The organism is Methylocystis sp. H62 (assembly GCF_015709515.1).
Lineage (GTDB): Bacteria > Pseudomonadota > Alphaproteobacteria > Rhizobiales > Beijerinckiaceae > Methylocystis.
In genome coordinates, this window is sequence record NZ_JADNQZ010000049.1 from 1 (window position 1) to 57,671 (window position 57,671).

Sequence of the window (57,671 nt, forward strand, 5' to 3'; positions counted from 1 at the left end):
GGCTCTGACTCACATTTGATGAAGTTTGGGCGCCGGCTTGTGTTGGTTCATTGAAGGAATCAACGACATGCCCCGCAGCCTTCGCCTCTCGACTTTTGTGCCACCCGGTTTCCACGTTGAGAATGCTGTCCAGGATGGCGGGGTCGCCATCATCACTGTTCGCCCCACAAGCAAAAAAAGCGGATGCCCGAGCTGCGCGGTGATCGCAGAGCGAGTCCACAGCCACTATCTCCGGCGCCTGGCCGATCTGCCGCTGGTGGGGCGACAGGTTCGGCTCGTCGTCATCGCGCGGCGGTTCCGATGCGATGTTGCTTCCTGTCGTCGCGCGATTTTCACGGAGCGCTTCAGCGCCGATGTCCTTGCGCCGTGGGCTCGCCGCACGGCGCGGCTGGATTGCCTCGTTCATCATCTCGGTCTCGAGCTCGGCGGCCGTCCCGCCGCGAGCTTTGCTCGCCGATTGATGCTGCCGGTGAGCAACGACACATTATTGAGAGCCGTTCGCCGGCGAGGTTGTCCGCCATTCCCCACCCCTACTGTGATCGGGATCGACGACTGGGCATGGAAACGCAATCAGCGTTACGGCACGATCATTTGCGACCTAGAACGACGACGGCCCATCCGTCTTCTGCCCGACAGGGAGCCCGCGACCGCGCAGGCTTGGCTGGCCGCTCAGCCGCAGATCGCCATTGTCGCGCGTGACCGCGGCGGCGCATATTCGCTGGCCGCCACCAAGGCGTTACCACAGGCGATACAGGTCGCCGATCGCTGGCATCTGATGGAGAACGCCAGCCACGCCTTCCTCGACGCCGTGCGCAAATCCATGCGTCAAATCCGCTCCGCAATCGGCGCGGCGACCGTCGATCCCGCCCTACTCACCGCCGCCGAGCACATTCAATACGAGGGATATCTGCGTCGGGAGGATGCGAACGCCGCGATCCTTGAGCGCGCCATGAATGGAGCCCCGATCAAACAGATCGTTCGCGAGACCGGGCATAGCCGGGGACTCGTGCGCAGGATTCTGCGCGGCCAGCGTTCAGACGTATTCCGAACGCGCGAAAGTTCATTGGAGCCGCATCTTCCTTGGCTCGACGCGCAATGGGCCGCTGGCCTTCAAAATGGCTCCGAGCTTTGGCGGCGTCTGAAAAGACAGGGCTTTCGGGGTTGTTTGCGGGTCGTCTCTGAATGGGCTGGGCGTCGGCGCCGCGCCGAGAAAGCTGACGCTGGAAGCTTGCGCCGCGTCCCTTCGGCTAGAACCATCGCGCGGCTGATGACGACTGGTCGCGACGCGCTTTCCAAGTCAGAGGCTGTAACGATCGCAGCGGTAGAAGACGGCGTCCCGCTGCTCGTCGACGCGCGAAGCATCATCGCTGCTTTCCATGCGATGATACGGAAGAAGGATGAGGGAGAACTCGACGCCTGGATTGAACGAGCGAAAGCAAGTCTCGTCGCGTCCTTAGCTAACGGGATCATGAGAGACAGGGCTGCCGTGCGAGCCGCAATCATCGCCGCTTGGTCCAACGGACAGACCGAAGGACAGATCACAAAGCTGAAACTCGTTAAGCGACAAATGTATGGGCGCGCAAAACTCGATCTACTCGAAGCGCGCCTCATCGGCGCAACCTAATCAGCGCTGCACCAATTGTGCGTCAGAGCCAAATTTGCACGCCGATAAGGGGTCAAACTCCAGCGCCGATTGACAGCTTGGCGATGGTCATCTGATATTTGATGGAGCGCGCCTGCTTTTCGGCGACCTCGGCGTTGAGAAGATCGCCGACGATCTGCGGCGGCTCATGCTGTCGCTTGATGCCGGTCGTCATCACTTCATCGTAGGCGTTCCTCATGCCGTAGAGTTTGAGTTCGCCCATCAGATCGAAGATTTGCGTGCGTTCCATCATCAGCCTGAACTCCTCAGTTGATCGTATCTTGCGCAATCGGCCAGCGGGACATGCCTCAGCTTCAGGGCGTCCGGCGTGAGGATCGTCAGCGGCGGGTCGGGATCGCGGCGCCGTGCGAGGATGTTGAGAATGACGTCGGCGGAATGCACGCCCTGATCCATTGCCTCGGCGCAGGCGGCTTCGACCGCCGGCAAGCCGTCATCCAGAACCGCCGCGAGGATTTTCACTATTTGCCGGTCGCCGTCGGCAGAGCCCGCGAGCTTGCGCCGGATTTTCCCCATGGCCGACGGCAGCACCCAGTCCTTAAACGAAGGCGCGTGCGAGCGCGGCATCTACGACAATATGAAGACGGCGGTGGAGACGATTTTTGTCGGCAAGGAGCGACAATATAATCGGCGCTCCTTCAGATGTGCGGGCATTATCTTGTCGAACCCGTCGCCTGCACGCCGGCGTCTGGCTGGAAGAAAGGCCAGGTCGAAAATCAGGTCGGACTGGTGCGCGAGCGCTTCTTCACGCCGCGTCTGCGGTTCAAGAGCTATGACGAGTTGAACGCTTGGTTGCTCGACAAATGCGTCGCCTACGCCAAAGCGCATCGCCATCCCGAGATTGTCGACAAGACAATCTTCGAGGCGTTTGAGGAAGAGCGGCCAAAGCTCATTCCATTACGCGGTTGCTTCGACGGCTTCCACGCGGTGAGCGTAGAAGACCTGCCTGGTTCGCTTCGACAACAATAAGTACTCGGTCAAGGCGAGCGCTGTCGGGCGCCCCGTCGAACTCCACTGAATTTCCTCGCACAGGCGCCACTCCGACCGTATGCCCACGCAATGCCCGACGATCAACATACGGATCATTGGCTCCGGATCAGCCGAATTTTTTCAACGGTGTCCCCGCCATAAACGGACATAGGCTCCCAATCTCTTCCGATGACGAGAATTTCGGGCGAACTCGACTTCTCCGAGAAGCGCGCTCTTGAGGGAGACGCAGGGGGCTCGTCGCAGAAATTTGACTACTCGCGCCGTGAGGAGGCTCATCAATACCGAACCGGAGTTGCCGGCGAGCGACGTGCAGTCACTTCGCCGCGGCAACTGCCGCGCCAGGCCTCGTCACGCCGGTTGGTGCCGGCAACCGCGACCACTTCCTCGTAGCGCGCCGGCCACACCACGAACTTTACGCAGTTGCCTGGTCAGGGGGCACTCTCAGGGTCGATCCTTGCGCTGACATTCTCGAACAAAGCCGCGGAAGAGATGCGGGAGCGACTATCGGACTCGCATCAGGATGCGGCGATCGAGATGTGGGTCGGAATCTTTCATGCTTTTGGGGCTGGAGATGGTCACGAAGTGGCCGGGGCGATTAGGGCGAACGCCGGATCTCAAAATCACTCGATCAGACTGATCAGCTTGCACTTTTGGAAGCCAACCTCGCGCGCCTACCGCTGCGCCACTACCGGAACCTGTTCGAACCCGCTTACGAGTTGGTCTACGTCCTGCAGGCGATCTCTCGCTGCAAAGATGAGCTGATCACACCGAGGAATATCTCGCCGAAGCAACCGCTACGCTTGCTCAGGCGCGGCCTGATGAGGTCGACTCTGCCGAGAAGGCGGTCGAAGTCGGAGAATTCTACAAAGTCTACCAAAACGCGTTGCTTGAGGAGAACACCGACGATTTTGGCGATCTCGTCATGCTGCCGGCACAGTTGATAGCGGAGCACGAGGACATTCGCACGGAGTACCAGCAGCGGTTCCAACACATCCTGGTGGACGAATCAGGACGTGAACTTCGCGAGCGCCCGACTTCGAAGAAGCTTGGTGCAGAATAAAGAACAAAATCAGCCTGAACGGTTGATCGGATCAATTCGCCGTGAGTGCGTGGACGATCTCATTGTTTGGAATGAGGCGCATCTGCGCGGGATTCTGCGATACTACAATGAGATCAGAACCCATCTGTCGATAAGCAAAGATGCGCCGATCTCGCGCGCCGTTCAGCAGATTGGAATCGTCAAGTCACGGGCCGTTCTCAGCAGACTTCATCACCACTACGTCCGGATCTAGTTTTCGATACACACAGCCTGAGATCTGCGAGATGGAGGCGACCTCGTCGATGCGCATGAAGACACAGCGCTCGCTTGCGCTCGAGACAAAGTCCGGGCGGCTCAGGAGTCACACTGTGTACGCTATTGCGTTGACAATTGACCACGACGCTCATTCAGTGCACTAGTTTGAGATCAATCAATGCTTCGATTGAACCCGAGGAGCCGTCGTCCGTCATGCGTTGGGTCGTGACGTTGGCGCGGCTCGTCAAACGCGCCAGCTCGGAGGCGACGGCCTTTGCGGCGGACTCATCCTCTGGTCTAAAGAAGCGGACCTCAACTTTGTTTCGTGCAGAGACCAACTGTTGCGGCGATTGAACGACATAGCCATCTGCGATCAGCGCGTCGCGGAGGCGACCGAGCCGATCAAGATCATCGCCCGCGTATTGGATAGAAATCCGCGTGCAGAATGGCCGCGCAGTCTCCACTTCCGCCCAATATTGCGTCAGCCCGCTCGGACGTTGATAACTTACCGGCGCGCTACGGATCACGACCTCGCTGTTCACGGCGACAAGGCCTATCGCCTCGGCCATCGAATAATCGTCCTGCGGTTTACTGGCGCGCAGCCTCATGTCATTGTTGGCGATGACGCTGACGCGATCCCCTGGCTTTAGCTCCGCAATCGAACCATCTCCGGTGACCTTGCGGTTTTCATCGCTGCCGAGCCAGAGCCATCCATCGCAGGAAAGCGTATCGCGAGTGGTGGGAGCGTTAATGGCCGGGGGGCGTACCTTGCTGGCGCCCAGCGTCGCTTGCGTTGGCTCTCTAGCCGCCATCTCAATCTGCGCACGTTTCTGGTTATTGGAGGGACGCGCAATTTCGCGTGAGAGAGCGATCACCGGTTTGGCGTCGCCCGCTTTCAGTGCGTCAACGGCGGTCTGAAGCTGCTTGACCACCTCGGTCGCGGCGGGCGCGTCGTTTGTCCGAGCGACAATGCTCGCCTGTTCGCTGGCGCCAGCATCGCCATAGTCCTTTACGAATTTCCTCAACGGACCCGGGTCGCCCTTTTCGATCTTGTCGAGCGCATAGCGGAGCTTTAAAAACACTTCCGCCTGTTCTGCTCGGCGCGCGGTCGAAGCAACCTCCATCTTTTCTTGCTCGTTTTTTGCTTCTCTAAATTGTTCCCTGACCCTCCAGGCAACCAAGCCTGCTCCCACGATGGTCAAAGATGCCACCATGATGGCGCCTCGCCGAAACAACTTCTCGCGTCCAGCTTTTTTGTCGCTATCCTCAACGAGCATTCCGATGTCGGGGTCGCGGTCCATGACCGCGCGCGCTTCTTCAAGTGCGGAGCCGGACAGGAGATAGCCTTTTCGCAGCGGACCGGGATTCGCCTTATATTGCCGGGCCAGCGCGGCGATGCGCAAAGTCATACGCGTCTTGAAGAGTTTTGCCAGTTCGTCTTCGCTCAGCTCGCGATCGACGAGCGCAGATGGCCGCACCGGTCGATCGGATGTCAGCTCGATCGTCGGCGTGTCGCCTTTAAGGGGCTTGAGTTCAGGAAGCGCGCAGCGGGGCTTCGCCCTATCGATTGCTTCCCGTGATCGATCCGCCGAGGGCGCGTCGTCGCGCGCTTCACGGCTCGATCGTTCGGCGGACCAAAAAAATAGCATGTTGCGCAATCGGTCCCGGTCACGCCCTGCAGGCACACTTTCGCCGGCATCGATCACGTCTGTCGTAAACGATTCAATCTCTTCGAGAGAGACGCGACTTTCCAGATTCCGAATCATCAGCGCCTGATGCCGACGGCGCAATTCACGGGCCAGGTTTATCGCAGCATTGGAGCTCGCATCTGCAGACATACGCATCTCCGGGGCTACGGGTTAGTTAGAAAGACGCTACAAGTTTCGCGCACGCGTTGTTCGAGAAGTTCGTCAAGGCCCACCTGCAATGCGCCAATCAGCGCCAATTCCTCTTTCAACGCCTTGTCGACCGCGAGAAATCGCTCGCGCGGCGTCGTCTTGAATGCGCTGAAGGTCTTGACAATCTCCTCGAACGCCTCGTCTCGGGACATCTCGACTGACTGGGCATTCTTTGTTTTGAGTGCGCGGTCATATGCGTCGAGCGCCATGCCAACTAGCGCTTCAGCCGAATTGCCGACACTGGGCGCATCGGAGAGATAACGAACGAGGCGGCGAATATCCTGCCAACGCTGGACGAAGGGCTTGAGAAAACTGGGATCGCGGTCGCCCAGTATATTTTCGAGCGCGTGTAAGCTCACATCGGTGGCCTGCCACATTGCGTGTTCGAGCACGCGCCCGCGCAGCGCCTCGCCAAGCTGCGCCATCGCGACCTGAACGAGATCGAATCCAGCGTAGTCGGACTGGGATAAATCGTTGATCGTACCGAAAGCGCGGCTAATCTGGCGGATGGGCAAATCACGCGAGAGGCCAAACATCGCGCCGTCGATTTCTTTGGGCAGACTCAGCAATGTTTGCCGCAATTTTTCGAGACCGGCCGCCTGCGCATCCCGGCTCGCAGAGTTCAGATCATCGCTAATCGCAGACAAGCTTTGAGCAGTCTGTTGTCCCAGCATCAGATGATCATGTCGCAAGCCGGGTATTTTCTCGGTGACGATCAGTTCGGCGTCGCTCGCCTGTTTCGCCAGCGCGGCAAGGGGCAGAACGATCGTCTCCGGATCATCGTCATCGTCGGGGTCGGGGTCGAGCCAGTCGGCGCTGCCGACCTGAAGGATATGCAGGGCGTCGTGCAGCCCTTTCAGCGCCTGCAAATGCGCGAGCGCGTCGCGCAGCTGGACGAAAGCGTCGCGATGGCGACACACCATGTCGAAGGCTTTCTCATCGCCCTGCTTCGCGCCGACCGCGCCGAAGCTTGGATTTTTGGCGATGAGATTGAGTAGGCGTGCAACGCCGGTCGACACAATCTGCAACGCGCTCTGAAGTCCGATCGGCGCCAACACGAGGTCCGGCATCTTGCGCAATAACGCTTCCTTGAGCGCGTCATTGCGCCACTGATCCTCGATCACGCGGGACAGGAACGGGCGCAACATAACTTCGTTATTCACGCCGCGCAGGCAGTTCCGCATATTCTGCGCCGGCGTTAGATTCGGGGACATTGTATCTTCTGGATCGGAAGGACCGGGATAGCGCGCGAAGGCGACGCGCATCAATTCGTCTCCACTAAACGGCTTTATTGCGTCGGCGATCGATTCGACGAACGCGGCGTCCTGCTTTTGCGCGAGCGAGAGATCGTAGCGCGGCATCGCTTCACGGTCCTAAAAGAGAGCCCTCATGGGCGTCAACAATGCTTTTGCGAATCAGCCCCGTCGGGACACCCTGATTATATGTCGGCGGTTTGCGTTTGGGGTCGCCCAGATGGTGTAGCGCCACGAGATCCCACTCAGCCGTGAAACAGGGCGACCCAGACGAGCCGGGATCGGTATTGGTGTTATATCGCAGTCGCAAACCGTCATGCAGCAGACCGATGACCGCTTCGGTGTCCTGCGCGATCATCGATGGCTTACCTTCAGGATGCTGCACGATGTAGAGTGGCGAGCCCTTGATCAGGGGCGGCCCTGCAACGAGCCGCACATAGCCGCGTTCCGGCAAAGGCCGCTTGAGTTTCAACAAGGCGTAGTCGAGTTCGTCCGGCTTTGGCGCCGGATTATCGGGATCAGCGGTGAGTTCCGCTGGGCTACAGGGGCGCTCGACCAGGATCGCCTCAACGTCGATCGTTTGCGACGGAGCAAGGCTCCCGTCAGCCTTACGTATGTAGTCAAAAGCGCAAGCCATGGCGTTTCCCCCGCCGAGTTTGCGCGCCTGCTCGGCGACATGCCAATTGGTCAAAACTGCCTGTTCGCCGACAAGGAAGCCGGTGCCAATCGGCGCGCCATTCGCGGTGACGGCGCAGACCTGGCGCAAGATCGCGCCGAGCTTTGCGTACCATGTGCCCGCGTCGACCGCGACAAGACTGGGCTTTACGACCTTTTGCAGGCCTGGGCCTTCATTGACGCCGAGGTCCTCGCCGCCTTTTTGCAGGGCGTACAGCGGCCGAATTTGCGTTGATCCGTCGATGCCTGGCAGCACGGCGCGAATTGTGTTCCGTAGTTCCTCGTTGAATACAGATTCCCTGTAGACGGCTTTGAGCAGCTGATCCGTGACGCGATCCTGGTTCAGCTGGTTGAGCACCGTATATACCGCCTGCTTCAATCCAACCGCCGGCCCGACATAATCTCCCAGGCTGTCGCCGGTCGACAGGCGTAGAAGCCGGTCGAGCTTGGGGTAATCGAATGCGGATTTGATCGTCTTCGCCAGAGAATCGATTTCCTGGGGCGTAAGCTCGCGCATAATCTCAGCGCCTCTTGCGCTTGACACCCGCGCGGCGAGCTACTTCCACACCGCGGTCATCGAATTGATCGGCAGCGAATACCTCGGGCGCAAACGCAATGCCGGCCATCTCGGCGATCGCCGATAAGGGGCGCATGCTCGGAAGGAAATTTTCTGGCACAGCAAATTCGCTCGTGTCGACATCTGAGAGGTCCTGCTCCAGGACGAAGCCGTAGGCGCCGATTCCCTCTTCCGTGCGGGCGATGATGACTTTCCAGAATTTGACGGGAATTTGCACGACCGCCCGAGTCTTGCCGCCAAAGCGGCCGAGGAAGCGCGGATCGTCATGCGCCAGCACGGGACCGGCTAAGATAGTGAGCCGCTCGCTTGCCGCCTGTGAAAAGACCGAGTTCTCGAGGTCGCCCCAATTGTCTTTGCCATTGGCCGAGCGGTTGAACCCAGCGACCTGAGGCGAGCAGTTCGTGACATGATAGGTATCGCCATTGGCGCGCACGACGTCTTCGTAAGTCTGCCCCCATGTGACGTCCTCGCGGCGCACGATATGGCCCTTGTCGAAGCTGCCGTCGTCATTCGTATAGAAGATGTCGGGCAGCTGCAGTTGAGCGCCGATGCGGTTGTCGGCGAACCAGCGCTCCTGATCGTTGGGGCCGAGACCGGTGAGCGCTTTGCGCGAGTAGTTCTTCGCCGGATCAGGTTTCTTGAGCTTGGACTCGGTGGTCAAGTTGGACGCCGCGACGATGGCAAGGTGACGGGCGGCGTGCAGTTTGATCGAGAAATTCTGATAATCGAGGCTGTCGCCGCTTGGCGTCTTCACGAGGACGCTTTTATCGGCCGGCTCCGGCATTGGCACGTTTACGCCGAGGAAGTGGGGATCGTAGCCCTTTCGAGACCCGTAGTTCACGTCATGCTGCGGCTCGACCATTTTTTCTACAAGATCTTCGCCTGCGGCTTGGGCGGCTTCATGCATAGTCGCCGCGAGGTGAGTCGTGTCCCCGAGTCTGATCGTAATGTGTAGCGGCACAGTTAGGTGAACGGCGCCGTCGATGACGCGTGGCTGCGCCGCTTGCGGCTGAGCCGCCGCTGTCTGAACGGCGGGCTTTGGCGCAGAAGTCGCTGGCATCGCGTCTCGCTTCTCGTTGGTCGGATTGGCGCGCTCTTCGGCGTCGGATCCCGTCCACCAACTCTGCCAGGGCGTTTGGCTCATGGCTGGGCCCGCGCCATCGAACAGCACGCCCGCGTCGCGCACGCGTCCGTCTTTCGCCAGTTCGCACATTGGCGCCGCATAATTGCCGATGAGATAGCGGCCCGCGAAATGCAGCCCGACTATGGCCCCATCCTTAACGTCGATAACCGCCGAACCCGAATTGCCGCCAAGAGTCGAGCAATCATGTCCGACGGAGCTGACGATCTTCTTGAAGCTCGAGACGTCCTCGCGACCGCCAAGTCGGCCGGGCTGCAATTGCTTGACGTAGAAAACACCCTTGAAAACGAGCTGCTGGTCGCCGGCGTCATTGCGCCGGTCGCTCGCGGGATAGCCGATCGCGACAACCTCGCGGTCCAGATAATCCGCCGCGTCTTTCGGCGAAAGAAGAAGAGGCGCCGCATCGGCGGGGAGCCCTTCAACTTCAAGCACCGCCATATCCCAATAGGGATGAATGAGCTTGACGGACGCGACGCGCAGCATGACGCCTTGGCCGCGATCCGGTGAAAAGGCAAGATTGAAGCCCGGCGTGACGCCATCGATGAAACTGACGCGTTTATCGCCGAGCCCGCTGGCGAAAAGTTCGGCGACGTGCCGGTTTGTCATGAGACGATTTTGTCCCACGACGAAGCCGGTGCCGCCATATGGGGCGTCGATCCCTTTCACCTCAATCCGACCGATGGATTTTTGCCAGCTCCAAATCCGGCTTCGCGTTTCCGGCGTCGCGAGATGCGCCCAGACTGGATGGCTAATGGTGAAATCAGCGCTTTCGAGCGGAATCGCCGGGCGCTCCTTGGCGTTAATGATAGCCTCCAAGCCGGCGATCTCCGCCGCCGTCAACGTCTTGCCGCTCGCGACGCTTTCCAGCCCGGTATTCGCGGCGTTCATCAGCTTCTCCGGCGCGCCTCCGGGGAGTTCAAGGCCGGCTGAAGCGGGCATGCCTTCGGTGATGGGTTCGGAGAGTTTGAGCTCCTCGATCGATCGCTTGCCGATGACCCGTTTGACGTACTGGGCGACGCGTTCCTCTCTTGTCATGGCAATCCTCCGCTTTCGTGACGGCAATAGACGGATCTGACGCAAGCGCCGAGGCTTTTAAATTGGCCTAGGTTCCGTGCCTCCTTGCGACAGGATGCAAACAGCACTTCAATAGTTGACGCAGGGCGTTCGAAGCCGGTCCGGTCGGTCGGACGTGAGTCCGTCTGAATGAGTCGCGGTGAAGGCCCTGTAAAAAGGGTTGACCCGCGTCCTGAACTGCTCTCGGAGCCTGCGCGCAGCTGGCGATCAATCGAAAAACATATCCGAAAGTAGTGACCTCAAACACTCAACAACTCTCGGCTTTTCATTTTGTTAGTTTGCCACAATTTTTCCGTGCCGCAAGAAATTCCATATGGGCTTCGGACTCATAACCAGCAGCTGACGGAGGCGGCAAGGCATACGGCGGCGAGGAAGTTCGCGGCGAGCCGATCGTATCTTGTTGCGATTCGACGAAAGTTCAGTCGGCCGAACAGGCTCTCAATGGCGTTGCGATTGCGGTAGAGAAACGGCGAGAAGCAAATTTTCCAACGCCGGTTCGCCTTTGGCGGAATGTTCGGCATTGCGCCTGTTTCCTTGACCTGGCGGCGGATCGCTCGCTGTTTTAACCCTTGTCGGTGTGCAGGATCGATGACGGCGGCAGTTGCTCCAGCGAGACGCGCCAGCCGTGCAGTCGGCGACGTGTCCGCCGGTCAGTAAGAATGCGATCGGACGGCAAGGGCGTCGGTCAGCGCATGGATTTTTGTGGTGCGTCCGCCACATGATCAACCGATCGCCTGATGGCGCTCCCCCTTTACCGCCAGACGCGCAGCGATGTGCCTTCACGGCGGAACTATCGATCAGAACCTGCGCGGGCGGGTCGCCCGTCCACGCGAGGGCATGAAAGATTTCGACCCAGACGCCTTTCGCCGACCCGCGGACGAAACGATTGTAGAGCGTCTTGCGTGGGGCATGACGTCCGGCGCAACGGCCTCCAATGGAAGGACGCGCCGAAAGGCGACGGGCCGCACAAGACGCTTTACAAAGCGGGCAGACCTGCAAACAGTCTTCAGGGGGGGGGATCAAGACGGCGGTGGAGACGATCTTCGTCGGAAAGGACCGGCAATATAATCGCTGCTTCCAGTTGTTCCTGGAGCGAGAACTGAATGTCGACGACAATGCAGTTGTGTACTGGGATCACGGGCAGTGGAGAGGCCGCTGACTTTATTGTTCTAAAGCCTGCCGCTGATGACGGCGTGAACGTCACTTTATACCATTGCAAGGCCGCTGGCGGCGCGCAGCCCGGCAACCGTGTCGACCACGTCTATGAAGTCTGCGCACAAGCCATAAAGTCAATTATTTGGTGTGATCTTCCGCGGCTTGTTGATCGTTTAATAGACCGTATGCAGCGCAGGAAAGGTGTCGGCAAGCTGGTGCGCGGCGACGTAGCCGCCATTCGTGCATTAGCATCGCGCAGGCCTGTTAGGTTTGGAGTGATCGTGGTTCAGCCCGGTGTGACCAAAAGTGGTTTGGGGCCGCGGCTGGCGGAAGTTTTGGTGGCGGCGAACTCTCACTTAGTCCGTGCCGGACACGACGAGCTTGAAGTTTCGGGGAGTATCTGATCAACCGCCGTTTATATGGCGCGCGTCAGGCCGTAGTTATGGAAGCATACATCATTGCTCACAATTATGTGCGCAATAACCAGGCGATTGCAATAGATCTGGCCGCAGAATGCTCGTTAGCGCGCGGGGAGCAGGATGAAGAATATCATTGTCTGTTGTGACGGCACGGGAAACGAAATCAGCGAGAACATTTCGAATGTGCTGAAGCTCTATCGCGTCGTCCGCAAGACGGGCAAAACCGATCCGCAGCAAAGGGTTTTTTACGATCCCGGTGTCGGCACGCTCGCGCGCCCAAATCCCTGGACAAAGCTCAAGCAGGATACGGTCACCTTACTAGGTCTCGCGACCGGTTATGGTCTGGATGACAACGTCCTCAAGGCTTACACCTTCCTGATCAATCACTACGAAGAAGGCGACGACATCTTCCTGTTCGGGTTTAGTCGCGGTGCCTATACGGTGCGCGTCCTGGCAGGGCTTATCCACAAGGTCGGCTTGCTCGCGCCGGAACAATGTAATCTCGCCGATGCCGCGCTCACTGCCTACAAGCAGACAAGTTCAACGCAAAAAAAACCAGACGACAAACCTGCGGACGCGGAAAACGAGCGGCAAGCGCCACCATCGACGCGAGATGATCCGGCCTCACAATTCGCGCGCATCGTTTCGACGCGCTGGCCTACAATCAAATTTCTCGGCGTTTGGGACACCGTCGCTAGTGTCATCGTGCCACGTCCTGACCGTTTCTACGCTTTCAGTCTCCAAAAACTGGAGTTCACGCAGGTCAATCCGAGTGTGAAGGTGTTTCGCCATGCCATCGCCATTGACGAGCAGCGCAGGATGTTCCGCCTTGCGCCGTGGCAGGAGTTCCAGACATTCATGCACAATCGCTTCAGCGCAACGAATAATGCCGAGCCGCAGGACGCGCTTCAAGTTTGGTTCGCGGGCGTACATGCCGATATCGGCGGAGGTTACGCTGAAAAAGAAAGCGGTCTTTCGAAGTTTCCGTTACTTTGGATGATCGAGGAGGCGGTCAAATATGGCCTTTCGGTTAGCCGGCAGACCGTCAATCAGTTGGCCTGGGGTATTCAACGCAAAGGAAGTCCGTTCATCTATGTGGCACCCGACATCATGCGTGATCCACATCAATCGATGACGACGGCTTGGCGCAGTCTGGAATGGATACCGAAAGCAGACAAATACAAGGAATGGAAGGATCGCCGGTCGTGGCTTCGCCACTACATTCCGAAAGCGGAGCCGCGTCTAATCCCTCATAACGCCTACATTCACGAGTCCGTCCTCAACCGGATGAAGGCGGTGTCAGGCTATCAACCGATCAACCTTCCATCGAGCTATCAGGTGATCCCGCTGCTTTCCGGTCCAGATGCACCGCGTTGAGTCTCTGACGATCGAGCAATGCCATCACGAAGAAATGTCAGTCGGCCGGCATAGTTCTTTGGCCATTTCGGGAAGCTCCTCGATCGTCTTATGACGTTCGTTCTAACCAATCGTCTTGTGAAGTTTCTAACATCCGAGCGCCAGAAGTTAATCACGTCGAACTAAGTATCTGAGGTCGATCCAAGTAATTCTGGATTTCGAGATCGCGTCGACGCACACAGGCGCCTGTGAGCGCATCTGTTCTCGGTCGCTTGATCCTGTGACGTCATAACCCACGATTCCCGCGCAACCTTCCCAAACGATTTTAGCCCGGCCGTAGAGCATTTTGTTTGTAAGCGGCACGAGGACTGGTCCCGCGGCCGGTCGGCCCCCATCGGGTGATCCAGCAGCGGAACAGTCCTGCCGAGCGTTACCGCGTCTCGGCCGAAAACGAGGGATATTTGTCCTTGCGACGGATAGGAGCGCGAGCGAAGATCGCGAATGGATACGCAGTTAGAGACCGGCTTGCGCAAGTCCTCAAATTAGTGAAACAAGCCGAAGAGTTCCCTTGAGCCGCTTCGATTGCGAATTCGTCCGACCGATGTCGAACACTGGGAGACAGGCCGATGACGAACTACTCAGACTTATTAACGCAGCTGCAGTCGCTGATTGGCGATGATGCGAACGACAATAACTTATATCGACAAGCATCGAACGCCATTGAATGCCTCTTGGCGCAACAGGAAGGGCTTCAAATTGAATTGCCGCTGCCTGAAGAGCCGACAGATCATGAGGCGGAGGGCGCAATGCTCTATGTGATGTCGCGAGGCAAATGACCTAACCAAAGCCTTTTGCAAATGTCGGCAGTGCGGGCTGCAGCGCTCCGCGTAAAGCTTGAGGGCGGATGATTTAGGATCCACAGCGCGCGAGCGCTTGCCAAGCCCCTTTATCGCATGGGGGAAAAATGAGAATTTTGACTGATTGCTCGTTTCTTTCCAAGAACCAGATAGAGAAAATTGAAGAGAAATACTGCGCGAGATATGTCTTCGAAACGCAACTCAAGCTAAGGAGTGATGAGTGGAGTGATTTCTCATCAGCTGTATTTTTGGCATCGTCACATTGGCGGCTTGCCAGCTTTGACCTCTGCCTCTTATCCTGAACGATGACTGAAATCAGCTACAGCGGCTATCGCTTTCCACCCGTAATCATTCAACAGGCCATCTGGCTGTATGTCCGCTTCGCGTTGAGCTTTCGCGACGTCGAAGATCTCTTGGCTGAGCGCGGGATCACCGTATCCTATGAAACTGTGAGACGATGGGTCAATCATTTTGGACCCAGGATCGCGGCTGCGCTGCGCAAGCGCCGGCCGAAACGCACATGACATGGCATCTCGATGAAGTCTATCTCAAGATCGATGGACGTCTGGTCTATCTATGGCGGGCCGTCGATGGCGAGGGCGAGGTTCTGGACGTCCTGGTCCAGACCAAGCGGAATAAGGCCGCAGCGCTGAAATTGATGCGCAAGCTCTTGAAGAAATATGGCTTTCTGCCAGAGAACTTGATCACGGACGATCTGCGATCCTACCAAGCAGCGGCGCGTGATCTTGGGATCGCGCATAAGCATCGCACTGGCCGATGGCGAAACAACAGGGCGGAGAATTCGCATCAACCGACCCGACGACGAGAACGCAAGATGCAAGGTTTCAGGAGCGTTGGATCAGCGCAAAGATTTCTCTCCTTTCATGCAGCGGCCCACAACACTTTCAACGTTCAACGTCATCTCGTTTCAGCAAAAACGCACCGAGCTTTTCGAACCTCGGCCATGTACACATGGCGTTCGGTCACTGCTGCAGCATGAGCGCCATTGTCACCACGATCATTCGCGTCGATCGTTCGACAACGTGACAAAGCCTACGGAATATATGACCCGATATATGCCCGACGGGCGCATCGCCTTGACCGATTCCGCTCAAGGCGTACCCTGACCAATAGTTCCCCATGACCCCGAGAGCTGATCCGCGCGGGCGGGCGGCGAGGCCGTGCGTCCCTCGCCGCCTGCCCACGCAGGACATCGCCACCGCTCGAAGGAGTTTCCATGGCGGAGAAAGAGCAACCCAAGCAGCCGACGCATCGCGCCTATTCGGTCATCCGTCGCGAGGGCCAGGACGACTTTTGGCGGAACGTCGGACTCGTGTTCCCGCACAAGGACGGCGGCGGCTTCAACATCATGCTGCAAGCCTTCCCGCTCGACGGCAAGAGCGTTTGCCGGGAGATCGCCGACGACGAGCGCGACGAAGCGCCGGCCCAACAGCGGCAACGCTCGATGAACGGATGCGCGCAAGGATCGCATCGCCGTTGAACATGGCGACCCATCAAACTCAAAGAGCCGCTTCCGGGCGGCTCTTCTGTTTCGCGGCTTCGATTTTGCTGCCTATTTGCTACCTAGAAAGAAAATCGTCGGCGTCGGACTTTTCATAAACTTTTGATTTAATTGGTGAGCGCACAAGGGCTCGAACCTTGGACCCGCTTATGAGTCAGGGGTTCCTGGGCCTCCGGCCCACCCACGACAAAGTCCGAAAGGACTGGACTTCGTGGGGTAACAGAGCATTGCTGTGTGTCACGGCGCCTCCGGATCCTCGCAATCTCGCCGAGGCCACTCCTCCACCCCGCTGGCTGTACGCCGACTGCGGGGTTTGGTCAGTGGCAGCGCAAGCTGTCGTGACCAAAGGAGGACGAAGTGCATAAATTGACCGACGGCCAACGCGTCGTGCTTTCGCGCGCCGCTCAGCGCGATGACGGCACCGCGAATCCTGCTGAAATTTTGAAAAGCGCCGCGGCGACCAAGGTCGTCAAATCGCTGATCGCGCGCAAGCTGATGCGCGAGGTAAGGGCGAAGGCTGACATGCCGGTGTGGCGCCGCGATGCGCAAGGGCGACCGTTCAGTCTGGTGATTTTGAGCGCCGGACGCAAAGCCATCGGCGTTGTTGACCAGGTCGTCGAGAGCGCGACTCGAGAACATGTCAGAGCATCTTCGAACGCAGGTTCCCCCAGTCGTCGGAGCGAAAGGAACGGCCGAAAAGGGCTTCCGACTCCTCCAGATTTCGAACAACCTCATGCTCCGGTCGTTTCAGCGGCTCACCGCGTGCGCGCGGGCACGAAGAAGGCTCTCTTGATCGAGCAGCTGAGCGGATCGGCGGGGGCTTCGATCGATGCGCTGATGGGGGCGACCGGATGGCTCCCGCATACGACCCGCGCGGCGCTCAGCGGATTGCGCCACGCGGGCTTTTCTATCGAGCGGTTCAGAAGAGACGATGGCGTCTCAGCCTATCGCTTGCATGGCGGTCCAGTGTCACTGAAAAGCGTCAATCCAATATCAGATCGGCATAATGTCGCGACTGCTCGGGCATGATGGCCATGTCCGTAAACTCCACTGTTCGGGTCGAGGAGGCCGGGCACAAGCCGGCCCAGATCGCGTCCGAGGCCGAACGTCTGCGACATGAGATCGCGCATTTGCGCGATCTCGATATCGACAGTCTCCGATTGCAGTGGCGTAACCTGTTCGGCCGTACGGCTCCGAACCATCTGCCGAAGTTCTTGCTGCTGCGAATGATCGCCTATCGGATGCAGGCGAATGCCTATGGAGATCTCGGCAAGAACGCTTGCCGGACGCTCGATCGTCTGACGCGCAAGAGGGCAGGGGAGGGCGGCGCTGAATCGGCCACGCAACCATGTCGAGCCGAGCCTCGGAGCCTCCGCGCAGGAGCGCTGCTGAGGCGAGAGTGGGCGGGCGTCACGCATCACGTCACCGTCGTTGACGAGGGTTTCGTCTGGAATGGCGCGACATATCCGAGCTTGTCGAAAGTCGCTTGCGTGATTACTGGGACCCGCTGGAACGGCCCGCGCTTTTTTGGCATGCGCGCCAAACGAGCCGAGTCGCGCTCAGCGCCGGGCGCTTGTGATCGCGTCGAGGTGGAGAGTGGGCCATGAAACGCGCGCGGCCGGAGCGGAGCCCGACGCAGGCTGACAAAATCCGCCGCTGCGCGATCTACACGCGCGTGTCGACCGATCATGGGCTGGAACAAGACTTCAACTCGCTCGACGCTCAACGGGAGGCCTGTGAAGCTTATATCAAGAGCCAGGCGAGCGAGGGCTGGACGCTGGTTCGGGCGCATTATGACGATGGCGGCTTCTCCGGCGGCAGTATTGACCGTCCGGCCCTGCAGCGGCTTCTCGACGCCGTCCGGCTGAATAGGTTCGACATCATTGTCGTCTATAAGGTGGATCGCCTAACCCGATCGCTCGCCGACTTCGCCAAACTGGTCGAACTGTTCGACGCCCAGGGCGTCTCGTTCGTTTCGGTGACGCAGTCCTTCAATACGACGACCAGCATGGGGCGACTAACCCTGAACGTGCTGCTCTCCTTCGCCCAATTCGAGCGTGAGGTCACCGGCGAGCGCATCCGCGACAAGATCGCCGCCTCGAAGAAGAAGGGGATCTGGATGGGCGGCGTGGCGCCGCTTGGCTATCGGGTCGAAGATCGCAAACTCGTCGTCGACGAGGCCGAAGCCGCGACCGTGCGCTCCATTTTTGAACGTTATTTGGCGCTCAGCTCGATACTGGCGCTGCTCGCCGAGCTGCGCGAGCGTGGCGTGCGGACAAGACGCAGAACGCTGTCGAGTGGACGCGAGATTGGCGGCGTCTTCTTCACCAAGGGGCCGCTGGCCCATTTGCTGAAGAACCGCATGTATCTCGGCGAGCTCAACCATCACGGACAGAGTTATCCCGCTGACCACGCGCCGATCATCGATCGGAAGACGTTTGAAGCGGTTCAAGCGCGGCTTGCGCAGAACCTCGTTGCGCATCGCCGGATCCGCACGCCATCTCACGCTCTGTTGATCGGCAAGATTTTCGACGACCGCGGCAATCTGATGACGCCGAGTGACGCCGTGAAGTCGGGCGTCCGTTATCGTTATTACGTCTCGCGGGCGATTACCGAGGGGCGCAAGAACGAGGCCGGCTCGATCGCGCGGGTCGCCGCCGTCGAAATCGACCGCGTAGTGTGCGACGCGCTGGAGACGGCGATTAAATCGGAGTCGGCGACCGTCTCCAAAGGCTTTGGCCAGATCGGCGTGGCGATCCCGTCAAGCGCTGGTGAACTCAACGATGAAGATTCTCGGATGCAGATCGCGTCTCACGTTACGCGCCTCACTATCCGCAATGATGCGGTCGAAATTGAGCTGACCGAAGCGGGCGAGAGAGCGATTGGAAGAGGATCGATCGTGGTTCCTTGGCGGCGGCGTGCGAGCCGACCCCGCCGCGAGATCATTGTTCCGCCGGATTCGGAAAATGGCGACCGACGACCGATCCGATCCGAGACCAGGGCGACTTTGCTTCAGGCCATCACGAACGGCCGCGCTTGGCTTGATGACATCGTCACGGGCCGCGCCGCCGGCATCGAAACGATCGCTGTGCGTGAGGGTCGCAGCAAGCGCTCGATCGCAATGATAATCTCGCTGGCCTTTATCGCTCCCGACATCGTCGAGGCGGCTCTCAGCGGTCGCCTGCCACGCGGCGTCGGCGTCAGACGCTTGGTCGACCTGCCGCCGGATTGGAGCATGCAGCGACGGGTGCTGGGGCTATCGGGGCCTCGGTAACGGCGTCCGGTTTCTTTGCCATTGGCGGACGGCGTAACCGTAGCCGTCTCGCTCTTCTTTGAAGCGGCGCATGCCCTGCCGCTATGCGCTTTCCTCTATTCGACCGTCGAGGAATTTCGGCTTCAGAGCGCCTATCGCACTCGCGCATTTTTCACCTCAACGACGGACTTGCGAACCAGTCTCCGCTAAACAGCGAACCGGTCTCTGGCAGTCGGCGCGCCGAGCGCCAGGAAACGAAATCCCTCAGACAGAGACAAAGAGCCGTCTGACGCCGTATCGGGCTCGATTCGGGTCTCCAACTTGCCGGAGACACGCCGCTCGCGGCGCAAGGCCTTTGATTTTGCGGAACGTTTTTCAAATGACGAAATGACTGTAAAAACAAGTAAGTGCGTGGTGGGCCGGGCAGGACTCGAACCTGCAACCAGACCGTTATGAGCGGCCGGCTCTAACCATTGAGCTACCGGCCCCGAGACGGGGAGGCCCGTCCTATACCGCAAGCCGGGCGCACGCAATATCGCGGGCTTGCATCACTCGCTCTCACCCTGCGCTCGTGTTCGCCTGGCGCGGGGGCCATGTGCATGCGCCAGCTTGTCTTGCCACGGCCCGCGCCGCGCCTGTAAGGCTTCTTGTATGGACGAACATGACGCGCGCACGGCGATCGTTGACGCCGCGCGGGAGATGGAGCGGCTGGGCCTCAACCACGGCTCTGCGGGCAATCTGTCCCTGCGCGTCGGCGACGCCGCGCTCGTCACGCCAAGCGGCGTTCCCAGCCGCGAACTATCGCCCGAAGCGATCGCGCGCATGCCGCTTGCGAGCGATGGCGCTTTCGACGGTCCGTTGCCGCCGTCGAGCGAATGGCGTTTCCATCTCGACATCTACCGCGCCCGACCCGACGTGAACGCCATCGCGCATATGCATTCGCCCTATGCGACGACGATCGCGACCTTGCGGCGCGATATTCCGGCCGTGCATTACATGATCGCGGCCTTCGGCGGCCCGACCGTGCGCTGCGTCGATTACGCGCCCTACGGCACGGCTGAACTGTCGCGTCTCGTCGTGGCGGGGCTCAAAGATCGCGACGGCGTGCTCCTCGCCAATCATGGCGCCATCGTCACCGGCGCGACGATGCGCAGAGCATTGTGGCGCGCCGTCGAACTCGAAGCGCTCGCGCAAGTCTTCTACCTCGGCGCGCTCGCCGGCGAACCCGTCGTGCTTTCAGATGATGAGATCATGCGCACGGTGGAGCGCTTCAAAACTTACGGAACGCGCGAGAGTTCGCGAGAATGACACTCAACCAGCGAGGTCCGAGAACAATCCCCTCAGCCCTTGTTCCGTTGCGGCGCAGACGCCGCGCTCGGTGATCAGCCCCGTGACGAAGCGCGACGGCGTGACATCGAAGCTGAAGTTGCGCGCCGCCGATCCATCCGGCGTGAGCTGAACCTCGAACGTCGCGCCATCGGCGCCTCGGCCGCTGATATGGGTGACTTCGCGCGCGCTGCGCTCTTCGATCGGAATGTCGCGGACGCCGTCGGCGATGCGCCAATCGACGGTCGAAGACGGCAGGGCGACATAGAACGGCACGCCATTGTCATGCGCCGCGAGCGCCTTGAGATAGGTGCCGATTTTGTTGCATACGTCGCCGGCGCGCGTCGTACGGTCGCTGCCGACGATGACGAGATCGACAAGACCATGCTGCATCAGATGGCCGCCGGCGTTATCGGCGACGACGGTGTGCGGGATAGCTTCGCCCAGCAGTTCGAAGGCCGTGAGGCTCGCCCCCTGGTTGCGCGGACGCGTCTCGTCGACCCACACATGAATCGGCGCGTCTTGCCGCGCCGCAGTGTAGATCGGCGCCAAAGCGGTGCCCCAATCGACGGTGGCAAGCCAGCCGGCGTTGCAATGGGTGAGGATGTTGACAGGACCGTCGCCGCGGCGCGCTTTATGAATGAGTTCGGCGCCGGCAAGGCCGATGGCTTGGCAGGCCGCGACATCTTCTTCCGCGATCTTGGCGGCTTCCGCATAGGCAAGGTCCGCGCGGACCGAGACCGGCGCCGCGAAGAGCAGCGCGCGCAGCCGATCGAGCGCCCAGCGCAGATTGACGGCCGTCGGCCGCGTAGCAAGCAGCAGAGCGTGGGCGCTTTCGATCGCGGCGTCGCTTGGATCGCGCCAGGCGGCGAGCGCCAAGCCGTAGGCGCCGGTCACGCCGATCAGCGGCGCGCCGCGCACCGTCATCGCGCTGATCGCCGCAGCGGCGTCTTCGCAGCTGGCGAGCGTTTTCGTCTCGAAGCGATGCGGGAGCACGGTTTGATCGATGACATGCACGCGGCGCCCATCCGAATCGAGCCAGATCGTTCTGTAGTCACGGCCGTTGATTCTCATGTTGTTCGTTCTTGCCTGCTCAAAAGTCGCGCTTGGATGATGTCGCCATTCGCGCCATGTTAGAGCGCGCGGCGGCGCTGTGCTAGAAAGCTTTCAAACGCGGCTGCTCCACTGGACACATGGCGCAAGAATTATCGGCGCAAGAATCGGCGCAAGAATTTTCGGTTCGATACGCCGAATCGCTCGACTCCGTCGGGGCTGAGGCTTGGGACGCCTGCGCCAATCCGCCCGGCCTGCCGGACGCGGTCGGCGAGCGATATAATCCTTTTGTCTCGCACGCATTCCTGCGCGCGCTCGAATCGTCGAAGTCGGTCGGCGCGCGCGCCGGCTGGGCGCCGGCGCATGCGCTCGTCGAGGATTCGCGGGGGCGTCTTGTCGCCTGCGCGCCGGCCTATATAAAGACGCATAGCCTCGGCGAATATGTGTTCGATCAAAGCTGGGCGCAGGCCTATGAGCTTGCCGGCGGACGCTACTATCCGAAGATTCAGGTGGCTGCCCCTTTCACGCCTGTGACCGGGCGCCGGATGCTGATCGCGCGTGATGCGCCGCAAGGCGCGCGCGAGGCGCTGATCGCCGCCCTGCAGGGATTGCGCAAAGCGAGCGGCGCGTCCTCCATTCACGTCACGTTCTGCACGGAGGAGGAATGCGTCGCGCTGAGCGGCGCCGGATTCATTTACCGCGCCGGAGAGCAGTTCCATTTCGTCAATGAAGGCTACGCCGACTTCGAGGATTTTCTGGCGCGGCTCACGGCGCGCAAGCGCAAGGCGATCAAGCGCGAGCGACGCGAAGCGCTCGGCGACGGCATCACAATCGATCTGCTCACGGGAAGCGACATTCGTCCGGCGCATTGGGATTCGTTCTTCGAGTTCTACCTGGACACAGGCGCGCGCAAATGGGGCCGGCCCTATCTGACTCGCGCCTTCTTCGACGAGATCGGCGCGCGCATGGCGGATCGCATCCTGCTGGTCATGGCGCGACGTGGCGGAACGCATATCGCCGGAGCGATCAATTTTCTGGGCGACGACGCCATCTACGGGCGCAATTGGGGGGCGCTGGAAGCGCTGCCGTTTCTCCACTTCGAGGTCTGCTACTATCAGGCGATCGAATTTGCGATCCGCCGCGGTTATAAGCGCGTCGAGGCCGGCGCGCAGGGCGAGCATAAAATCTCCCGCGGCTATGGGCCCGTGATCACCCATTCGGCCCATTACCTGGCCGACCCACGCCTCGCCGAGGCGGTTTCGGACTATTTGACGCGCGAGCGCGCAGCGGTGGCGGAATGGGCCGCCGAGCATGCGGCCGAGCTTCCTTACAAGAGCGAAAACGGCGACTGATTTTCCTTCGCTGTGTCCCTGCAGCACTTGCCTCATGGCCCGAAACTTGTAAGTCCTGAAGCCGTTTGGCGCGAACCGCTGCGGAATCACATGACATATTGTTGCGGCATACTGGTGCGCGATGGACTGGTGATGATCGCCGATACGCGCACCAACGCCGGGCTCGACAACATCTCGACGTTCCGCAAGCTGTATCTGTTCGAGCGGCCCGGCGAGCGGGTGCTGATGCTTGCCGCCTCGGGCAGTCTCTCGGTGACGCAGGGCGTCGTGAACCTGATCGGCGACGGGATCGAGCATCCAGAGAGCGGCGTGGTGGAAAGCGTCATGAATACGCCCAACATGCTGCATGCCGCGCAGCTTGTCGGGCGCGCGGTGCGCCTTTCGCGCGCCCAGATGGGCAACGCCGAGGGAGAGCCCGCGGCGCAGGGCGTCAGCTTCGACGTTTCCTTGCTGCTCGGCGGTCAGATCGCCGGGGGGCCGCTCCGGCTTTTCATGATCTATACCGCCGGCAACAGCATCGAATGCACGCCCGACACCAATTATCTGCAGATCGGCGAGCACAAATATGGAAAGCCGATTCTCGACCGCGCCGTCACCTATGACACCGACATTTATGATGCGCTGAAGATCGGGTTAATCTCGATGGATTCGACCATGCGCTCGAATATTTCGGTCGGGATGCCAATCGATATCGCGCTGCTGCGTCGCGACGCGCTGCAGACGGAGGTCGCGACCAGGATCGGTGCGAACGATCCGTATTTTCGGGATTTGCGCGTGAGCTGGTCGAAAGCGCTGCGCGAGGCGCATATGGCGATCCCCAAGCCGCCCTACAGCGGCCACGACGCGTGACGATTGTCGTGCCGGCGGACGCTGCAGCGATCGCCCGCGCCGCAGCGATCCTGCGCGAGGGCGGCCTGGTCGCCTTCCCGACCGAAACCGTCTACGGCCTTGGCGCTGACGCCACTCAGGCATGGGCGGTCGCCCGGATCTACGACGCCAAAGACCGACCCTCCTTCAATCCGCTGATCGCGCATGTCGCCGATCTCGAGGCCGCGCGTCGCGAGGCGGCGCTGCCTGAGCCGGCGCTGCGTCTCGCCGCGGCCTTCTGGCCGGGGCCGCTGACGATCGTCGCGCCGCTCGCGCCGGGCGGCTTCGTCTGCGATCTCGCCCGCGCCGGGCTGCCGAGCGTCGCGGTTCGGGTTCCCGCGCATCCCGTCGCGCAAGCGCTGATCGCGGCGCTCGGACGGCCGATCGCGGCGCCTTCGGCCAACCGGTCGGGGCATGTGAGCCCGGTGACGGCCGCGCATGTCGCGGAAGATCTTTCGGGCAAGGTCGACATGATCCTCGACGGCGGTCGCACCGCCGCCGGGCTGGAATCGACGATCGTGTCCTTCTGTGAGGAGTCTCCCGTCTTGCTGCGGCCCGGCGCGATCGCGCGGGAGGCGATCGAGAAAATCCTGGGTGAGAAGCTTTCGGCGCCAGAGCGGGCTGAGATCCTCGCGCCGGGCATGACGCCGTCCCATTACGCGCCTGCCGCCCGGCTGCGGCTCGAGGCGCATGAGCTCAACGAAGGCGAAGCGGCGCTCGATTTTGGCGGCCGGCTCGCCGCGCGCGCCGAACCCGGGACCGTGGTGCTCGATCTTTCGCCATCAGGCGATCTCTTCGAGGCGGCGGCCAATCTTTTCGCCCATTTGCGGGAGTTCGACTCGCGCCAAATCGCCGACGTCGCCGTGGCGCATGTGCCGGAGAGAGGACTGGGCGAGGCGATCAACGACCGGCTGCGACGCGCCAGCACGCCGAAGCTGGATTAGGCCGCGAGCGCCGTCGGCGTGGCCGCGTTCAGAACGAAGTCCTGCGTCACCGGGGCCGGCTGGCCTTTCATATAGGGGCACTCGTAGCCGCGCGCGGCGAAGTCGCCGATGCCGACGGCGCACATTTCCACCGCGAGTCGCGTCAGGCGGTTGAGCACCGGCTCACGCACCCAGGAAAAGCGCGGGGCGTCGGGCGCGACGGCGCGCATCGCCGCCTTGCGGCTCACATTGTTCTCATAGCTCATACGCGCCTGCCAGCCGGCCTGCGGCTCCTGCCAATCGTTGACGACGATGACCGGTCCGCGCAGCACGCGCGCCTCGTGTTCGGTGCGTTCGATCAGGGCCATCTCGCCGCGCCTCACCCCCGCCAGGGTGAAGAGAGTTGGACGCGCGATCGGCGCGCCGGCGATAAACTCGACGGCCGCCTCGAAATTTGCGCAATGTTCGAAAGCATAGCGCAGCACATGGTCCGGCGGCCAACCGCCTTCGCTTGCCAAGGCGTCGCGCAGATTGAGGACGGCGTCATAGGCGAAGCCGAGGGAGCCCTGGGTGCGCCGCTTCATCGGCGCCTGATTGATCGAGGCGCAAAAACGCCCTGGAGCCATCGCGCTGAGCACGCCAACCGCCCCCGGCCAGGTGGCGTTGTAAAATTCGCCGGCCCGGCCGGATTGCAACGCGATTTCGACGCCCCTGCCGAGGCCCTGAAAGGGCCAGTCGAGCGTGCGGCGCAGGCGCGGCAGTCCGTGCTCGTCCTCGTAAGCCTGAGTGGTGCAGGCGAAGAGATAGGACATGTTCAGCGTCATCGCGCCGGGAAAGCCGAGAATGGCGACGATGCGCTCGAGCTCCGCCCGGTAGGCCGAGGCGGAGCGCTTCAGCCAGTTCGCGGCGATACGGTCTATCGACGGCAGGCACAGGCGGCCGACCGGCGCCGCCGCGCCAAGACAGGCCTTGCGGAGCGCGGTCGCCGCCTGGACCCGAGCCTGCGCATGTGCGACAGGGCCGCCGTTGCGCACGTCGAGGAAGTGAATCGCGTCCATCATCGTCCGGCTGTCAGAAAAGCGTCATGTAACAGATATGGATTTCACATCCCTCTGTCACAATACAGTAAAAATTTAGGGTCCAGCCTCGCGGCGTAAAGTCGTTGCGCGCCCGCCGCCTAAGAATCGGATACAAATCCCAAAGGAAAACGCGCTTGCTCTTCGAGAAACCAATGTCGGACGCCGTCGCCGTCGCTTTTGAGGCATTGAAGTTCCACGCTTCCGCTTTGGCGCGGACGCGAACGCTTGATCTTTTCGCCGAGGACCCCGCGCGCTTCAAAAATTTCAGCGTCAAGCTCGACGATTTTCTCTTCGACTTCTCCAAGCACAGAGTGACGCGCGAAACGATCGCGCTGCTGATTTCATTGGCGCAGACGCGCGATCTCGAAGCGAGGCGCGAAGCGTTGTTCTCTGGCGAACGCATCAACAACACCGAAAGGCGCGCCGCCATGCATATGGCCCTGCGCGATCTCTCGTCGCGGCCGCTTCTCGTCGGCGGCGAAAACATGCGGCCTCTGATCGAAGCCGAACGCGAAAAGGTTTTCGCTTTCGCGCGCGCGGTGCGCTCTGGCGACATCCGCGGCGCGACGGGCGCGCCTTACAGCGATGTGGTCAATATCGGCATCGGCGGCTCGGACCTTGGTCCGGCGATGGCGTCGCGCGCGCTCTCGCCCTTTGCCGGCGAGGGGCCGCGCATGCATTTCGTCGCCAATGTCGACGGCGCCGATCTCGCCGATACGCTGCAAAATCTCGATCTGGCGCGCACGCTGTTCATCATCTCCTCGAAGACATTTACGACGCAGGAGACGATGGCGAACGCCAGAAGCGCGCGCGCGCGCATCGTCGCCGCGCTCGGCGAGGCTGCGGTAAGATCGCATTTCGCCGCCGTCTCGACGCGGCTCGACAAGGTCGCCGAATTCGGGATCGATCCGGCGCGCGTCTTCGGCTTCTGGGATTGGGTCGGCGGGCGCTACTCGCTGTGGTCGTCGATCGGCCTTGCGCTCGCGATCGGCGTGGGGCCGGAACATTTCCTGCAGTTTCTGCAGGGCGGACACGAGATCGACACGCACTTCCTCGAAGCGCCGCTTGAGCAAAACATTCCCGTGCTGATGGGACTGCTCGGCGTCTGGCACAGAAACGTGATGGGATGCTGCGCGCATGCGGTCATCCCTTATGATCAGCGGCTCGCGCGGTTTCCGGCCTATCTGCAACAGCTCGACATGGAGTCGAATGGAAAGTCGGTGACGCGCGAGGGCGGCCGCGTCAGTTATAAAACAGGGCCGGTCATTTTCGGCGAGCCCGGCACGAATGGGCAGCACGCTTTCTTTCAGTTGCTGCATCAGGGAACCGACGTCGTCCCGATCGACTTTCTCGTCGCGGCCGAGCCAACCGCGGCCGACGAACATCATCATGAATTGCTTTTCGCCAACTGCCTGGCGCAAGCCGAAGCTTTTATGCGCGGTCGAACGCTTGAGGACGCGAAAGCGCAATTGCGCGGGCAGGGGCTGAGCGAGGAGGAAATCGCACGCCTCGCGCCGCATAAGACGTTTCCGGGCGATCGTCCGTCAAGCGTGCTGCTTTACCGACATCTCGATCCGCGCACGCTCGGGCGACTCGTCGCGCTTTACGAGTACAAGGTCTTCGTTCAGTCGGTGATCTGGGACATCAATCCCTTCGACCAGTGGGGCGTTGAACTGGGCAAGGAGCTCGCCAATCGTTTGGCGCCGATCGTCGAAAATAAGGACGAATCGACGCAAGGGTTGGATGGATCGACGGCGGGTCTGATTGCGTGGAGAAGGTCGCATTGAGTCGAGTGTGATGTGCGCGCCTTTTCGCGCGCCTTTGCTCTGGATTCCCGATCAGGCCTTCGGCCTGTCGGAAATGACATCGCGTTGCTGAACATACGGGGTTGTCATTCCCGACGCGCGCGAAGCGTGCAATCGGGAATCCAGGGCAAAACCTCAAACCGCCTTCGCCGCCAGAATGCTCGTCAGCGCCGGCAACGCATTGCGCAGGAGTCGGAATTTGCCAAAGCCTGCTTCGCGCAGCAGCGCCTCAATCTCTTCGACGCGGCGCGGCGCGCCGCGACCCATGGCCAGCGTGTAGAAACCGTAATACGCGTCGAGCGGCTCGGCGCCTTTGATCCCGGACATGCCTTCGATGATGAGCAGCGTCGCGCCGGGCGCGAGCGCCTTGCGCACGTTGCGCAAGAGTTTTAACGCCGACGCGTCGTCGTGGTCATGCACGATGCGGATGAGCGTCGCGACGTCGGCGCCCTCCGGCAGAGGATCGTTGAGGAAGTCGCCGCCGTAGATGTCTGTGCGCGCCAGCAGACCAGCCTCTTCGAGCCGCACGCTTGCGCGCGCCGCCACGGCGGGAAGGTCGAAGAGAGCAAGCTGCAAATGCGGCGCGCGAGCCGCGGCGGCCGCGAGAAACACGCCTTCGCCGCCGCCGATGTCCAAGAGGCGCCGATGACGCGAAATGTCGTAGGCGTCGAGCGCCTCCTGCGCGACCATCGGCTGCGTCGCAGCCATGAAGGCGCTGTAAGGGCCGACTTGCTGCGCCGACAACGCCTCGGGCGCATCTCCGGCTGAATAGGGCCAGTAGTCGGCGAGCTTGCCGCGCTTTTCCTGGCGCAGCAGCGCCACGGGATCCGCGAGATCTGCGTAAAGCAGCGGCTGGTGCTCGACGATCGCGAGCGCCGCGGGATTCCCGGCGAAGGCGGCGCCGAGCAATCCGAGCCCGTATTTCGCGCCGCGTCGCTCGGCAAGGCCCAGCGAAGCGGCCGCCTCGAGCAGGCGCCGCGCTGCGGGCTCGGAAAGCGCGAGTTTGGTCGCCAGCGCGTCGATGCTCAACGGGCCGTCGCGCAAGACGTCGAAGAGCCTGAGTTGCGTGCAGGCGACGAGAACCTGGGAGTAGACGAAGCCGGCGGCGAGATCGAGGCCGGCGCGCGTGCCGCGCCGCGCCAAAGGGCGCGTCACCGGGTTTTTCAACGCCCAGCGCTGGAATCGCGGATTGGCGACGAGCCTGTCGCGCGCGCTGCGCAATCGCTCGCGCCATTGATCGAGTAATGCCAAAACGGTCTCTCAGCTTAAGGTCTTACACTTAGGATTCAGGTCTTGGCCTTAGCATGTCGCCGGAACGTCGTCTCGGGCAGACGCCGCCGTTGCGGCGCAACGGTCCTTCCTGTAGAAAAGCTCTGCGCCTGCGCCCGTAGCTCAGCTAGATAGAGCGCTGCCCTCCGAAGGCAGAGGCAAGGTCTTTTTGCTGAATTTTGGCGTGTAAAAAATCGACTGAAAACAAATGCTTGGCGAAACTCGAAGGAAGCAGGAAATCCGCTCCCGAGGTCGCGGAAGCATCACGGAAGCAAACTGAAAGGAGGTTGTAGCGTACGAGTGGCGATGATCGGCACGGCTAAGGGGCTTGGGTCGTTTGCGCCTATTCGATCGTTGAATTCGGGATTGACCGTTTTCGATCTCGGAAACTATCTTCATATCGATGCGCCCGTAGCTCAGCTGGATAGAGCGCCACCCTCCGAAGGTGGAGGCCACACGTTCGAATCGTGTCGGGCGCGCCAACTCACTCAAGAGTGTCGGTTCTCACGAACGCTGACTCCTTTTCTCACGAATCGGACTCCTTTTTCCCAAACTCTTCGTTCGCAATAAGTCGGACTCGTCCATCTCAATAGGCCCGACTCTACGGCTTAGTCGATTGGAATCGTTGCTTCTACCGCGCCTTTCGCGCCTTAGCAGGCCACCTCGTAGCGCGTCATTGGCTCGCCGAAGGCCGAGATCTCGCTGATTGAGCGGGATGCGCGTCGGCCCATCCATTAGCGTTCGTAGCGGTGCAAAGAAATGAACGGCATCGGCAACATTGTCGGCTTGATCTAAGTTCGAAAACCGCTCACAGGGGTGTATGCCCCGCAGCAATCCCTACGCAGACATTGCACCAAGAACCGCTCTCGGACGCGCCTTGGTGGCGCACATCCGCCGGTTCCGACCGAACAAGCTAAAGCGACTAGGCTACCCTTCGATAGGCACGCTCGATACGATCGCTTCGAGGGCGACGAGAAGCGGGATGGGCACCAAGCTCTCCGTCGAATGCCGAGCGATGAGGCTGCTACTGATCCAGCCTTACTGCTACGCAGGGTTCAAGGAGCGCTTCTTAGCGGCGTATAATCGCGCCTTCCTTCTGGCTTGCCCCCTCTATGCCAGGATCGTGCGAGAAAGCCACAAGCTTTCAGGGGTCTCGTTTGACTATACACTGCCGCTCTTCGACCCTGCGCTCGTCCACGCCTTGGAGGAGGAGGCACCCTCGGACCCGACGATCGAGGCTTTCGTCAAGGACATCGTTAAGCGGCTTGACAAGACCAAGGGGTGGGTCGACACGCGGGCTTGGCGGCAGGCGTTCGAGATCTACTCAGAGGCGCTGATCTACAGGATGATCAGGGACGCTGGCAGGGGGAAAATCACGATCCGGCGGTTCCCGGAGGCGGATGCCTCGACTCCGGACTTTATATGCGAACTGCTGACGTGCACGCCTCCGAAGACTTTCTACATCGAGGTGAAGACGTTCGACATCGTTGACGCCGATCAGCGACATGACGAGATGATCGACGAGGGCATCCTGACGCAGGACGACCTCGACAAGCACGTCGCCGCGGGTAAGCGCGTAGCGTGTCAAACGCCATTGAATCGGGACCCCAGTTTTTCATCCAAAAGGGACCCCTTTCCCGATGCGCATTTTCTGCCGTTGTTGGCGTGACGGAGGGAGGGCGTAGCCCGAACGGAGTTACGCCAACAACGGCAGCGGTCTGACCAATCGGGGCAGCGTCAGGCGCGGTTTTTGAAGCGCCAACTTTCGTTGCCGGTTTCGACAATGTCGCAATGATGGGTGAGGCGATCGAGCAGCGCGGTCGTCATCTTGGCGTCGCCGAAGACGCTCGGCCATTCGCCGAAGGCCAGATTGGTCGTGACGATCACCGAGGTGCGCTCATAAAGCCGGCTGACGAGATGGAACAGCAATTGGCCGCCGGCCTGCGCGAAGGGCAGATAGCCGAGTTCGTCGAGAACAACGAAGTCCATGCGGGTAAGATAATCGGCGATGCGTCCCTGGCGCCCGGCGCGGGTCTCCGACTCCAGGCGGTTGACGAGGTCGACGGTGTTGAAGAAGCGCCCGCGCAGACCAGCGCGGATGCAACTGCGCGCAATGGCGATGGCCAGATGCGTCTTGCCGGTTCCCGTGCCGCCGACGAGAACGATATTGCGCTGCTGGGGGACGAAGCCGCCGCCGGCAAGATCGCGCGCCAGAGTTTCGTTGACGGTCGCGCCGTCGAAGTCGAAGTCGTCGATGTCTTTGGCCAGAGGGAGCTTGGCGATGGTCATCTGATATTTGATGGAGCGCGCCTGCTTTTCGGCGACCTCGGCGTTGAGAAGATCGCCGACGATCTGCGGCGGCTCATGCTGTCGCTTGATGCCGGTCGTCATCACTTCATCGTAGGCGTTCCTCATGCCGTAGAGTTTGAGTTCGCCCATCAGATCGAAGATTTGCGTGCGCTCCATCATCAGCCTGAACTCCTCAGTTGATCGTATCTTGCGCAATCGGCCAGCGGGACATGCCTCAGCTTCAGGGCGTCCGGCGTGAGGATCGTCAGCGGCGGGCCGGGATCGCGGCGCCGTGCGAGGATGTTGAGAATGACGTCGGCGGAATGCACGCCCTGATCCATTGCCTCGGCGCAGGCGGCTTCGACCGCCCGCAAGCCGTCGTCCAGAACCGCCGCGAGGATTTTCACCATTTGCCGGTCGCCGTCGGCGGAGCCCGCGAGCTTGCGCCGGATTTTCTCCATGGCCGACGGCAGCACCCAGTCCTTGAACGGCGCGCCGTTCCTCAACGCGCCGGGCTTACGGGCCAGAACCGACACGTAATGCCAGGGATCGTAAGCCGTCTCTTCGCGGCCGAAGCGGCGGCGATGTTCGCCAACGACAATCCCGTCCTGCCGGATGACGACGCGATCGGCGTAGGCGTGGAGTTCGACGGAGCGCCCGACAGCGCTCGCCTTGACCGAGTATTTGTTGTTGTCGAAGCGAACCAGGCAGGTCTTCGACACCGCTACGCTCACCGCGTGGAAGCCGTCGAAGCAACCGCGTAATGGAATGAGCTTTGGCCGCTCTTCCTCAAACGCCTCGAAGATCGTCTTGTCGACAATCTCGGGATGGCGATGCGCTTTGGCGTAGGCGACGCATTTGTCGATCAACCAGGCGTTCAACTCGTCATAGCTCTTGAACCGCAGACGCGGCGTGAAGAAGCGCTCGCGCACCAGTCCGACCTGATTTTCGACCTGTCCCTTCTCCCAGCCAGACGCCGGCGTGCAGGCGACGGGTTCGACAAGATAATGCCCGCACATCTGAAGGAAGCGCCGATTATATTGTCGCTCCTTGCCGATAAAAATCGTCTCCACCGCCGTCTTCATATTGTCGTAGATGCCGCGCTCGCACGCGCCTTTGAAGAAGGCGAAGCCGCGGTCATGCGCGTCGAACACCATCTCTTGCGTCTCGCGCGGATAGGCGCGCGCAAACAGCATGCGGCTGTGGCAGAGACGCATATGCGCGACCTTCACCGTCACCGTCGCGCCGTTCAGCACGACGACTTCGTGGCTCCAGTCAAACTGATAGGCTTCGCCCGGCGCAAAGCTCAGCGGCACATAGGCCTGCGCCAACGCAGCGCCGCGCTCCTTGCGCCAGCCAATCGCGTAACGGCGAACCGCCGCATAGCTGCCTTCATAACCAAAGCCCCGCAGCTCTTCGAAAAGCCGCACATGCGTCAGCCGTTCGCGGGGCGCTTTCCCCTCGTTCTCCAGCAAAAGCGAATCCAGCCGCTCGCGCCAGGGACCGATCTTCGGAAGCGGCTGCGTCTCGCGTTCGTAACGGAACTCCGTCGCATCCGAACGGATGACCTTGCGCACGACCTTCCGCGACACATGCAGGTCCCGGCAAATCTCTTTGATCGGCTTCTTCTGGACAAAATAGGCGCGGCGTATCTTCGCAATCGTTTCCACAACAAGCATTCCAATCTCGGCCTCCCTTGCATCAGGAGGCCAGTGTGGACCCTTAGCTCCGGGGGCCCGATTGGATGCAAATCATCCCCAAAGCGGGGTTCTTATTCCACGCAACTTCACAAACTGGCTACGCATTGGGGTGTGTTGGCTGGTTGAGAAGCGCTCGCTTCAAGCATGGCAAACTGCTGAAGCCTTGCTTTCGATTTTGTTCCCCGAAGGCAAAAGCGCCTCGCGCTTAGCCATCCGTGCGATCCAGAAGGGTAAATCCACGGAGTTTCGATTGGCGGTCGCAATGACCGGGCTCGCCCACGAATTGGTCAGCGCAGCCCAGGAAGACAGAGACCGAGAGCGCCAGATTTCTGCAGGCCTGCGTGATCGACTTGCCGAGACGCGGTCAAAGCTTGAACGACTTCAAGCGGAGCTTACGCTGTCAAAGAGAGAGCTAGAGCAACGTATCTTCAAACTGGCTGAAGTTGAAACAACGCTCGCCGCCGAACGCCAGCACTGGGGTCACGACCTCTCAGAAGCCAAGGCCGGACAAAGGGTGCTTCTTAGTGAACGAATCGGACCGCTGCTGCAAGACGCAGTGGACGCGTTAGAGATCGAACCATCCGCTCCCAGCCTTGCATTGAAGCGGATGAAAGCCGTTCTGTCCATTATTGAAGAGGCCAAAACGTGAAGGACGTTGTCTTTGGAATAGATTTTGGCACCACAAATAGCCTAGCTGCCGTGACAGTCGGAGGGCGAGCGTTGACCTTGGTCGATCAGGTGACTTTGCGACCTCACCCGTCAGTTATCTGGTACCGCGGTGGTGACATAGTGGTCGGTCGCGAAGCCAGGCAGAACATGGATCTGACCGAGGCCGGTGCGCCTCCGGGATTCGTTCGTTCGCCTAAAATGTCATTGAGGCGCGACGGCCCTATCTTTGTTGACGGTCGACTTATTGAACCGACCGACGCTGTCGCTGAAGTTCTGAAGCATCTCAAGAATGATGCCGCGGGCGCGCGAGGATCAGCCTCTGGTAAGAACCTGACGCGCGCCGTCTTTACCATTCCTGTCGACTTTGGTGGCCCAGAAAGACGAGCGCTACGACAAGCCGCAAGAAAGGCCGGCATCGGTGTTGTGCAATTTGTGCATGAGCCCGTTGCAGCGCTTTATGCCTATCTTCGTTTGAGGCCTGATCTGGGCCGCGAGCTTGCACGCCTGGAAGGACGCTCAGTGCTTGTTTTCGACTGGGGCGGAGGCACTCTGGACCTGACCCTCTGCCGAATTCAAGGGGGGGCCATTATGCAATTGGCGAACCTCGGCGATAACGAAGTCGGCGGCGATAGGTTCGATGAGCGCCTCCGAAATCACCTAAGATCCAAGCATGCGACAGCTCATGGCATTGAGGATATTACTGCCCTCGAGCAACCAGGCATGGCCGCGAAACTGTTGCATCAGTGCGAAATACTCAAGATCCAATTGTCTAATCCAAAGACAGATAGCGAGGAGGTGATCGTCCGGAACTATCTCAAGATGGACGGACCCAGTAAGAATCTCTTGCAGTCAATTAGTCGCGACGAACTTGATAGCCTAAGTTCTAGTATCGTGGCGAAGGGCTTGGCGAGAATCGACGAAATTCTTGGGCAAGCGCATCTTACCTACCAGGATATTGAGCTGTGTCTCGCCACCGGTGGGATGGTCAATATGCCTGCCATCCGTAATGGTCTGACAGAGCGCTTCATCGGAAGAGTCCCGAAACTCGACAATGGAGACCGAATTATTGCCGAAGGTGCGGCTTGGATTGCCAACGATGGGCTTCGTCTCACACTCTCGAAGCCGATTGAAATTCTGGTCGCAGATACATCTGGGCGGGGGACTTACCATTCCCTTGTCGATGCAGGCTGGACGCTGCCCCTCGAGAACGAAACACAGAACGTGGCCAATACACGCCTCTTCTGCATTGACCCGCGAGAAGGAAAGGCCGTCGTCGAGGTAGCAAAGCCTGCAAAGCTCGGAAAGGTACTACCCAGCGACCCACGGCGGACACTTTGTATTGCGAAAGTCGAGGTTGATGCAAACGCGCAGCCACTCCTTGAGCGGATCGAATGTCACCTGCAGATCGATCACGATTATATCGCACGTGTCACACTCCGGTCGACAGGGCGTGGAGCTAGCACTTGTGAAGAATTTCATGATCTTGAGTTTGGACTTTCCCTCGCCGGAGTCGCTCCACCGGGTGTCAGCACAGATGAGGGAAAGGCCGGGTCTCTTCGCGGTCCGGCGGGAGAAGCACGGGCTCTCGCAAACAGCAATTTGCTCCAGCGCACAAACGTTGCCCGATACGACGAGCGGAATAGCTCTGATGGGGAGGCTTGGAGATATGTTCCGGGAGATTTAGTCGCAAAATGGCGCTCCGGTTACTTTGACACGAGGAACGGTGCTGCATCAGGCAGACAACTTGAGGAACGAAATTTCTACGTTCCCTGCGCCCGCTGCAAGCGAAAGACAGATAAAAGCCGAGGGGCCTGTCATTGGCTGCAGCGGCGCGTGTGGTGCCCGGACTTACCCCGCCAGCCCATCGGTGCACGATGCTGATGGTCGTCAGGCATGATCTGCAGAGGACGTGATTTGGAAGCGCTTTGTCCACAATGCTTAGTCTATGCCGCCATATCGTCTTCCGTGCGCGGTCGCTCGTCAGCGGCTTTTTCTAAGAATCGGTTTAGAGCAACCTTCCTGGAAGCCCGATCGAGCGAATAGGCAGTCTGCTTGAACTCCTTGCCGTCCAGCAGGCCCTGGATGTAGCCGGCAATCGCGTCCGCGGCCATGATCAGGGCTGTGTCGAGCGGATGGATGTATTTGCTTGTAACCGTGCCTCTCGAATGGCCAACCAGCGCCGCGATCGTGACCTCGGTGAACCCGAGATCGTTAGCGATGCTGGCGAAGCTGTGCCGCAGGGCGTGCGGAGTCACATCTGCGAGCGGCGATTTCCGAAAAATCTGCTTCCAATGGTTCGGGAAGCTGCCGAAGGCGTTGTCGTCGCCTGATCCGGGAAACACATAGGTTTCTGCGTGGCTGTTCCTGTGCGCTTCTAGAGTCTCAATCACAGGGAGCCCGATGGGACGTATCGAGTCGCCCTCCTTGCTGTCGGTAAGTCGCAGGCAGCTTCCATCGATATGGGCTTCGCTCCATTTGAGACCGACGATCTCACTTCGGCGGCAGCCGGTCAGGGCGATCAGACGAATGATCTCGACCGCGATTACATATTTGTCGTTCCGGGACGCGTTCCGAAGCATTTCTCCAAGGATGCGATATTCGGCTTCCGTGAGGCGGCGGGTTCGCACATTGTCCTTCGGCTTTCGAACGCCATGGGCTGGATTGCGCTCGATGATCCCGGATTCGACAGCATAGGTGAGAATGCCGCCCAGCAGCCCGACGGTGCGTGTCGCAGTGCCGGGGCCGCCCCGCACGATCGCCTTGCCCCGTAGTTTCTTCGTCTTGACGGAAGCGCGCGTCAGCCCCGCCATGATGTCCTTTAGAACCTTGTTGATGTCGGCCTTTGTGAGGTCCTTGACGCGCCGGGTGCCGATGAGCGGGATGATGTGTCGGTGAATACGGCCAGTGTCGGTGCCGATCGTAGTCGGCTTCTTCGGGCGACCGCCTTTGCCGAGGATCAATCCGGCTTCCAGATCGCGCAAATACAACGCGCAAAGCTCCTTGACCGTGATCGCCTTGTGATCGAGCTGCCGCTCTTCCGCAGGGTTGCCGCCTTTGGCGATGTGGCCGAGTTGAATCTTGGCTTCCTGGCGGGCCGCTTCCGGTGTCCATACCCCGTGCAGGCCGATAGTGTAGCGACGCGTTCGGCCACCGGCACGATACTGGAGAAGGTAACTCCGCTTGCCCGAGGTGAACATGCGCAGGCCGAAACCTGGAAGCTCGTCGTCCCAGATGAAATAATCCCTGTCGCGACTAACCGCAGCGTCGACGACTCTCTTGGTCAGCTTGGCCATAAAGCGCTTCCGGAATGATTCCTACCCTGCGTTCGCGGAAGCACCACGGAAGCGGGCCGAAGGAAAATCTCGGTTGGTGCAGCGTGCTCTCGGCGATGGTCTAATTCAAGAAAAACTAGCAGTCGTAGTATGTTAGAGGAGCTTTTCGTATCGCCGGATACCGCAGCGAGAGGCAGGTTAAATAACTCCGAAGGCAGAGGTCAGGGGTTCGAATCCCTTCGGGCGCGCCACTTGCCTAAAAAACCGCGAACACCCTTGCCGATTTGTTCTCCGGCGATGACCGCCCGACTGGCCTTTGAGCCGTGGATACGGATGACCTTGTCGTCCCCTTCGATGTATCTCGTGGACCGAAGAAGAGTTCGCCGCATCATAAGCATCCAGAGGAAAGGCGGCGCAATGGCGCGCCGCCTTTGAAAATAGAGCGTCGCGGTCAGAACCTCACGGTCAGCCCGGCATAAAAGTTCCGACCCATGCCGGGCACCTGACGCACGCTCGCAAGACCCGCATTGCGTCCGAAGAGGAACGCGTTGCGCGAATAGTTCGTCAAGTCGAACCCGCCAAGCGGCAGCGAGTAGAGCGCATCGGTGACATTGTCGACGCCAAGGTCGATGCGCATATTGCTCCAGTCATAGGCGGCGCGGAGATTGAGCAGCGCATATGCCGGGGTCGTGAATTCGCCCTTGTTCGCCGACACGTGATCCTTGGGCGCGACGAGTTGCGTTTCAGCGGCCATGCTCAATCCGCCGATCTGGTGCTCGAGCGCAATGCGCGCATTGGCCGGCATCAGGTTCCACAGACCGTCGCCCTTCTTGACCAGGAACGACGCGACGGAGCACAAGCCGTTGCCCGGGGGACAATACTGCGGATTGCCGATGTCGAGATTTCGTCCATAGACGAAACTGACGACGCCGACCGCCTGCAGCCTGCCGTATTCGGGCGATTCATGCAGCTTCACTCTGCCCGAGCCGTCGACGCCATAGAGCTCCGCATTGAAATTGCGGAACTGCATGATCTGGAAAATATAGGAATTCGCCACCGGAAACGTGTTGAAGGTCCCGCCGGTTCTCGCGCCGTCGATATAGTTCTCGACATAGGTGTAGAAGGGCGAAATCCGCGCTTCCCAGTTGTTTGCGCCGGACATGTCGCGCCAAGCGCCGGTGAACGCGACATTGTGCGCCACTTCCGGCTTCAGATTGAGGTTGCCGGTATAGCCGTTGCCGTCGCCGAACCAGTTGAACATCGCCGTGAACGGGCCGGCGACCGGCCAAGTATAGCGTTCATAGAGATTGGGCGAGCGCGTCTTGCGCGAATAGCCGAACTCGTAAAGGCTGCCAGGATCCGGCTCATAGCGCGCCAGAGCGGTCATGTCGAAATTGATGTCGGTGCGCGCGCGATTTTGCGCGTTGAAGATATTGACCGCCAAATTATTCGCGCGCGCGAGCAGGGGTGAGTTGGGGAAGATAAACGGCGTGTAGCTCTGACCAGGACCAGTGTCCATCCAGACGATGTCGTTACGCACGCCGATCAGGCTGGACCACTGAGGCGTCCAGCGGCGCTCCCATTCGACATAGGTGCCAAACCGATTGCGCTGGCCGCCATTGATGTTCACATTCGCGAAAGGTCGGCTCAGACTGCCGGGCGGCGTGGCGAAACCCTGTGCCAAGCCGGTGAGATCGGAAGGCCAGTAGTCCTGCAGTCGGTAGCCGTGGAACTCATTGCCGATGCGGAAAAGATCCTGATCGCTGTATGGAATTTCCGCTTTGACCGAATAGCCGAAGTCACGGCCGAGCGCGATCATCGGGTGATTGAGCCAGAATCTGTCCTCCAGGAATCCCATTTTGTGGAAGACCTGATGCCAGTACGCGCGCGCTTCCAGCGTGCCCCATTCGAAGGCGCCCTTGTAGAGGGCGTCCAGCGAATAGGAGCGATTGCGCGTCATGTCCATGCGCTGGTTCGGAAAGCCCTGATAGGGAATATTCTGATAGGCGCCACGGAAGGTGAACAGATGCCCCTCGTTCTGGTAGCCGAGCGTGACCGCGTGATTTTCCGACATGAAGTTCGTCGAGAGAACTTTGTCGCCATTGCCGCCGGCGTGATAGTCGGTCGCCCGTTGCCATGACCCGTTGTAGAGCAGGCTCCAATGGTCGTTGGCCATGTTGATGTTTGCTGAAACGCCGACGCCGTTGTTGTTGCCTCGGAAGAACGCGGAAACTGTTCCCGTCGCCAGCACTTCGTTGTTCGGGCCAAATCGCAGCGTCCCGGGAACTGGCAGCGGCAGATAGGGAACAGGCGGGTAGGGACTCGCGGCAAGAATCGGCGACACCGGCGCGCCGCCCGGACCGACGACCGCCGGCGCGACGACGGGCGTTGCAAAGACCGGCGATTTCGGAGTGACCAGAATAGAGCCGCCGATCGAATCGCCGCCTTTGCTGACTGACGAGACCGCGGTCACGACTTCAACGCGGCCGATCGTGTTCGGATCGGTGTAGCTCAACGGCGAATTCATGTGATTGGCGCAGGAGGACGTGGCCTGCACGCCGCCGACGACAATCTTCAGGCGATCGTCGGCGAGGCCACGGATCGCCGGGAGGCCGGAAACGCCGCCGCCGGTTTGAACGCTCACGCCCGGCTGATGCTCGAGAAGCTTCGCCGTATCCGTTTCGGGAGGTTTTTCCTCCACGATTTCTTTTTGTGTGACGACCGTCTCGTTGGCCTTATCCAGCGGCGGCGGCGTTGGCGTCCCCTGCGCGGCGCCGACGACGATCTGCGGAAGAGAGACTTGGGCCTTGGCGGTCGCAAGCGAGGCCAGGATCAACGCGCAAGCGCTTGCGCCGCGCAGTAGGGCGGGACGGTACATTGGATGAGTTCTCCTGATCCGCCGGCGAACGGCGGTTGAAACGGTGCGTGTTTTGTTTCGTCAGGAGAGCGCGGGAGGCGCGCGCGAGCGCGTTTCGCCGGGACGGCGTCGTTCGCGCGGTTCGAAAGGCCAGGAGTCGAAAAAGACCAGGGCGGTCGGCGGCTGTTCGAGCCGTGCGATCGGCGGCCTTTCGGAAATGATCGGCGGAGTTCCGATCGGGCAGGCGCCGCAGTGCGCGTGCCAGCCGTGCGTTGGCGCGCCGTTCGGCGCCGTCTCGTCCGCAGCGGCGTGACTTGTGACGCAGAACTCTGGCGTCGCCGACAGGGCCGAATGAGGCGCGATCGTCGCCTGCAGCAATGCCGAAACGACGAAAAGCGTCGCAGCAAGAAAGGCGCGCAGGCCTTTCCGCCTTGCGTTCGTCTTTGCTGTCTTCGTTGAAGCTGGAGGTGACATGCCGCGACGCCGATTCATTTCGTGCAACTTAGCCGCTACGTTTTCTTCCGTTTCCCCCCGATCGGGAGGGCGCCGCTCGGCAATCGCGTAAATTCTTGTCCTTGTTGCAGATGCGCAACACAGAAGCTAAGGTGCGATGGATTGACGCCCTGGTGTTTCTCCAGGTTCTTCTAGGGCTCCAGGGCAGTGTGACGTTCGCTGCGCGGCAAGCGCCATCGCGAAGACCGGCTTTGCGAAGGTGTGGCGAGAGGTCGCACCGGGTGAAGACATGACCATGACCTTGACGAAAGATGCGGATGCGCGCGTCATCGTGGCGATCAAAGCCGCGGGCGCGGAAGCGCAGCACTGGCCCGATACGCTCGACGAGATTGCGCGCTTGCTGGATGCGCGCTTTGCAGCGTTGCTGTTCGAAGACCGTTGTTCGGCGCTTTTGGAGCTCAAGCATTCGACACGCGCCGAGAAAGCGTGGATCGTCGAATATCTGCGCAATCATCGCAAACTCGATCCGGTCAAGGCGCGCGTCCTGGCCGAGATTGGCGTCGGTCGGGCGTTCTCGTCGGAAGACTTCGTCTCTCTGGAAGAGCTTCATCAAAGCGGCGCCTACCAGCGCTGGATGGCGCCCTTCGGCCTGGCCGATATGATCGGGGGAGTCATTCACCGATCCGAGACGGGCGTCTGCCTATTCGTCGCCTTTCGCGATGAGGCCGCAGGTCTCGCCGACATCGAGGCGAAGAGGCGGCTTGACGCGCTTCTGCCGCATCTCGCGACGGCCATCGCCAGCCACAAGCCGGCGTCTGACACATCGGCTCTCGTCGAATTGTTCGCGGAGCTGACGTCGCCGGTGCTCGTCGTCGACTGCAGGATGCGCGTCGTCCATAGGAATCGCAGCGCCGACGAGATGCTCGGCGAAGGCGACGCGCTGGCGATCTTTGGCAATACGCTGACGGTGCGCGATCCGCACGCGAAGGAGGCTTTGGAGCATGCGCTCGCCCAGATCGGCGGCGCTGATGCGGAAGCCTTCGCGATCATGGTGAAACGCGGGGAGTCACGCTGCTGCGTGATGCATGTGCTGCCGCTGTCCAAGGGATTGTCGGCGCTGTTTTTGCGCAGGCTCGCGCTCAATTCCAGCGAGGGTGGAGCAGTCGCCGCGGGCGTGTTCGGCCTCACCGCCCGCGAGAGTTCGGTGCTGCTCGCCATCGCCGAAGTGGGCGGCGTCCCGGCGACCGCGCGCGCGCTTGGTCTGAGCGAGGGAACCGTCAAAGGTTATCTGAAAAGCATTTTCCAGAAGACCGGCGCGACCCGCCAGGCGGATCTGGTCAAGCTCGTGCTTGCTCTGGAATCCCCCTTCCGCGCGCCGGAGCGCCACCGGCTGCCGACGGAGACGCTAATCGCCGCGTCGCCGGCGCCTCTTGAACGACGCCGCAGCGCTTCTTAAATCGTTGCCAGCGCGGGCCGTAACGGACGCGCTAAGAGGCGCGGCGCGATAACGCTAGCGCGCCGCATGTCGCTCAACTGGAGGATATGTCATGCGTCAGTTCGATCTCTCTCCGCTGTACCGCCAGACCGTCGGCTTCGACCGTCTGTTCAACCTGCTCGATCAGGCCAGCGGTTTCGAGACGTCTCAAAGCTACCCGCCTTACAATATCGAGCGCACGGGCGAGAACGCCTATCGCGTGACCCTCGCGGTCGCGGGCTTCTCGCGCGAGGAACTGTCCGTCGAGACCAAGGAAAACACCTTGGCCATCAAAGGCTCGAAAGAGCCGGCGCAGCCTGCGGAAGGTCGCGAGGTCCTGCATCAGGGCATCGCCGCGCGGGCCTTTGAGCGTCGCTTCCAGCTTGCCGACCATGTGGTCGTAACTGGCGCCAGCCTCGTCAACGGCTTGCTGCACGTCGATCTCGTGCGCGAGATTCCGGAGGCGCAGAAGCCACGCCGCATCGACATCGGCGTGACGACGCCGTCCGCGACGATCGTCGAGTCAAAGGCTGCGTAACGGCGAAAGTTCCGAAAGAACTGCCAGAGGCGCCCTTTCGGGCGCCTCTTTTCTATCCGCCGGTCTTTGGCTTTGCCGCGCTGTCGGGCGTCTTCGCCGTCGCTGAACCTTTAGGGACGGAAGCCGCCGGCGTGGACGCCGTCGGGGTCACGACAGTCGTGCCGCTCGAACCTGACGGCGGAACGATCGCCCGGCGCGAAGAGCCTCCGGCGGCGCGGGCGGCCGCTGCGCGCTTCGCAGGGGTGGACGCGCCAGGCGACGGGGCTGACTTTTCGGCGATCTGCTCCGTTGGAGGCGCGGCGCTTGGCGCATGTTCAGCCGAGACCGGCGCCGGCGGCGTCGGAGCGCTCTCAGGGCTTTGCGGCGCCTGCTGCGTCGCTTGCGTTTGCGGCGCGCTGGCGGGATCTGCTTTCGGCTCCCCAGACGCCGAATCCGCCGCCGGCTTGTCGGCGGGCGTTTCCTTGGCGGCCTGCGCCGAAGGAACAGCGCCGGAGTCCGGCGCCTTGTCAGCAGAGGCTGGCGCCGGCTTATCTGAGCTTTCGGCGTTTGGCTGCGGCCCCTGGGCCGCTTGCGCCGGCGCAGGGACGCTGGCTTCGCCGGACTTTGGCTCTGGCGGAGCCGAAGTCGTGGGCTTTTCGCCGCCGCTATTGGCGGTCGCCGCCGGAGGCGTAGCCGTTGCATCGGCGCCCTTCTGCTCCGTGCCCGGCGCAGGCGGCGTCTCAATTCCCTGTGCGGACGGCGTCCTGGCGCTCTGAGCGTCAGGCTTGGGCTCCTGCGACTGGGCGGCGGCCGGCGCGGTCTTTGGCTCGATCGGCGTAGCCGCGGACGGGGCAGGGAGGGCTGCAGCAGGCACCGTCGCAATCGGCGCGGCGGAGCGCGTCTCGGGCGTCGTGGTCGGGGCGATTGCGCGCGAACTCTTCGGCGCCGCGGTTTTCTGAGCCGCCCGAGCGCGCTGTTGACTGGCGCTGTTTGACGACTTATCCGCCAAAGCTGCGCCGCCGGGCTGCTGGCGTCCGCGATCCGCCGCCGGGCCGACAGCCCCGGGACCGCCGGCGCCCGGGGGCGGGTATGGAACTCCGCCGGTCGACGGGGGCGCGCCGTAAGAATCGCCGCCGGAGGGACCGTAATCGCCCCCGTAGCGCGGTCCCCGATCATACATAGGCCGAGGCCCAAGTCTCACCGCGCGCAAAATACGGCCCTCGTAGGGGTCGATGATAAAGCGCATCTCGCCCTCGCGGCGACTGACGCCGGTGGCGACGATCTGATCGCCTCGGCGACCGAGCGGTCCGACCAATTGAAAGCCGGTGCGCCCGAGGATCGAAGCGACGGCGGGACGGGAGGCGAAGGCCGGCGGACCCGCGTCGGGAATTCGAGCGCGGAAGATGTTGGCGAATGGCCGAAAGAAAAACTGCGCGAAGGCGTGCTGCGGAACGGCGGCGCTTGCCGCCAGCGCCAACACGAACGGCAGAACGGCTTTCCCCTTGAATGACCGCATTGTTTCTTCCCTGTTCAAGCCCTCTCGGCGCGCGCGGATGCTCGGACAACATTGCGGCGAGCATTGGACCGGCAAGCGCCGAAAGCCCAAGCGATTGCTTGTCATATCAGCGCAAATCTGGCACTAACATAGCCCGCAAATATGTCAGCCTTGCTGACCTTAAGGCGGCGCTCGCTCTTGGAAGCTCTGTTTCATTTTCATGGTCGCCGCTCGACACGCGCCGCGGCCAACGTAAATGAGAGGGCCTGCAAAGTGGCGCGTCTCTTGCCTTGCGCCCGAGCGCGAGACGAGGACGCGCAGGATTCGCAATCATTGCGAAACCTGCGTTACGGGAATGCGAGAGTCGGGCTGCGACGATTTAGGTCACGCCTACGACAGTTTTATGGTTCGATGAGCGGGCGGGAGGGGCGCAGGAAAAGGCGCGCGGTCCTGTCGAGGAGACGCCGAAATGACGAAACCCGCCGAGCACTTCGCTGAAGCCGGACCGCAGCCGCTCGGCCGCGATCCCGCTCTTCCGCAGGCGCAAGGGCTTTATGACCCCGCCAAGGAGCATGATTCCTGCGGGGTGGGCTTCGTCGCCAATATGCGCAACGAGAAGTCGCACGCCATCGTCGAGATGGGCTTGCAGATCTTGCTCAATCTCGATCACCGGGGCGCCGTCGGCGCTGATCCCAAGCTCGGGGACGGCTGCGGCATCCTGCTTCAGATCCCCCATGCGTTCTTCAAAGCGGAGTGCGCGAAGCTCGGCATAGAGCTTCCCGCCGCCGGCGATTACGCCATCGGGCAGTTTTTCTTGCCGCGCGATCCCGAAACGCGCGCGCGCGCGCGCGGCATCATCGATAAGTCGATCGAAGAAGAGGGGCTCGTCGTTCTTGGCTGGCGCGATCTACCCGTCGATTCGAGCGATCTCGGCGAGGCGGTGAAGGCCGTCGAGCCGCATCACGCGCAAATCTTCATCGGGCGCGGGCCGAACGTCGCTGACGCCGACATCTTTGAGCGGCGCATCTATCTAGCGCGCAAGGCGGCCTCGAACGAAATTTACCGGCTCGGCAACGGCGGACGGGAGTTTTACGCCGTCTCGGTCTCTTCGCGCACCATCGTCTACAAGGGCATGGTGCTCGTCTCGCAGCTCGGCGAATATTTCCTCGATCTCAAGGACGAGCGTTTTATTTCGGCGCTGGCGCTTGTGCATCAGCGCTTCGCGACGAACACTTTCCCCTCCTGGCGGCTTGCGCATCCCTATCGCTTTGTCGCGCATAATGGCGAAATCAACACGCTGCGCGGCAATCTGAACTGGATGGCGGCGCGCCAGGCGTCGGTCTCCTCGCCGCTGTTTGGCGAGGGGATCAGCAAGCTGTGGCCGATCTCCTATGAGGGCCAGTCCGACACCGCCTGCTTCGACAATGCGCTCGAATTCCTTGTGCGCGGCGGCTATTCGCTCGCGCATGCGGTGATGATGCTGATCCCGGAGGCTTGGGCCGGCAATCCGCTGATGGACGCCGACCGCAAGGCTTTCTACGAGCATCACGCGGCGCTCATGGAGCCGTGGGACGGTCCCGCCGCCATGGCCTTCACCGACGGGCTCCAGATCGGCGCGACGCTCGACCGCAACGGGCTGCGGCCTGCGCGCTATCTCGTCACCGACGACGGTCTCGTCGTCATGGCTTCGGAAATGGGCGTGTTGCCGATTCCCGAAGAGAAGATCGTGACCAAGTGGCGTCTCCAGCCCGGCAAGATGCTGCTTGTCGATCTGGAGCAGGGACGCATCGTTTCCGACGACGAGATCAAGAAGGAGCTGTCGAACTCTCATCCATACAAGGAGTGGCTGGCGCGCACGCAAATTCAGCTCGAGGATCTGAAGCCCGTCGATACGCGTCCCGCGCGATGGGACGTGTCGATGCTCGACCGTCAGCAGGCCTTCGGCTACACGCAGGAGGACCTCGATCTTTTGCTTTTCCCGATGGCCGTCACAGGCCAGGAGGCGATAGGCTCCATGGGCACGGACACGCCCGTGTCGGCGCTCTCCGACAAGGAGAAGCTGCTCTACACCTATTTCAAGCAGAACTTCGCGCAGGTGACCAATCCGCCGATCGATCCGATCCGCGAAGAGCTGGTCATGAGCCTCGTGTCCTTCATCGGTCCGCGCCCCAACATTCTCGACCATGAAGGTTCGGCGAACAAGAAGCGCCTTGAAGTGCGCCAGCCGATTCTGACGAGCGAGGATCTCGAAAAGATCCGCTGGATCGGCACGGTCGAGGATAGTTTCGACACCAAGACGATCGACGTCACTTACGACGCCTCAAAGGGCGCCGAAGGCATGCACGCCGCGATCAAGCGGCTATGTCAACGCGCCGAGGAGGCGGTCAGCGGCCGCTACAACATCATTATCCTCTCGGACCGTATGGTCGGTCCGGACCGCATTCCGATCCCGGCGCTGCTCGCGACCGCGGCGGTGCATCATCACCTGATCCGCAGGGGATTGCGCACCTCCGTCGGCCTCGTCCTCGAGACCGGCGAGGCGCGCGAAGTGCATCATTTCTGCTGTCTCGCGGGCTACGGCGCCGAGGCGATCAACCCTTATCTCGCGTTTGAGACGCTCATCGCCTCCGCGGAGGAGTTTCCCTCCGACGTCGACGGTCCGACCGCCGTCAAGCGCTTCATCAAGGCGGTCGACAAGGGTATTCTCAAGGTGATGTCCAAGATGGGCATCTCCACGTACCAGTCGTATTGCGGCGCGCAGATCTTCGACGCTGTGGGTCTTGCGCAGAGCTTCATCGATGAATTCTTCACCGGCACGACGACGCGCATCGAAGGCGTCGGGCTCGAAGAAATCGCGCGCGAGACCGTGCGTCGCCATCGCCTCGCGTTCAGCGACGCGCCCGTCTACAAGGAGGCGCTCGACGTCGGCGGCGATTACGCCTACCGCATCAGAGGCGAAGCGCACAGCTGGACGCCGCAAACCGTGTCGCTGCTGCAGCATGCGGTGCGCGGCAATGCGCGAGACAAATATCGCGCTTTCGCCAAACTCCTGAACGAGCAGGACGAGAAGCTTCTCAATCTGCGCGGTCTGTTCCGCGTCAAAGGCGCCGAGGAGGACGGTCGGAAGCCGATTCCGCTCGACGAGGTCGAGCCGGCAAACGAGATCGTCAAGCGCTTCTCGACGGGCGCTATGTCGTTTGGCTCCATCTCGCGCGAAGCGCATACGACGCTCGCCATCGCGATGAATCGCATCGGCGGCAGATCCAACACCGGCGAGGGCGGCGAAGAGGCGGATCGATTCAAGCCGCTGCCGAACGGCGACTCGATGCGCAGCGCCATCAAGCAGGTGGCGTCCGGCCGCTTCGGCGTGACGACGGAATATCTCGTCAACGCCGACATGATTCAGATCAAGATGGCGCAGGGCGCGAAGCCCGGCGAAGGCGGGCAACTGCCTGGCGACAAGGTCGACGCCGTCATCGCCAAGGTGCGCCACTCGACGCCCGGCGTCGGCCTGATCTCGCCGCCGCCGCATCATGACATCTATTCGATCGAGGATTTGGCGCAGCTCATCTTCGACTTAAAGAACGCCAATCCGCGCGCCGCAGTGTCGGTGAAGCTCGTTTCGGAAGTCGGCGTCGGCACGGTCGCCGCCGGCGTCTCCAAGGGCCGCGCCGATCATGTGACGATCTCCGGTTTCGAGGGCGGCACCGGCGCGTCGCCGCTGACGTCGATCAAGCACGCGGGCTCGCCGTGGGAAATCGGGCTTGCCGAAACGCATCAGACGCTCGTGCTGAACAATCTGCGTTCGCGCATCGCCGTGCAGGTCGACGGCGGATTGCGCACCGGTCGCGACGTCGTGATCGGCGCGCTACTTGGGGCGGACGAGTTCGGCTTCGCGACGGCGCCGCTCATTGCGGCGGGCTGCATCATGATGCGCAAGTGCCATCTCAACACATGCCCGGTCGGCGTCGCGACTCAGGATCCCGTTCTGCGCAAGCGCTTCGTCGGCCTGCCCGAACATGTCATCAACTTCTTCTTCTTCGTCGCCGAAGAGGCGCGCGAACTCATGGCCTCCATGGGGTATCGCAGCTTCGACGAAATGATCGGGCAGATGCAAATGCTCGACAAGGAGAAGGCGATTGCGCATTGGAAGGCGCGCGGGCTCGATTTCTCCAAGCTGTTCTTCAAGCCGCAGGGAGAAGGCGGCGCGATTCGTCACAGCAAGACGCAGGATCACGGCCTGGATAAGGTCCTCGACAACAAGCTCATCGCCGAGGCGCGCGCGGCGCTCGATCGCGGCGCGAAGGTTTCCATTGAAACGCGGATCCGCAACGTCGATCGCGCCACGGGCGCGATGCTCTCCGGCGAGGTCGCCCGCATCTACGGCCATGCGGGACTGCCCGAGGACACGATCGATATCCGCGCGACCGGCACGGCGGGTCAGAGCTTTGGGGCGTTTGTCGCGCGCGGCGTGACGCTGCGTCTGGAAGGCGAAGCCAACGACTATGTCGGCAAGGGCCTCTCGGGCGGCAAGCTGATCATCTATCCCTCGCGCGACGCCGGGCAGATTGATCCCTCGAATTCGATCATTGTCGGCAACACCGTTCTCTATGGCGCCATCGCCGGCGAATGCTATTTCCGCGGCGTCGCCGGCGAACGCTTCGCCGTGAGAAATTCCGGCGCGCTCGCCGTGGTCGAGGGCGTGGGCGATCACGGCTGCGAATATATGACGGGCGGCGTCGTGGTGGTTCTTGGCCAGACCGGCCGCAACTTCGCGGCCGGCATGTCCGGCGGCATCGCCTATGTTTTGGACGAGGACGACGCGTTCTCGACGCGTTGCAATCTCGCGATGGTCGACCTCGAGCCGGTGCGCGACGAAGAGACCGTCATGACCGAGACCTATCACCAGTCCGGCGATCTGGAAGGCCATGGCCGCGTCGACGTGATGAGCGACATGACGCGCTTCGACGCCGAGCGTCTGCGCCAGTTGATCTCAAATCACCTGCGCTACACCGGCTCGACGCGCGCGCGCGACATTCTGGCGGATTGGCCAAATTACGTGGGCAAGTTCCGCAAGGTGATGCCGGTCGAGTATCGGCGCGCGCTCAACGAACTCAACGCGCGTAAAGGACTGCCGCAACAGCTGAAGGCTGCCGGCGAGTGACTTGGGCGACGGATGAGCGGAATGCTTGAACGTAGCCTTTGCCTTTGTCAGTAGCGATTGTTAAAGAGAGGGAGTCGGGCTAACCTGCTTTAAACTCGGCGGTTTTTCCTTGACGGCGGCCAGGAAGCCTGATGCGAGACGACTCCAGAGTGTACAGCCTGCCGCGCTGGCCCGCGATGCGTTGGCTCGTCAACCCGGGGCATGGCGCAACTCGCGATATCCAAGTGGCGTTGATTGGCGGGTTGTTCGGAACCCTGCCAGTCTTCTTTGGCGGCGTCATCAATACGATTGTCGTGTCGGGAGCGATTGCGGCGCGCGAACAGACGCTCCCTTTCGTCGCTTGGTTCGTCTTTGAAATCGTGCTCGGAGTCGTGCGTCTGATCGTGCTGAGCATCTCGCGTCGCGAGGCTCTCGCGCATCGCGAGACGCCGACCGACGTCTATCTCCTGCTTCAGCTTTTCTGGAGCAGCGGCGTCGGTTACGGCGCCTTCATAAGCCTCGCGGGCGGCGACTGGGTGTCCGCGACGCTCGCTTGTCTGTCTGGGACCGCCATGGCCGGCGGCATTGGATTTCGCAATTTTGGCGCGCCGCGTCTCGCCGGCGCAATGATCCTGACGAGCCTCGGCCCGTTTCTGCCGGGCGCCGCCCTCTCTGGCGAACCGTTGCTTTATCTCGTGTTTCTTCAGATTCCCCTCTATCTCGCCGCCATGATCGCCGCCGCCTACAGCCTGAATAAAATGCTTATTGCGACGATGCAGGCCGAACGTTTGAACGACCACCGGGCCAAGCATGATGCGCTCACCGGCCTGTCGAACCGCGTCGGTCTCGCCGCCGCGGTTGACGCGAACCTGAATGACGCGCCGACGCAGGGCGGCGATTTGGCTGTCCTTTTTCTTGATCTCGACAACTTCAAAGCGGTCAATGACACCTATGGACACGCCGCCGGAGACAGGCTGCTCAAATCGGTCGCGGAGCGCTTGCGCCAATCTCTACGCGCGACCGACGTGGCGGCGCGGATCGGCGGCGACGAATTCGTGGTGCTCGCCAGGAGTTTGACGAGCGAGCAGGCGGCGGAGCTGAGTCACCGGCTGACCAATTCCATATCGGCGCCTTACGACCTCGGCGATGGCGCTTGCACGACGATCGGAGTCAGCGTCGGCATCGCTCTGGTGCCGGAACACGGCGCGGACGCCGAGGCGCTTCTCGCGGTGGCCGACGAAGCGCTTTACGAGGCGAAGGCTCAGCGGCAGGTGAAATTGCTGCACACCCTCGTTAAGGAGGATCAGTCTCGCCGCATGCCTCCCACGGCGCGCGGCATGAGCCCCAGCACGCGATAGTGCATGCTGGCGACGGTCGGCTCATAACGCCGAAGCTTCGCGGCTTGACGGCGAGCCCTCGAAAGCGTTTAGAAAACATCCAAGATTGCAGCGGCTCAGGGCGCGCGGAGCGGTAGGCGAGTTCGCCTTTCGGCGCGAGACTTCCGCGCCAATGAGAAATGCCGTTGCGGCCGCGAGGCGCGGCGCGAGAGGTGCGCGATACGATGGGTAAGGTGACCGGGTTTCTCGAGATTGACCGGCATGACCGCAAATATAAGCCGGCGGCCGACCGCATTCGCCATTATCGCGAATTCGTCATTCCGTTGTCGGACGAGACCACGCGCAGCCAAGCCTCGCGCTGCATGGATTGCGGCATTCCATTTTGCCACAACGGCTGTCCGGTCAATAATCAGATTCCCGACTGGAATGACCTCGTCTACCATGGCGAGTGGCGGCGCGCGCTCGTCAATCTCCATTCCACCAACAACTTCCCGGAGTTCACGGGCCGCGTCTGCCCGGCGCCCTGCGAAGCGTCGTGCACGCTGAATCTTCAGGACCAGCCGGTCACCATCAAGACCATCGAATGCGCGATCATCGATCGCGGCTTCGAGCAGGGCTGGGTGGTTCCAGAGCCTCCCAAGCGCAAAACAGGCAAGAAGATCGCCGTCGTCGGCTCCGGGCCGGCGGGACTTGCGGCGGCGCAGCAGCTGGCGCGCGCCGGCCATGACGTGCATGTCTACGAGAAGCAAGCAAAGGCTGGCGGCCTGCTGCGCTACGGCATTCCCGACTTCAAGATGGAGAAGCACCTCATCGACCGTCGCGTTCAGCAGATGGAGGCGGAAGGGGCGGTGTTTCACTGCGGCGTTCATGTCGGCGTCGATCTGTCCGCCGACGCGCTGGTCGCGGGCCATGACGCCGTTGTCCTCGCTGGCGGCGCCGAACAGCCGCGCGATCTGTCGATCCCGGGCCGCGAATTGCGCGGGGTTCACTTCGCGATGGATTTTCTGCCGCAGCAAAATCGCCGGGTCTCGGGCGAGCCGCTCTCGACCAACGAGCCGATCCTCGCCACCGGCAAACATGTCGTGGTCATCGGCGGCGGCGACACCGGCTCGGACTGCATCGGCACCTCGGTGCGCCAGGGGGCGCTTTCGGTCACCCAGCTCGAAATCATGCCGCTTCCCCCCGAGAAGGAAAACAAGCTGCAGACGTGGCCCGACTGGCCGCTGAAGCTGCGCACGTCCTCCTCACACGACGAGGGGTCGTCGCGCGAATTTTCGGTGCTGACGCGCGAATTCGAAGGCGCGGAAGGCGCGGTGAAGGCGCTGCGCTGCGTGCGCGTCGACGGGAAAATGCAGGAGGAGCCCGGGAGCGACTTCAGGCTTAAGGCCGATCTCGTGCTTCTTGCGATGGGCTTTGTGTCGCCGGTGCGCGAAGGCCTGCTCGAAACGCTCGGGGTTGATCTCGATTCGCGCGGCAATGTCGCAGCGGACACGCGCGCCTATCAGGCGTCTCGGGAGAAGGTCTTCGCCTGCGGAGACATGCGGCGCGGACAATCGCTCGTCGTCTGGGCCATTCGCGAGGGACGCCAATGCGCCCACTCAGTGGACGAATTCCTGATGGGCGAAACCAATCTGCCAAGGTGAGAGTAAATGGTCAGTGAAAAGCTAAATCTCTGGTATTGTGATACCTTCGTCAGCACGCCCTGGCAGTTTTACCTTCTCATCGTCCCGCTCATAGGGGCCTTCTTCTATGGCCGCGGGAAATACAAGCTCGCCTGGTCTCTGATCGGCGTTTGGCTCGTCATCCAATTGATCTTTTCGGCGCTCACCAATCTCGTGTTCACGTGCTCGCTCGAATAGGGCGCAAATGAAAAGGCCCCGGCAAACCGGGGCCTTTCGTTTGACAGAGAGCCGGCTTACAGCACGACGACCGTGGCGCCCACCTTCACGCGGCTGAACAGATCGGTCACGTCATTGTTCAGCATGCGGATGCAGCCCGACGAAACCGCCTGTCCGATCGTCCAGGGCTCGTTCGAGCCGTGGATACGGAACATCGTGTCGCGATTGCCCGAGAAAAGATACATGGCGCGCGCGCCGAGCGGGTTGTCCTCGCCGCCAGTCATGTGGCGCGGCAGATCGGGACGGCGCTTCAACATCGCCACCGGAGGCGTCCAATCCGGCCATGCTTCCTTGCGGCCGATGTGCGTCCGGCCTTTCCAGGTGAAGCCCTGGCGGCCGACGCCGACGCCGTAGCGCACGGCCTGTCCATTCGGCATCGACAGATAGAGATAGCGGTTGTTTGTGTCGACGGTGATGGTGCCAGGACGCTCATTGGTCGGGTCCTGCACGATCTCGCGCGTCGTGGTCGGATATTCGCGCGCGAGCCGCGCGTCTTCCTGGTCCCCGTAATAGGCCTGCGGGTCCTGCGCAGCGTAATTGGCCTGCTGATCCTGGCCGCCATAGTAAGCTTGCTGCTCACGCGCGTCATAGTAGGACGCGGTCATCTCCTGCGCGCCCGCCCGAGGATCAAACAGCGCCATGAAGGAGTTTTCCTGAGCGCTGACGGCGGAAGACGAAAGTCCCGCAAAAGCTGTGACGGCGGCGACCTTCAGAAAGCGGCTGGCGGTGAATTCACGGCGGGACATGACGGCGGCTCCACAATTTCTCTGTCGTGCAGAGAGAATGCAGAACCCCCGAAAAGCGTTCCGTGCGCGAACGCACAAATCGTTAGCGCGGCTGAGAAGGCGCGTTCGCCGCCGGGCGCCAGCTGTAGTCGTCGGCGCGATTGCTGCGCGGATTTTGGTCCCCGCCCTCGACGAAAACATGCCGCGCGAGCGCCTGCGCGGGCGTGCCGGCGTCCGCCGCCGCTTTGCCGGCCGGGGTTCGCCTGGCGAGCTCTGTCGCCGCTCCGGCGCCCGTCAGTTGCTGCGTCGGGCCGACGGCAGGTCGTTCGGGTAAGCTCGGCGCCGCCGACGGCCCGCCGACGGGCGAGCGGAATACGATCGGCTGACCGTCCGCTGGGGCCGCCGCCACTGGTTGCTGGGGCGCAGTCGCGCCCGCCGACTCAGGCTGGGGAGTCGCCGGCGCGCCAGCGACGGGCGCCTGCTGGCGAGAGGCGTCGTAATATTTCTTGATCTCGCCTTCGACGAAATGGGCGACGCTGCGCGCGCCGGCATCGGTGAAGTGCACGCCGTCCGCGGAGCGCAGCTTAACGATCTGGCCGTTGATGTCCGGCCCGAAAGCGCTGTACTGCCCATGTTCGTCGGTCATCGCGTCCCAGAGATCGACATAGGGAACATTGGCGTGCGCCGCGCGCGCCTTAAAGATTTCATTGAGCTGCGCCATGTCGGCGGACAGCCGCTCGTTCTTCATGACCGGCAGACCGACCCAAATGACCGGAATATTCTTTTCCTTGAAAGCCGCGATCACCGCATCGACCCGCGCTGCGTAGATTTCGCGCCATCGCGGCGACAGCGGCTCGATTGATTCTTGACCCAGCTGGATCGCTTGACGATCATTGCTGCCGAGCATGACGACGGCGACATTGATTTTCTGCGGGTCGGCGGCGATCTCTTTCGCCGCCTTGGGCCAATCGTAGAAGTCTTCGCGCACGAGACCGCTGCTTTCCCGGCCTTTTCGAAGGATGGCGACGTCGGGGCGATCCGAAAACCCGTCTTTCAGGCCGTTTGCGAGAAGCAGTCCCAGAGTGTCGCCAATCGTCGCGACAACGAATGTTGGCTGGGTGACGGTCGTGTTCTGAGCCTGGTCCGGGGCGGCGCCGTCCGTACGCTTCGCCGCGCGTCGCGGATTGTCCGTCTGGCCGTGCCAGTATGTCGGGGCGCGATTCTCGCGGTGCGGCATAATCCGTCGCACTCTCGGCTCGCCACGAGGCGCCCAACCATGCTGCGGATGGCCGCCAAAGATGCCGCCAAAAAATTCCGTAAAGGGGTCCTGCGCGAAGGACGCGCCGGGCGTCGCGCTCGTCAACAATGCGCCAAGAAAGAGCGCCATAACACGGCGCAGGGTCTGTACGCTCCTAGACATGGACGCCATTATAGCGCGTCCCGAACGTCTTGGCATCCTTGTTACGATTCTTCGCTAAATAGTGTGCCGCATAGCCTTGACGCATGGAGCGGTTTTGGCGTCAATCGTCAGCAATCGAGCGGGATTTAGGAGAAGCGAGATGCGGCGCCGTAACCGGAGGTCTGGCGAAGTTTGGACGCGAGCCGCTGCGGCGGCGCTTTTCGCGCTTGCTGCGGCCACGGCGGCCGCCCAGCCGGCGCGCGAGGAAAACCCGCCGGCGGAATTTCGAATTCTGCCTTACTCAGGACTGACGCCCTACTGCGTCGATCCGACGATTCTCAACGAAGTCGTCAAGGGTTTTGCTGCAAGAGAAGCCTGGTTCTGGAATTCGCCTCTGGTCATTGTGGCCTTTGACGGCGTCGAGGACATCGGCGCCCGCAACAACGGCCTGAGCTATATTCCCCGTCGCTATTGTCGCGCACTGGGGCTTTTTAACGACGGCGTGAGGCGCGAGGTCGTCTATAATATCGGAGAATCCTTGGGCTTCATCGGCGCGGGACCTGGCGTGACATGGTGCGTCGTCGGGCTCGACCGTAATCATGCCTTCAGTCCGAATTGTCGAGCCGCAGGGCCTTAGCGTCCTTTTGCAGAGTCGTTTGAAATGAGAAGAGTTTTCGTTCGTTGCGCCGCATGGGCGCTCATTGTTGGCGTGCTGGCGTCGGGCGGATTTTTCGGCGCTGTCGCGAAGGAAGGCGACTGCACGGGAGAGGATTGCGCCACTCGCGCAGCCTCGCGGTCCGGCGCGGCGCGCGACTTCGACTTTTACGTGCTGGCGCTCAGCTGGTCTCCAGGATTTTGCGAAAGCGTCGAGGGCGCGCGCGACCAGTGCGAGCCGGGAAAGGGACTTGGCTTCGTCGTTCACGGGCTCTGGCCGCAATATGAAAGCGGCGTCCCGAACGGATGTCCGGGCGCGCCTTCCCCATCGCGCGTCGCGCTCGAAAAAGCGGCAGGCTTGTTTCCCGACGAGCGGCTGGCGCGCTACGAGTGGCGCAAGCATGGAGTCTGCAGCGGCAAAAGCCCGAGCGACTATTTCGCCGACGTGGCGCGCGCCCACGCCGCCGTGGCCATCCCGCCGCTTTTCGTCAAACCTGCCCGCGACCAGACCTTTACGCCGATCGACGTCGAGCGCGCCTTCTATGAAGCCAATCCACGGCTGCGGCCCGGCATGATGGCCGTGTCGTGCCGGCGGGGCGTCATGGACGGCGTGCGCATCTGCCTGTCCAAGGACCTGCGCGAGTTTCGCGCCTGTCCTGCCGTTGCGCAGCGCGGTTGCCACGTTCGAGAAATCAGCGCGCCCGCGCCGCTGTAGCGCCTATGAACTATCGCCACGGGTTTCACGCCGGCAATTTCGCCGACGTCTTTAAACATGCGCTGCTTGTGCGCCTCTTGGCCTATCTGAGACGCAAGGAAACGCCATTTCGCGTGATCGAGACGCACGCAGGAGAGGGCGCCTATGATCTTTCAGCGGAGGAGGCGGCGCGCACGCTCGAGTGGCGCGGCGGCGTTGGACGTCTCGCCGATCTCTCCGGCGCGAGCGCCGAAGTTCGCGCGCTGCTTGCGCCCTACATCGATTGTCTCGGGCCGCGCGACCACGAGGGAAAGCCCGCGCTCTATCCAGGTTCGCCGTCGATCGCGCAGAAACTGATGCGCCCGCAGGACCGCGCGATTTTCTGCGAGCTGCGGCCCGACGCCTTCGCTGCGCTGCGTCGCCGGTTCGCACGCGACGAGCGCATTAAGGCGATTCATATCGACGGCTATTTGGGGCTTGGCGCTTATGTTCCGCCCAAGGAGCGGCGCGGGATCGCGTTGATTGATCCGCCTTTCGAGCGCGAGGACGAGTTCGAGGCTGCTTTTGACGCCTTCAATAAATCATATGCAAAGTGGAATTCTGGAATTTACGCGCTGTGGCATCCCGCAAAGAGCGATCGCGACATTCGAAAATTCCACAACAGGCTGAGGGAAAGCGGCATACGGCGCATCCTGCAGCTTTCATTGAGCATTGGCGGAGACGGTGAGGGGTTGCGCAGCTGCGGAATGGCGGTCGTCAATCCGCCATTCGTGTTCGAAGCAGAGGCGCGCACGCTCCTTGCCTTCCTCGCTGCGCGGATGGCGCAAGCCGAAGGCGCTGGCTGCGAGATTGCGTGGCTCGCAGGCGAATGAGCCGATCAACTTTTCCGAGCCGACTTTGGCCGGCCTTGGAAGAGTAACTCGAACTCAGGAGCGTAGTGTCGCGCTCACCAGCGGCGGCGCCAATACCGACGCCGAGCTCGCCGCCAGTATCGACGGCGGCGCCACCAGCTTTTTTCGATCGTTGCGTTTTCCATGTCTTCGGGCGTGGCGACGCCGAGTTCGGGGCGCGCGGGAGTCAACCCTTCTTGCGGCGCCAGCCCAGGAAGCGCCTGCGCTTGCGACACGACGACAGTCGCGCCAAGGCCGGCGAGCAGCGCCGTAATGAATGTGCGTCGTTCCATTTTAACTTCTCCCTGCCAGCAGGACTCAAACTGCTGCGCCGTCATGCATGTCGGTCTTTCGACATCTGGCCCAATATGCGCGCTTATCAAGTCCATCTGGCGGAGCCGTAAAGGTTCACGGGCGCGCTACGGCGCCGTTGTGGGTTTCCTGCACGGATGATAGGAGCGGCCATGCTCATCTTGCGTTATTCTCCCGCTTCGCCCTACGCCCGAAAGATCCGAATCGCCGCCGAATTGCTCGGCTTGTCGGAAAGGATCGAAATCGCCCCCGCCGATGCGGCCGATCCCGCCGACAGTCTGCGGCGCCAGAACCCGCTCGGCAAAATCCCGACGTTGGTTTTGGAGGACGGCTCAGCGCTCTATGACAGTCGCGTCATCGCCGAATATCTGGATCATCTCGCCGGCGGCGGGCGGATCATTCCGACCGAGCCGACGGCGCGCTTCGCGGCCCTGCGGCTGCAAGCGCTCGGCGACGGGATCAACGACGCCGCTCTATTGATCCGCTATGAAACGTTCAATCGCCCGGAAGCCATACGCTACGATGCGGCGATCGCGCTTCAGCAAGGCAAAATCGATCGGGCGCTCGGCGCGCTCGACGCCGCCCCCCCGACCGGTTCGGTCGACATCGGCCATATCGCGGTCGCCTGTGCGCTTGGCTATCTTGATTTGCGTTTCTCTGGCGCATGGCGAAAGAACCACCAGCGTCTCGTCTCGTGGTTTAAGGAATTTGCGCACGCCGTCCCCGCCTTCGACGCGACGAAGGTCTAATTCGGCCCTAGCGCATATGGCGCCGGTCCGGGAGATCTGCTCTGCCAAAAAGCGAAACTGTCAGCCTATTTGCTGGCGATTTCGCTTGGAGGCTTCCAGTCGCCTCCGGCCGAGGGACCAGTCTGTGCGGCCGGGATGCGCAGGCGTTGACCCGGCTGGATTTTGTCGGGATCCGTCAGCATCGGCCGATTGGCCTCGAAGATCTCCATATATTTGGCGCCCTTGCCGGCGCCGTAATGCGCTTCGGCGATCTTCCACAGCGTGTCGCCAGGCTTCACGACGTAGAAGGTCTCTGTCGAGGACGCCCCTGCGGCCGCGGATTCGTCGGCCTTAGGGGTAGCCGCGG

The 57,671-nt window shown here is 61.5% G+C and carries 45 protein-coding genes, 2 tRNA genes and 6 pseudogenes; 32 read left to right on the forward strand and 21 right to left on the reverse strand.

Annotated elements, in window-relative coordinates:
- Nucleotides 1-67 precede the first annotated feature (67 nt).
- Nucleotides 68-1,624, forward strand: coding sequence for an ISL3 family transposase (locus IYY11_RS07220; RefSeq protein WP_196403243.1), 1,557 nt, complete (start codon nt 68-70; stop codon nt 1,622-1,624).
- A 67-nt stretch (nt 1,625-1,691) separates the two neighbouring features.
- On the opposite strand, the pseudogene IYY11_RS07225 reads toward IYY11_RS07220, so the two are convergent.
- Nucleotides 1,692-1,892, reverse strand: a pseudogene (locus IYY11_RS07225) (ATP-binding protein); the annotation flags it as partial.
- Between the two features lie 2 nt (nt 1,893-1,894).
- Nucleotides 1,895-2,191 (reverse strand): hypothetical protein, encoded by a 297-nt coding sequence (locus IYY11_RS07230; RefSeq protein WP_409455237.1) that lies wholly within the window; start codon nt 2,189-2,191, stop codon nt 1,895-1,897.
- Nucleotides 2,192-2,207: 16 nt separating this feature from the next.
- Between IYY11_RS07230 and IYY11_RS07235 the strand changes: the two are divergent.
- From IYY11_RS07235 to IYY11_RS07250, 4 genes and pseudogenes are all read left to right on the forward strand, one after another.
- Nucleotides 2,208-2,672 (forward strand): annotated as a pseudogene (locus tag IYY11_RS07235) (Mu transposase domain-containing protein); the annotation flags it as partial.
- A 398-nt stretch (nt 2,673-3,070) separates the two neighbouring features.
- Nucleotides 3,071-3,412 (forward strand): UvrD-helicase domain-containing protein, encoded by a 342-nt coding sequence (locus tag IYY11_RS23800; RefSeq protein ID WP_196403244.1) that lies wholly within the window; start codon nt 3,071-3,073, stop codon nt 3,410-3,412.
- A 121-nt stretch (nt 3,413-3,533) separates the two neighbouring features.
- Complete coding sequence (locus IYY11_RS23805; protein ID WP_409455238.1) at nt 3,534-3,710, forward strand: UvrD-helicase domain-containing protein; 177 nt, start codon at nt 3,534-3,536, stop codon at nt 3,708-3,710.
- The gene (locus tag IYY11_RS07250) at nt 3,700-3,942 is read left to right on the forward strand and encodes an integrase (protein ID WP_196403245.1); all 243 of its coding nucleotides are present in this window, start codon (nt 3,700-3,702) and stop codon (nt 3,940-3,942) included. Before IYY11_RS23805 ends, IYY11_RS07250 begins: the two co-directional genes overlap by 11 nt.
- A 154-nt stretch (nt 3,943-4,096) precedes the next feature.
- Here the strand turns inward: IYY11_RS07250 and IYY11_RS07255 are convergent, their stop codons facing one another.
- The 5 genes and pseudogenes from IYY11_RS07255 to IYY11_RS07275 form a co-directional block, all read right to left on the reverse strand.
- The gene (locus tag IYY11_RS07255) at nt 4,097-5,782 is read right to left on the reverse strand and encodes a hypothetical protein (RefSeq protein WP_196403246.1); all 1,686 of its coding nucleotides are present in this window, start codon (nt 5,780-5,782) and stop codon (nt 4,097-4,099) included.
- 14 nt (nt 5,783-5,796) lie between these two features.
- The gene (locus IYY11_RS07260; protein ID WP_196403247.1) at nt 5,797-7,203 is read right to left on the reverse strand and encodes a hypothetical protein; all 1,407 of its coding nucleotides are present in this window, start codon (nt 7,201-7,203) and stop codon (nt 5,797-5,799) included.
- Between the two features lie 4 nt (nt 7,204-7,207).
- Nucleotides 7,208-8,287, reverse strand: coding sequence for a serine protease (locus IYY11_RS07265; RefSeq protein ID WP_196403248.1), 1,080 nt, complete (start codon nt 8,285-8,287; stop codon nt 7,208-7,210).
- Between the two features lie 4 nt (nt 8,288-8,291).
- Nucleotides 8,292-10,523 carry a DNA/RNA non-specific endonuclease gene (locus IYY11_RS07270; RefSeq protein ID WP_196403249.1) on the reverse strand — a complete coding sequence of 744 codons (2,232 nt, stop codon included), beginning with the start codon at nt 10,521-10,523 and terminating at the stop codon, nt 8,292-8,294.
- A 365-nt stretch (nt 10,524-10,888) separates the two neighbouring features.
- Nucleotides 10,889-11,474 (reverse strand): annotated as a pseudogene (locus tag IYY11_RS07275) (IS5 family transposase); the annotation flags it as partial.
- A 191-nt stretch (nt 11,475-11,665) separates the two neighbouring features.
- On the opposite strand from IYY11_RS07275, the gene IYY11_RS07280 reads away from it, so the two are divergent.
- From IYY11_RS07280 to IYY11_RS07315, 8 genes and pseudogenes are all read left to right on the forward strand, one after another.
- Complete coding sequence (locus IYY11_RS07280; protein WP_196403250.1) at nt 11,666-12,121, forward strand: hypothetical protein; 456 nt, start codon at nt 11,666-11,668, stop codon at nt 12,119-12,121.
- A gap of 135 nt (nt 12,122-12,256) precedes the next feature.
- The gene (locus IYY11_RS07285; protein WP_196403251.1) at nt 12,257-13,513 is read left to right on the forward strand and encodes a DUF2235 domain-containing protein; all 1,257 of its coding nucleotides are present in this window, start codon (nt 12,257-12,259) and stop codon (nt 13,511-13,513) included.
- A gap of 605 nt (nt 13,514-14,118) precedes the next feature.
- Nucleotides 14,119-14,328: a hypothetical protein gene (locus IYY11_RS07290; RefSeq protein ID WP_196403252.1), complete on the forward strand. Its 210-nt coding sequence runs from the start codon at nt 14,119-14,121 to the stop codon at nt 14,326-14,328.
- Nucleotides 14,329-14,654: 326 nt separating this feature from the next.
- Nucleotides 14,655-15,349, forward strand: a pseudogene (locus IYY11_RS07295) (IS6 family transposase).
- Between the two features lie 237 nt (nt 15,350-15,586).
- Nucleotides 15,587-15,850, forward strand: coding sequence for a hypothetical protein (locus IYY11_RS07300; protein WP_196403253.1), 264 nt, complete (start codon nt 15,587-15,589; stop codon nt 15,848-15,850).
- A 378-nt stretch (nt 15,851-16,228) separates the two neighbouring features.
- Nucleotides 16,229-16,900 carry a DUF3489 domain-containing protein gene (locus IYY11_RS07305; protein WP_196403254.1) on the forward strand — a complete coding sequence of 224 codons (672 nt, stop codon included), beginning with the start codon at nt 16,229-16,231 and terminating at the stop codon, nt 16,898-16,900.
- 5 nt (nt 16,901-16,905) lie between these two features.
- The gene (locus IYY11_RS07310; RefSeq protein WP_196403255.1) at nt 16,906-17,478 is read left to right on the forward strand and encodes a DUF2924 domain-containing protein; all 573 of its coding nucleotides are present in this window, start codon (nt 16,906-16,908) and stop codon (nt 17,476-17,478) included.
- The gene (locus tag IYY11_RS07315) at nt 17,475-19,145 is read left to right on the forward strand and encodes a recombinase family protein (protein ID WP_196403256.1); all 1,671 of its coding nucleotides are present in this window, start codon (nt 17,475-17,477) and stop codon (nt 19,143-19,145) included. Before IYY11_RS07310 ends, IYY11_RS07315 begins: the two co-directional genes overlap by 4 nt.
- A 391-nt stretch (nt 19,146-19,536) precedes the next feature.
- On the opposite strand, the gene IYY11_RS07320 is transcribed toward IYY11_RS07315, so the two are convergent.
- Nucleotides 19,537-19,612: transfer RNA gene (locus tag IYY11_RS07320), tRNA-Ile, on the reverse strand.
- Nucleotides 19,613-19,775: 163 nt separating this feature from the next.
- On the opposite strand from IYY11_RS07320, the gene IYY11_RS07325 reads away from it, so the two are divergent.
- On the forward strand, nt 19,776-20,432 hold the full coding sequence (locus IYY11_RS07325) for a class II aldolase/adducin family protein (protein WP_196403257.1): 657 nt from the start codon (nt 19,776-19,778) through the stop codon (nt 20,430-20,432).
- 3 nt (nt 20,433-20,435) lie between these two features.
- Here IYY11_RS07325 and mtnA read toward each other — a convergent pair whose 3' ends face one another.
- Nucleotides 20,436-21,524: an S-methyl-5-thioribose-1-phosphate isomerase gene (mtnA, locus tag IYY11_RS07330; RefSeq protein WP_196403258.1), complete on the reverse strand. Its 1,089-nt coding sequence runs from the start codon at nt 21,522-21,524 to the stop codon at nt 20,436-20,438.
- A 119-nt stretch (nt 21,525-21,643) separates the two neighbouring features.
- Between mtnA and IYY11_RS07335 the strand changes: the two genes are divergently transcribed.
- The 3 genes from IYY11_RS07335 (at nt 21,644) to IYY11_RS07345 (ending at nt 24,666) form a co-directional block, all read left to right on the forward strand.
- Nucleotides 21,644-22,855, forward strand: a complete 1,212-nt coding sequence (locus IYY11_RS07335; protein WP_196403259.1) for a GNAT family N-acetyltransferase — start codon at nt 21,644-21,646, stop codon at nt 22,853-22,855.
- A gap of 90 nt (nt 22,856-22,945) precedes the next feature.
- Nucleotides 22,946-23,704 (forward strand): peptidase, encoded by a 759-nt coding sequence (locus IYY11_RS07340; protein ID WP_196403260.1) that lies wholly within the window; start codon nt 22,946-22,948, stop codon nt 23,702-23,704.
- A complete protein-coding gene (locus tag IYY11_RS07345; RefSeq protein WP_196403261.1) occupies nt 23,701-24,666 on the forward strand; it encodes an L-threonylcarbamoyladenylate synthase in 966 nt (321 codons plus the stop codon). The genes IYY11_RS07340 and IYY11_RS07345 overlap by 4 nt, the downstream gene beginning before the upstream one ends.
- Here IYY11_RS07345 and IYY11_RS07350 read toward each other — a convergent pair.
- Entirely contained in the window at nt 24,663-25,706 is a 1,044-nt protein-coding gene (locus IYY11_RS07350) for a hypothetical protein (protein WP_246719746.1), read from the reverse strand. The genes IYY11_RS07345 and IYY11_RS07350 overlap by 4 nt on opposite strands.
- A 170-nt stretch (nt 25,707-25,876) precedes the next feature.
- Here IYY11_RS07350 and pgi point away from each other — a divergent pair, with 170 nt between their 5' ends.
- Complete coding sequence (gene pgi / locus IYY11_RS07355) at nt 25,877-27,511, forward strand: glucose-6-phosphate isomerase (protein ID WP_196403262.1); 1,635 nt, start codon at nt 25,877-25,879, stop codon at nt 27,509-27,511.
- A gap of 153 nt (nt 27,512-27,664) precedes the next feature.
- Here the strand turns inward: pgi and IYY11_RS07360 are convergent, their stop codons facing one another.
- On the reverse strand, nt 27,665-28,780 hold the full coding sequence (locus tag IYY11_RS07360; RefSeq protein ID WP_196403263.1) for a methyltransferase: 1,116 nt from the start codon (nt 28,778-28,780) through the stop codon (nt 27,665-27,667).
- A gap of 423 nt (nt 28,781-29,203) precedes the next feature.
- On the opposite strand from IYY11_RS07360, the gene IYY11_RS07365 reads away from it, so the two are divergent.
- Nucleotides 29,204-29,280 (forward strand) — tRNA-Arg (locus IYY11_RS07365).
- 500 nt (nt 29,281-29,780) lie between these two features.
- On the forward strand, nt 29,781-30,467 hold the full coding sequence (locus tag IYY11_RS07370; protein ID WP_196403264.1) for a hypothetical protein: 687 nt from the start codon (nt 29,781-29,783) through the stop codon (nt 30,465-30,467).
- A gap of 68 nt (nt 30,468-30,535) precedes the next feature.
- On the opposite strand, the gene istB is transcribed toward IYY11_RS07370, so the two are convergent.
- The gene (gene istB, locus IYY11_RS07375) at nt 30,536-31,264 is read right to left on the reverse strand and encodes an IS21-like element helper ATPase IstB (protein ID WP_196403367.1); all 729 of its coding nucleotides are present in this window, start codon (nt 31,262-31,264) and stop codon (nt 30,536-30,538) included.
- Nucleotides 31,194-32,766 (reverse strand): annotated as a pseudogene (gene istA / locus IYY11_RS07380) (IS21 family transposase). Before istA ends, istB begins: the two are co-directional and overlap by 71 nt.
- A gap of 61 nt (nt 32,767-32,827) precedes the next feature.
- Here istA and IYY11_RS07385 point away from each other — a divergent pair.
- Nucleotides 32,828-33,436, forward strand: coding sequence for a hypothetical protein (locus IYY11_RS07385; RefSeq protein ID WP_196403266.1), 609 nt, complete (start codon nt 32,828-32,830; stop codon nt 33,434-33,436).
- The gene (locus IYY11_RS07390; RefSeq protein ID WP_196403267.1) at nt 33,433-35,337 is read left to right on the forward strand and encodes an Hsp70 family protein; all 1,905 of its coding nucleotides are present in this window, start codon (nt 33,433-33,435) and stop codon (nt 35,335-35,337) included. The genes IYY11_RS07385 and IYY11_RS07390 overlap by 4 nt, the downstream gene beginning before the upstream one ends.
- A gap of 62 nt (nt 35,338-35,399) precedes the next feature.
- Here the strand turns inward: IYY11_RS07390 and IYY11_RS07395 are convergent, their stop codons facing one another.
- The 3 genes from IYY11_RS07395 to IYY11_RS07405 form a co-directional block, all read right to left on the reverse strand.
- Nucleotides 35,400-36,749, reverse strand: coding sequence for a tyrosine-type recombinase/integrase (locus IYY11_RS07395; RefSeq protein WP_196403268.1), 1,350 nt, complete (start codon nt 36,747-36,749; stop codon nt 35,400-35,402).
- Nucleotides 36,750-37,179: 430 nt separating this feature from the next.
- Nucleotides 37,180-39,606 carry a TonB-dependent receptor gene (locus tag IYY11_RS07400; RefSeq protein WP_196403269.1) on the reverse strand — a complete coding sequence of 809 codons (2,427 nt, stop codon included), beginning with the start codon at nt 39,604-39,606 and terminating at the stop codon, nt 37,180-37,182.
- A gap of 60 nt (nt 39,607-39,666) precedes the next feature.
- Nucleotides 39,667-40,059 carry a DUF2946 family protein gene (locus IYY11_RS07405; protein ID WP_196403270.1) on the reverse strand — a complete coding sequence of 131 codons (393 nt, stop codon included), beginning with the start codon at nt 40,057-40,059 and terminating at the stop codon, nt 39,667-39,669.
- A 274-nt stretch (nt 40,060-40,333) separates the two neighbouring features.
- Here IYY11_RS07405 and IYY11_RS07410 point away from each other — a divergent pair, with 274 nt between their 5' ends.
- Together IYY11_RS07410 and IYY11_RS07415 are read left to right on the forward strand one after the other, a co-directional pair.
- On the forward strand, nt 40,334-41,494 hold the full coding sequence (locus IYY11_RS07410; protein ID WP_196403271.1) for a helix-turn-helix transcriptional regulator: 1,161 nt from the start codon (nt 40,334-40,336) through the stop codon (nt 41,492-41,494).
- Nucleotides 41,495-41,585: 91 nt separating this feature from the next.
- Nucleotides 41,586-42,050 (forward strand): Hsp20 family protein, encoded by a 465-nt coding sequence (locus IYY11_RS07415; protein WP_018408616.1) that lies wholly within the window; start codon nt 41,586-41,588, stop codon nt 42,048-42,050.
- 52 nt (nt 42,051-42,102) lie between these two features.
- Here IYY11_RS07415 and IYY11_RS07420 read toward each other — a convergent pair whose 3' ends face one another.
- Nucleotides 42,103-43,545, reverse strand: a complete 1,443-nt coding sequence (locus IYY11_RS07420; protein ID WP_196403272.1) for a hypothetical protein — start codon at nt 43,543-43,545, stop codon at nt 42,103-42,105.
- Between the two features lie 448 nt (nt 43,546-43,993).
- Between IYY11_RS07420 and gltB the strand changes: the two genes are divergently transcribed.
- The 4 genes from gltB (at nt 43,994) to IYY11_RS07440 (ending at nt 51,863) form a co-directional block, all read left to right on the forward strand.
- Complete coding sequence (gene gltB / locus IYY11_RS07425) at nt 43,994-48,688, forward strand: glutamate synthase large subunit (RefSeq protein WP_196403273.1); 4,695 nt, start codon at nt 43,994-43,996, stop codon at nt 48,686-48,688.
- A gap of 131 nt (nt 48,689-48,819) precedes the next feature.
- Nucleotides 48,820-50,025 (forward strand): GGDEF domain-containing protein, encoded by a 1,206-nt coding sequence (locus tag IYY11_RS07430; RefSeq protein WP_196403274.1) that lies wholly within the window; start codon nt 48,820-48,822, stop codon nt 50,023-50,025.
- Nucleotides 50,026-50,228: 203 nt separating this feature from the next.
- Nucleotides 50,229-51,647 carry a glutamate synthase subunit beta gene (locus IYY11_RS07435; protein WP_196403368.1) on the forward strand — a complete coding sequence of 473 codons (1,419 nt, stop codon included), beginning with the start codon at nt 50,229-50,231 and terminating at the stop codon, nt 51,645-51,647.
- Nucleotides 51,648-51,653: 6 nt separating this feature from the next.
- Nucleotides 51,654-51,863: a hypothetical protein gene (locus tag IYY11_RS07440; protein WP_196403275.1), complete on the forward strand. Its 210-nt coding sequence runs from the start codon at nt 51,654-51,656 to the stop codon at nt 51,861-51,863.
- 56 nt (nt 51,864-51,919) lie between these two features.
- Here IYY11_RS07440 and IYY11_RS07445 read toward each other — a convergent pair whose 3' ends face one another.
- Nucleotides 51,920-52,648, reverse strand: coding sequence for a L,D-transpeptidase (locus IYY11_RS07445; protein WP_196403276.1), 729 nt, complete (start codon nt 52,646-52,648; stop codon nt 51,920-51,922).
- Between the two features lie 82 nt (nt 52,649-52,730).
- On the reverse strand, nt 52,731-54,047 hold the full coding sequence (locus IYY11_RS07450; RefSeq protein WP_196403277.1) for an SGNH family hydrolase: 1,317 nt from the start codon (nt 54,045-54,047) through the stop codon (nt 52,731-52,733).
- Between the two features lie 139 nt (nt 54,048-54,186).
- Between IYY11_RS07450 and IYY11_RS07455 the strand changes: the two genes are divergently transcribed.
- The 3 genes from IYY11_RS07455 to IYY11_RS07465 are packed head-to-tail and all read left to right on the forward strand — an operon-like array spanning nt 54,187 to nt 56,246.
- Nucleotides 54,187-54,663 (forward strand): hypothetical protein, encoded by a 477-nt coding sequence (locus IYY11_RS07455; RefSeq protein ID WP_196403278.1) that lies wholly within the window; start codon nt 54,187-54,189, stop codon nt 54,661-54,663.
- 24 nt (nt 54,664-54,687) lie between these two features.
- On the forward strand, nt 54,688-55,395 hold the full coding sequence (locus IYY11_RS07460; RefSeq protein ID WP_196403279.1) for a ribonuclease T2 family protein: 708 nt from the start codon (nt 54,688-54,690) through the stop codon (nt 55,393-55,395).
- 5 nt (nt 55,396-55,400) lie between these two features.
- Nucleotides 55,401-56,246: a 23S rRNA (adenine(2030)-N(6))-methyltransferase RlmJ gene (locus IYY11_RS07465; RefSeq protein ID WP_196403280.1), complete on the forward strand. Its 846-nt coding sequence runs from the start codon at nt 55,401-55,403 to the stop codon at nt 56,244-56,246.
- Nucleotides 56,247-56,320: 74 nt separating this feature from the next.
- Here IYY11_RS07465 and IYY11_RS07470 read toward each other — a convergent pair whose 3' ends face one another.
- A complete protein-coding gene (locus IYY11_RS07470; protein ID WP_196403281.1) occupies nt 56,321-56,557 on the reverse strand; it encodes a hypothetical protein in 237 nt (78 codons plus the stop codon).
- Between the two features lie 171 nt (nt 56,558-56,728).
- Here IYY11_RS07470 and IYY11_RS07475 point away from each other — a divergent pair, with 171 nt between their 5' ends.
- Nucleotides 56,729-57,325, forward strand: a complete 597-nt coding sequence (locus IYY11_RS07475) for a glutathione S-transferase N-terminal domain-containing protein (RefSeq protein ID WP_196403282.1) — start codon at nt 56,729-56,731, stop codon at nt 57,323-57,325.
- 65 nt (nt 57,326-57,390) lie between these two features.
- Here IYY11_RS07475 and IYY11_RS22950 read toward each other — a convergent pair.
- Nucleotides 57,391-57,612: pseudogene (locus tag IYY11_RS22950) on the reverse strand (LysM peptidoglycan-binding domain-containing protein); the annotation flags it as partial.
- Between the last annotated feature and the right edge of the window lie 59 nt (nt 57,613-57,671).

Excerpts from the sequence above, each read along its gene's own strand:
- IYY11_RS07220 (WP_196403243.1), top strand. The coding sequence starts at position 68 with ATGCCCCGCAGCCTTCGCCTCTCGACTTTTGTGCCACCCGGTTTCCAC.
- IYY11_RS07255 (WP_196403246.1), bottom strand. The coding sequence starts at position 5,782 with ATGTCTGCAGATGCGAGCTCCAATGCTGCGATAAACCTGGCCCGTGAA.
- IYY11_RS07260 (WP_196403247.1), bottom strand. The coding sequence starts at position 7,203 with ATGCCGCGCTACGATCTCTCGCTCGCGCAAAAGCAGGACGCCGCGTTC.
- IYY11_RS07265 (WP_196403248.1), bottom strand. The coding sequence starts at position 8,287 with ATGCGCGAGCTTACGCCCCAGGAAATCGATTCTCTGGCGAAGACGATC.
- IYY11_RS07270 (WP_196403249.1), bottom strand. The coding sequence starts at position 10,523 with ATGACAAGAGAGGAACGCGTCGCCCAGTACGTCAAACGGGTCATCGGC.
- IYY11_RS07280 (WP_196403250.1), top strand. The coding sequence starts at position 11,666 with ATGTCGACGACAATGCAGTTGTGTACTGGGATCACGGGCAGTGGAGAG.
- IYY11_RS07285 (WP_196403251.1), top strand. The coding sequence starts at position 12,257 with ATGAAGAATATCATTGTCTGTTGTGACGGCACGGGAAACGAAATCAGC.
- IYY11_RS07290 (WP_196403252.1), top strand. The coding sequence starts at position 14,119 with ATGACGAACTACTCAGACTTATTAACGCAGCTGCAGTCGCTGATTGGC.
- IYY11_RS07300 (WP_196403253.1), top strand. The coding sequence starts at position 15,587 with ATGGCGGAGAAAGAGCAACCCAAGCAGCCGACGCATCGCGCCTATTCG.
- IYY11_RS07310 (WP_196403255.1), top strand. The coding sequence starts at position 16,906 with ATGTCCGTAAACTCCACTGTTCGGGTCGAGGAGGCCGGGCACAAGCCG.
- IYY11_RS07315 (WP_196403256.1), top strand. The coding sequence starts at position 17,475 with ATGAAACGCGCGCGGCCGGAGCGGAGCCCGACGCAGGCTGACAAAATC.
- IYY11_RS07325 (WP_196403257.1), top strand. The coding sequence starts at position 19,776 with ATGGACGAACATGACGCGCGCACGGCGATCGTTGACGCCGCGCGGGAG.
- mtnA (WP_196403258.1), bottom strand. The coding sequence starts at position 21,524 with ATGAGAATCAACGGCCGTGACTACAGAACGATCTGGCTCGATTCGGAT.
- IYY11_RS07335 (WP_196403259.1), top strand. The coding sequence starts at position 21,644 with ATGGCGCAAGAATTATCGGCGCAAGAATCGGCGCAAGAATTTTCGGTT.
- IYY11_RS07340 (WP_196403260.1), top strand. The coding sequence starts at position 22,946 with ATGACATATTGTTGCGGCATACTGGTGCGCGATGGACTGGTGATGATC.
- IYY11_RS07350 (WP_246719746.1), bottom strand. The coding sequence starts at position 25,706 with ATGATGGACGCGATTCACTTCCTCGACGTGCGCAACGGCGGCCCTGTC.
- pgi (WP_196403262.1), top strand. The coding sequence starts at position 25,877 with ATGTCGGACGCCGTCGCCGTCGCTTTTGAGGCATTGAAGTTCCACGCT.
- IYY11_RS07370 (WP_196403264.1), top strand. The coding sequence starts at position 29,781 with ATGGGCACCAAGCTCTCCGTCGAATGCCGAGCGATGAGGCTGCTACTG.
- istB (WP_196403367.1), bottom strand. The coding sequence starts at position 31,264 with ATGGAGCGCACGCAAATCTTCGATCTGATGGGCGAACTCAAACTCTAC.
- IYY11_RS07395 (WP_196403268.1), bottom strand. The coding sequence starts at position 36,749 with ATGGCCAAGCTGACCAAGAGAGTCGTCGACGCTGCGGTTAGTCGCGAC.
- IYY11_RS07400 (WP_196403269.1), bottom strand. The coding sequence starts at position 39,606 with ATGTACCGTCCCGCCCTACTGCGCGGCGCAAGCGCTTGCGCGTTGATC.
- IYY11_RS07405 (WP_196403270.1), bottom strand. The coding sequence starts at position 40,059 with ATGTCACCTCCAGCTTCAACGAAGACAGCAAAGACGAACGCAAGGCGG.
- IYY11_RS07410 (WP_196403271.1), top strand. The coding sequence starts at position 40,334 with ATGACCTTGACGAAAGATGCGGATGCGCGCGTCATCGTGGCGATCAAA.
- IYY11_RS07415 (WP_018408616.1), top strand. The coding sequence starts at position 41,586 with ATGCGTCAGTTCGATCTCTCTCCGCTGTACCGCCAGACCGTCGGCTTC.
- IYY11_RS07420 (WP_196403272.1), bottom strand. The coding sequence starts at position 43,545 with ATGCGGTCATTCAAGGGGAAAGCCGTTCTGCCGTTCGTGTTGGCGCTG.
- gltB (WP_196403273.1), top strand. The coding sequence starts at position 43,994 with ATGACGAAACCCGCCGAGCACTTCGCTGAAGCCGGACCGCAGCCGCTC.
- IYY11_RS07430 (WP_196403274.1), top strand. The coding sequence starts at position 48,820 with ATGCGAGACGACTCCAGAGTGTACAGCCTGCCGCGCTGGCCCGCGATG.
- IYY11_RS07435 (WP_196403368.1), top strand. The coding sequence starts at position 50,229 with ATGGGTAAGGTGACCGGGTTTCTCGAGATTGACCGGCATGACCGCAAA.
- IYY11_RS07440 (WP_196403275.1), top strand. The coding sequence starts at position 51,654 with ATGGTCAGTGAAAAGCTAAATCTCTGGTATTGTGATACCTTCGTCAGC.
- IYY11_RS07445 (WP_196403276.1), bottom strand. The coding sequence starts at position 52,648 with ATGTCCCGCCGTGAATTCACCGCCAGCCGCTTTCTGAAGGTCGCCGCC.
- IYY11_RS07450 (WP_196403277.1), bottom strand. The coding sequence starts at position 54,047 with ATGTCTAGGAGCGTACAGACCCTGCGCCGTGTTATGGCGCTCTTTCTT.
- IYY11_RS07455 (WP_196403278.1), top strand. The coding sequence starts at position 54,187 with ATGCGGCGCCGTAACCGGAGGTCTGGCGAAGTTTGGACGCGAGCCGCT.
- IYY11_RS07460 (WP_196403279.1), top strand. The coding sequence starts at position 54,688 with ATGAGAAGAGTTTTCGTTCGTTGCGCCGCATGGGCGCTCATTGTTGGC.
- IYY11_RS07465 (WP_196403280.1), top strand. The coding sequence starts at position 55,401 with ATGAACTATCGCCACGGGTTTCACGCCGGCAATTTCGCCGACGTCTTT.
- IYY11_RS07470 (WP_196403281.1), bottom strand. The coding sequence starts at position 56,557 with ATGGAACGACGCACATTCATTACGGCGCTGCTCGCCGGCCTTGGCGCG.
- IYY11_RS07475 (WP_196403282.1), top strand. The coding sequence starts at position 56,729 with ATGCTCATCTTGCGTTATTCTCCCGCTTCGCCCTACGCCCGAAAGATC.